The sequence below is a fragment of the Alteromonas sp. BMJM2 genome (assembly GCF_027257845.1).
In the GTDB taxonomy this organism is placed as follows: domain Bacteria; phylum Pseudomonadota; class Gammaproteobacteria; order Enterobacterales; family Alteromonadaceae; genus Alteromonas.
Genome location: NZ_JAPVOT010000003.1, coordinates 230,685 through 288,355, shown reverse-complemented (window position 1 = coordinate 288,355; position 57,671 = coordinate 230,685). Strand labels below are relative to the sequence as shown.

The following is a 57,671-nucleotide window of genomic DNA, read 5'->3' as shown; positions in this document are numbered from 1 at the left end:
TGGGAGGCCGTGTATGTTCCTGCTCAAATTGACCGACTCCCATTCTTTATTGGCAGTGAGCAGCAATCTGATACTGTTAATCACGTTTTATGTGTGGACATGGATAACGCCGCCGTTAATGAAAGTGAAGGTAGCGCCTTATTTGATAACACCGGGGAGCCTACTGCATTTTTAGCCGAGAAGCAGCAAATTCTAGCGCAACTTTTAGATGGTGAGTCACAAAACCAGATGTTTATTGAAACGCTTCAGTCACTCAATCTCATTACTCCCATCACGCTTGACATAACCTTTGAGAACGGGGCGAACACATCAATTACTGGTTTGTATACCGTCGATGAGGAAAAACTAGGGGCGTTAAGTGCAAACGCTATTACACGCTTGCATACCGAAGGCTGGCTGCAAACTATTTATACGTTGGCTGCGTCAAACGCACAGATCTATGCATTAATCGACAAGAAAAATAAAGCCATTAAACAAGGTGATGCGTGGTTTGAAAACTAAATCGACGTTAGTCCATTCACACCCATCTGAAGGAGCGGGAAGTCCTCAGGTAAGCCACATTAACGTGGGTAAAACCAATATACCTATTTTTATAATAGACAACTGCTATCCTGCTCCCGATGCACTGCTTTCACAGCTGTCACTTTCAAAATTTCAGCCACGAAAAGATGACCATTATCCCGGTTTACGTCATCAGAGCCCCCTAGCATATATTGAGTTTGTTACTAACTCTCTGCCTCTATATATTAGCCGCTATTTACAGGGTCAATCCACTGAATACGCTGCAAAATGGTCAAGTGCCAAAATAAGCATGTCACAATTTTCAATGGCTACATTCAGCGCCAATGCACTAAAACCGATTCAGTGTATTCCTCATATCGATACTCACTCCGAGAAAGAATGGGCATTGGTGCACTACTTGTTTAGTACGCCACTCGGCGGTACAGCTTTTTACCGACATAAGGAGACGCAGCTAGAACAAATAACGTCGTCCAGCTATGAACAATATATGAATATCCTTAAGCGGCAAGCGACTACCGTAGGCTTACCGCCTAAAGCGTATATTGGCGAAGATAGCGCTCTATTTGAAAAAATAGGGCAGGTGGATGCCGCGTTTAATCGTGCGATTGTTTATCCTGCAAATGTCCTGCATAGCGGGCTTATACCTAATCACCTTACCCTACCTACCTGCCTCAAAACGGGGCGATTGACTGCTAACGCATGCTTAGTTTGCTAAAACTGGTGAAAAAATACTGCCTTAATAGGTGACATTGATGCCTAGCGCATACCTCGTTCCCGAGTCTTGTACTAACAGCAGTTGATTGCTAAACCGCCCGCGTTTGTGCACTGTTTCATTCGTTAGGTTAATGCCTTCAGCAAATAGCGATACGTGGGGGCTAATTTGATAAGAAACGCTCATATCCCACTGCTGATAAGGTGCTACGAAGGTAGGCTCGGTGCTTTGGGACTGATTCAGCGATTGTAAAAATCCATCTCTATGATTCCAAGCTACACGCAATTGAAGCGCGTCTTTCTCATAAAAAGCCACTACGTTCTTGGTTCCTGACAGCCCGGTTAGTGCGAATGTAGAGCGCACGTTAGCAGTATCGAGTTCGGCGTTACTTCTTACATAACTGGCATTTGCCTGCATGCCCCATCCTGACTCACCAAAAAAGTGTTGAACACTCAATTCGACTCCTTCTACCGTGGCCGACCTGCCATTGTTGGGGGAGATGACAGTAAAAAAAGCGAGTTCATCGTTACTATCGGGAGCGTTTGTATCTCTTCCCGTACTTGGGTCGGTAACGTCATTGAAAGTAATTTGTTTACTTTCGCTAACGATAAAGTTATCCACATCTATTTTGAATAGACCCAGTGAAAGGTAACTATTGTCTTGATAATAGCGCTCTATCGCCAAATCAATATTTTGGGCTTCAAAAGGAAGTAGTTCGGGATTGCCAATACTGGCGCGTAAATCTCCTCCTTGGCGAGTAGTAGTATACGTCACTCCAGGAGACATTTGTTCAAGAGTGGGTCGCGTTAAACTGTGGTTGTATGCGGCGCGAAGCACCCACTCATCGCGCCAGCTAAATTTGAGGCTGACGCTTGGCAACCAATTCATATAGCTTGAATCGCTTTGTATTGCGACTGATTGGCCAAATTCTTGACCTAATTCGGTTTGGTCTAGAATAACAAGGGCTGATAACTTTTCATCAACCCCAATGACGTTAACGCGCGTATACTCGGCCCGAAGCCCCGCTTGAAAGTCGAAAAACCAAGGCGATACCTCCTTCTCCACTGTTAATTGTGCGTACGAGGCATAGACAGTCTCTTTAACAGCGAATGAGCTTCCGCGTTTTTCAGCAGCAAGGCTTACACCGGCGCTGCGTTCTAAAAAAGTAAAAAGCTCAGCACCATTGTGTTGAAGCCATTGATGCGGAATATTTTGATGCCCGCTCACTGAATCTAAAAAACCTTCTCCGGCATTAAAAACCGATTGAAAGCTATCTGGAATATCAGGCGTTTCAAAATAGCCACAAAACGTGCAATGCCTTGCATTGGCTTCATTATCCCGCCGCTCGTTAGTTTTATGGCGCTGGGTAATCGCAACGCCGGTATTCAGTTGACTAAACCAGCTATTATCGCCTAAAAAAGTTAAATTCATTCGGCCCTGATCGATATTATCGTCAATGTCCCACCCGCGGCGCAACATGACATGTGAGCGACCATTTTCGGGAGATAGAAAGTCACTTCCTTCTTGTCCTAAGGCACCCTCAAAACCAGATATAGCTGGAAGAATATTCCCTTCAGTATGGTCAAATTTAGATTGATTAAGAAAGCCAATAAGGGATAGAGAATTTCCTTCTCCGTTTTTATCATTCACGCGTGCGTTTGAAGTTGAAATGTCGGCATTGAATAAAACATCATCGTGAATAGCCCAATCAACACTAAAGCCCAAGCTCTGAACATTCGATGAGCGATTAAATGTACGAGCATGAAAGTCAGTTGCATGGCCGCTAGATTGCGAAAATGCCACCGCACTGCCGTTGTTATCTAAGACTACATTCTCTAAATTACTCGAGGTAAACCAATGCCCCATTGAAGTTGCGGCAGTATCGACATCGAACTGAGAGCCTAAATAGTCTATGGCGAGTTCAAGATCAGTCGAGGGTCTATACTGTAAAACCAGTGCGGCGCCGGTTCGAGTTCGTTTGTCGAACCGAACCCGTTGGTCATAGTTTCTTGGTACGTAAAGGGTGGGGACGGCGTCAGGCAATTCCGAAGAAGGGATGTTGGTATTCACCAACCAGCCGTCTATCTGCGCTTCTTCTATCTGAGCATCTCTTTCATGGTGGGTAAAAGAGGCGAGTAAACCCAGCTGGTTATTCAAATACGTATTGCTGAACATGGCTGTTGCTGAGGGAGCAAAATTGGCCGAATTAGTATCGTATTGCATTTTAACACTTCCAGCGGCCCGCATTCCTCTGAAAGACAGAGGCTTTGCCGTTTCAATATCGATAGTTGCGCCAATGCCTCCAGACTGCATAGCCGCTTGCGCCTGCTTGTATACCGTTACGCTATTGATGATTTCAGAGGCCAAGGTATCAAAACTAAATGCTCGGCCGAGCTTGTCAGTTGCCAGCGGCCTACCGTTAATCAGTACTCGATTAAATTCGGGGCCGAAACCGCGTACCGTAACAAGCTGACCCTCTCCCTCGGCCCTATCGATAGATACCCCTGACACTCGCTGAAGCGCTTCTGCTAAATTCTGGTCGGGAAACTTTCCCATTTCTACAGACTGAATTGTATCAATAATAACATTAGCATCATTTTTAATGCCCGCCGACTGCGCTGCGCGAGCTCGCAGGCCCCGTACCTCTATGTATTCGATATCAAAGCGGCCTGCTTCATCGGGTACTGCAATGAGTGACTCATCTTGCGCAGTAATGGCATTGAGCAACCGTGAAAAAATAGTAGAGTCAGCAGTGTCATTATGCTTAGGTAAAATTTTAATACGTTTATTATTTATCACATTGGCGTGTAATGAAGACCCCGCAAGCAGCATCGCTATGGCGCGCTGGGGTGTATGGTGACCCACCACTTGATTAGCCGAAATGTGCCTTACTTTGTTGTAAGGAAATACCACCGTCAGATCAGCTTGATTTGCAAACGCGATAAGTGCCTCATCGCCGCTTAATGGTGGGATGTTAAAATAGACTGTTTGCTCTTTCTGCAAAGCATCTTTCGGCTCAGTGAGAACATCCGCATAGGAGTTAGGCATACTGCACAGACACAATGAAGATGCCCATACCGCCAACGTTGCAGCGCGAAGCTTGTAGGGCAATAGAATGGGCAATTTTTTTTGTTTCTGAATAACCGGCATGTGCGCTTAGTAACTTTTTATTTTCATCTGGAATGCGCGTAAACGCCAACGTTGTTGTAAATCAAATTCGCATTATATACAAGATTTTAACAACTTTTATATTTCATTAGTGTTTTCATTTAGGTTGGGGGAAAATCCGCGGTATCTCGTCTTAGTGAATAAGAATAATAAATAATTAACTCTATGCCTGTAGAAACCGCAATACACAATGCCTACATGTCGGCAAGAAGTTCCATGGCAAAAATGTTGTCTCGCCTTGTGCCGCCTAAAGAAGTAGATGATATTCTACAAGACACGTATGTGCGGTTATGCCAGGCTAAAACTACTGCCCACATAAAAGAGCCGAAAGCTTTTTTATTTAAAACAGCAAAAAATTTGGCCTACGATCACCTCAAACGCTCTAATACGCGTATGGTAGACGACAGCGTTGAAGCCGCTACTGCATTAGAAAGTGCAGTGAACGGGATAGAAGATGAGACCTGTCACAACACGGCCACTCAGCAAGAATTTAAATATTTCTGCGACGCGGTTCGTATGCTTCCTACGCAATGTCGACGTGCATTTGTATTAAAAAAAGTATATGGCTACTCTCTTAAAGAGATTGCCAAAGAGTTAGGAATAAGTGAAAAAACAGTGGAAAAACACATTGCAGAAGGCATTAAGCGATGCACCCTTTTTATGCGTAGGCAGACGGTAAACAACGACCAGTCGAATGCTTATCAATACACCGCGTCCCCAAAGAGAGACTCACATGAATAAAGAGTTTCAGCAACATGACACTGACAACAACGTGGTGCCTTTGGTTGCCGATGAACATGTGCTCGATGAAGCCAGTCGTTGGTTGGTTAAGCTTGAGGAAGGTTTATCAGAACAAGATAAAGCCGCATTAACGCTATGGTTAAAGAATGAGTTTAATCGGACTACTTTTATGGAAATGGTAACTCTATGGGACAAAATGTCGGTACTTAGTCAGCTTAGCGATATCGTCCCCCATACTCCCGAAAGTGCCCATGCTCCGCGGAGGCGCTATCTTGCCATGGCGGCTTCGATATTGTTGGTTGGATTGTTAAGTTGGCAGGGTTCACATTATTTCCAAGCCTACTTTCCCAATCAGAATGAATCTGTTGAAGCGGCAACGCCGAATTACAGTTTGCAGGCATCTACCAAAGCCGGGGAGCAAAAAACAATAAGCTTAGAAGACGGCAGTACACTTTGGTTGAACACCAATTCGCAGGTAAGTATTGCCTTTACTAATACCAAGCGCGTTATTCAGCTTATTCAGGGTGAACTTCATATTGATGTTGCCAAAGAACCCATGCGCCCACTTAATGTGTTAGCAGCGGGCAAGGTAATGGAAGCGGTAGGCACTGCTTTTAATGTGCAATATCATCGAGGCGATTTAGAGCTGCTTGTCACTGAGGGAATTGTGAAAGTGAATAGCTTTTCATTAGAAGACAAGAAAGTTATCACTCGCCCAAAGGTAAATCAGAACGCCCAAGCAATGGTGCTGACGAAGGGGCAAAAGTCTTTGTTATCGATGCCTAAGTCAGAGATAGAAGCAGTAAGTCAGGATGAAATGGCAAGTCAGCTATCGTGGCGAGAGGGTAAATTAGTATTTAGAGGCGACTCGCTACTCCACGTTATCGATGAAGTTAGCCGTTATACAGATAGAGAGATTGTACTTGGCGATACCAGTCTGGCTAGTTTAAAAGTATCAGGTCTTTTTAATACTAATGATGTAGACGCTTTGCTGGCAGCATTAGCTGATAACTTGGATATTCATACTGAATATTCAGACAAGGTGGTTGTTTTACGAGCACATTGAATGTGTTGTTTTGGTGCTACACAACGTCTGACTTTCTAGCTAGTACGGCGTGCTGCAGTTGTTTAAATGTCTTTTATAAACGAGCGGCGGGCAGTGTAATAGTAAAGCACGTGCCTTCGCCCACCTCACTTTCAATGCTTATTTTGCCGTTGTGGCTTTCAATAATACCGTGACTTATAGCAAGGCCTAGCCCGGTACCGGTGCCAATTTCTTTGGTGGTAAAAAACGGCTGAAAAAGTTTATCGAGGTTCTCCGGTAAAATGCCGCAACCGTTGTCTTTCACGCTCACCACAACGTCTTTATCTGTGGGTTTAATATTTATTTCAATCGCCCCGTTTTCACTAATAGCATGTACTGCATTTACCAGCAGGTTAACAAACACTTGGCTAAGCTCGGTTAAATTACCGGTAACATAAAAGTCGTTGCCTGGCTCATAATGCAGCACGGCATTGTATTTTAACTCGTTGCGAACCAATGATATGGCAAGATCGATAGCCGATTGAATAGAGAGCTGTTCCTGCTTCGAGTCAGAAGGGTGGGCAAAACTGCGTAATCCAGACACGGTCTTGCTCACGCGTTTGGCGCCTTCTACACTCTCTTGAATGAGAGGGGAGATATCCTCAGCCATAAACGCTAAGTCGTTCCAATTAATATTGGTTCGCGAAAGGTCTTCTATGTTTTTTTTGTCAGTCTCAGATAAATTAGACAGCGCCGTTATCAACGGCACAACACTTTGCATATACTCATCAAGGCTAGATAAGTTGCTTAGCAAAAAGCCAATAGGGTTATTTATTTCATGGGCAACACCGGCTGCAAGGGTACCTACCGAGGCCATCTTTTCAGATTGAAGTAACTCTTTGGTACGTTGGGCTACCAAAGATTCCAAGTGTTCAGCGCTGGCTTTCAATTCGCTGTTTAACTTTTTAACGTGCTCGTACAGGCTCTCTTTAAGCTGAAGGGTACCGATGTAAAAGTTGATAGGATCGTGATTAACAAAGTCGTTAAGCGACAGACTCATGGCTTCAAGCTGCGCCATATCGGTAAGCTGGGGATAACCGATAAAATAATAGCCAGTAGGAATTTGATAAAACACCCCACCAAAAACAAAATCTTTTTTGTCGCACGGGCAAATAGTCACTAATTGCCCGTTAAACATAGTAAGGAACTGCTTACTTACCTGAATTCTTGGCGATACTAATTCAAACGCACTTAATAAAGGCATTTCTTCATGCAATTGCTCGCAAATTTTACCGAATGCTGGCGAAAAACTTTTGAGGTTGAGCTGCTGGTCTAGCTCAAACTGAAAGGTATGAATTTGCAAAGTGCTTCCTAAACAAAGTTAATACGAAACGTGCTAAACGGTGTGTCTTCAGTTTTCGTCTCTACAAACGTAATAGTGGCTGGCTCATTAAAGTGGTTGCACACGCCTAACAGCAGCCCCTCTACAAACGGCTCTAATCCGTCTCGGGTAGAGTAATAATGAATAGTAATACTGCCGTCATCATTTTTTTGACATAGAAACGACGGCGGCACGAGCTCTTTTAGCTGCGCAGAAATTACCTGGTGCATATTGTTTAAATTTGATAGAAATTCAAATGCACCGCCAGACACAAGGGCATACATAGCGCGGTAACTACCTTGAGAGGTTTCTTTCACCCAATCCTCACCCATTTGACGTAAGAACATTGCAGCATCAACATTGAGATGAGTAACACAAGCGCCAACCAGTCCAAACGTAACGTCATCGGCATAGGGCTGCATTTCAATAAAGGACGATTCATAATCATCAATAGACTGCTTAATGTCGTTCCAAGCATGCTCGCCATAGCGGTTTATTACCGTGGTAGATATGAATTTGTTTACCATGCCGTACATAAAAAACTCCCGTGCTTTCTGTACAAAACATAGCACAACCTGCAAAAAAAGAATTTAGTTCAAAAGTAGTGCTTTCGCCAAGGTTCAGCGCAGCATAGGTAAAAACATCCTCGGCCGCTTGTGCCGCTGCACAACCTACAACTGGTTATTGTGTGTGATTGAGCGGTTTAGGGAAAAATGCGCTTTAAGGGAGTAATAACTTAAAGAGCAAAAAAGAAACTATTGTGAGTCTTAACAAACAGTGGTGTTATAGATTGTATACCTGTGGTGTTTATCCGTGCCCGGCATCATCAGTTTTTTACTATTTAGCTTTGCGTTATATTCAGCTTAGCTTCGCAATTTGTATTGGGTTTAAGACGCCAAGCTTACCTACTTAATAGCAAATTAATGAGCCAAAAAATAATAAAATAGAAAGGGAAAACATGTATAAATTACGCTTTTTATTGTCGCTAACGGCCTTAGCTTTTACCCAGCCAAGCATTGCGGTAGTGCCTTCTAATGCGGCTTCTACCGCTACTATCACTTCAACATCTGCATGCGAAAAAGCCGATTTAGTGCTGCACAATACCACTGTTTATACGGCAAATGACTCACAGTGGAAGGCGCAAGCGGTCGCGAGCCTCGGTAATAAAATAGTGTTCGTAGGCTCAAACGAAGCAGCCAAAAAATACATGTGCGGTAATGCCAACAGTATTGATATGGCCGGGAAAACCGTATTTGCAGGCTTTACCGACAGCCATCAGCATTTAGAAGGCGTAGGTAAACGCACCAAAACCTTAAGCTTATTTGGTGTGCCCACGCTAAAGCAAACCGTACAAGAAATAGAAAATTGGGCAAGCAGCGTACCTGATAACAATTGGGTATTAGGTCGCGGGTGGATAGAGCGTGAATGGACCGATGAACAGCGCTTTTTAAGTCGCCATGATGTAGATGGTTTTACCGCAAATAAGCCGTTATTTATGCCCCGTGCTGACGGTGTGTCTGCGCTGGTAAACAGCAAAGCGTTAGAACTGGCTGGCGTAACTCGCCACACGCCAGACCCAGAAGGCGGTAAATTTGAGCGCGACGAGTCAGGCGAGCTAACGGGGTACGTGCTTGCCAATGCCATGAACGTGTTTCGTGATATTATTCCTAAAGACACCGATGCCTATTTAAAAGATAACTTATTAAGAGGGTTACAGGCTAATGTTGCTATGGGCTGGACACAAACCCAAGATGCCGGCATGCCCTATCGCTTAGTCGATTTAATGCAGCAAATTCATCAAGAAGGCGACATGCTGCATAGAGTGTACGCGTCAATTCCCGTTTTACAGGCCGAACAGCTATTCATCCGTGGGCGCGAAAAAACCGCCGATGATATGTTTGATGTAAGAGGCATTAAGGTGTTTATCGACGGTACATTAGGCTCGCGAGGTGCTGCACTATTAGAAAACTATTCTGATGCACCGCACAATGGGTTTATGAACCGCATTACTCAAGAAGCCCTAGTGCCCATATTGCACAAAGCACTGCAACATGGTGCGCAAGTACAAACCCATGTTATTGGCGATAGAGCAGTACGCTCGCTGCTAAATTGGTACGAAGAGGCGTATAACACAGTGCCTAAAGAAGAGTGGGCACAGCAAGATTTGCGCTGGCGTATGGAGCACGCTCAAATAATAACGCCACGCGATCAGCAGCGCTTTGTAGATTTAAGCGTTATCCCCTCAATGCAGCCTAGTCACGGCATTGGCGATTTAAACTTTGCTGGGGCTAGATTAGGCCAAGCGCGACTAGCCTATGCTTACCCATGGAAATCACTGGTTGATAAAGGCTTAAAAGTGGTAGCAGGCTCAGACGCACCGGTAGAAGTAGGCGACCCACGGATAGAGTTTTACGCTGCCGTAGCCAGAAAGCGACTGGATGGTACTTCGGGCGAAGGTTGGCACCCAGAACAGGCGGTTTCAAGAGAGACCGCCCTTAAAATGCTGACTATTTGGCCTGCCTACGGGGCATTTCAAGAGCATCTGCGCGGCTCTATAGAGGTGGGCAAATACGCCGATTTCACGATATTTAATCGCGACCTAATGACAATAGACGAAGCTGATATTCTTAAAGCAGACGTAGCCATGACTGTCGTCAATGGGCAGGTGGTATACAGGAGAGAAAACTAACTCCCACTGCTGCTAAAGCGCGGTGAAACCACCTTCTATCATCAACTGATGACCCAACAAAAACGACGATTGATTAGAGCTTAAGTACATTACGCCGTTGGCGATATCCTGCGCTTCGCCTAGACGGCCGATAGGGTGTGCACGCGTTGCTAGCTGAGCAGTTTTAGGATCTTTTTCAAAAGCTCGTGTTGTCATGTCAGTATTAATAACACCGGGGCATACAGAATTCACGCGAATGCCTTTTCTGCCATATTCTACGGCGGCGGTTTTCGTTAAACCAACTACAGCGTGCTTTGTTGCGCCATATATTCCCATTTTAGGCGCAGATACCACTCCGCCTATAGAGGCGGTATTCACAATTACGCCGCCACCTTGCTTCATCATTTGCGCAATTTCGTATTTCAAACAAAGCCATACGCCTTTCACGTTGACCGCCATTAGCTTATCGAACATATCTTCTTCGGCGTCTGCTAGGTAGGTGTGATCTAAGTCGATACCTGCATTGTTAAAGGCAATGTCTAAGCAGCCATAGTGCGCTACTACCGCATCAACCATGGCTTTTACATCTGCCGACTTAGAAACGTCTGCCTTTATAACTATTGCCTCGCCACCAAGAGAACGCACCTCTTCAGCTACCGCGTGTGCGCCTGCTTCGTCTATATCAGCAATAGCCACTTTGGCCTTATTTTTGGCGTATTCTAAAATAGTGGTGCGACCAATACCAAAGCTACCGCCGGTGACCAATGCTACTTTGCCTTCTAAATCTTGATACATATTTTGTCCTTATAAAACATTACTTAACACGAATTAACCCTTCTTGTGCGACTGACGCCACCAGCTCTTCAGATTGCGTGAAAATACTGCCGCGGTTAAGCCCTCGGCCATTGCCCGTCCAAGGCGTATCCATCAAATAGAGTAACCATTGGTCTACTTTAATGTCGTTGGCGTGAAACCATACGGTGTGGTCTATGCTTGCAGTTGCTACATTCTCATCCATCCATAGCATTTCGTGTGGTCGGCCGCTTGTGCTCAATAGGGTTAAGTCGGTGGCGTAAGCCAATATGGCGCGGTGTAATGCGGTATTGCTCGGCAGCGCCTCTTTTGCTCTAAACCAGGTAGCCTGACTCAGTTTTTTGTCACTTCTTAAAAAATGAGCTTCTTCGTTAATTGGCCTCACCTCAACGCTGCGGTAGCGGTTAAGCATGGAATACACATGCTTTGGCAATACGTCTTTATGTTTTTCAGCCAATGCATTCTCGTTCAACAAGTTATCTGGCGGTGGAATATCAACTGGCATGTCAATTTGATGTTGGTACCCGTCGCTTGTACCTTGAAATGAGGCAATCAAATTAAAAATAGGTTTATTGTGTTGAAGAGCAACCACCCTTCGGTTGCTAAAATTGCGGCCATCGAGGTCGCGATGTACCTTGAAAACGATGTCTTCCTCGCAGTCACCTGGGCGAATAAAGTAGTTATGGCAAGAGTGCACACGTTTATCGGCTGATACCGTTTTCGACGCTGCCATTAACGCTTGTGCTAATACTTGACCACCAAATACTCGGCCGGTAGACGACGCTAATCTATGCCCTAAAAACTCGTCATTTTCTAAAGCGTTAACATCCAGCAACTCAGTTAATAAGTAGGTTGGTGACAATCCTTTCATATAGCTCCTTCATGTTATTCCTCGAGGTTAGCCAAAGTGATTGCTTGCAAAGCGATGGCTTACATTTATCTCACGCTGTAAATCAGCTTCTGTGAAATGTTGAAGATGCCATTCACTATAAAGTGAAACGCTTTTTATATGTGGTAATTTTCAAGGAATTCTCATCATAAATTTGATTACTTAACTATAAGTTAATAAGGGCTATTGAGCGCTGGTGTTCAGTAAAACTCAACGGCATCTTATACTTACAGTTTGTTGTACTTGCGGTATCAAATTTTATGCGGATAACTCTGTGATTCGAGTTAACGTATTTGCGGTTTTAAAGTGGGTCAAATATGCCCATGTGAAATGACAGGCGATATCATATAACGCATAGGATTATGTGTATTAATACAGCGTAGTGCGTCGATAATCGCATCGGTGTCGTCATTACGATGCAGAATATCAAGCTTCCAAAGCTGTCGCCCGCCCGCCACCTGTTCAGCAAGGTCTAGTTTGGCGTTGTCACGACTGTAACCAAAGCATGACGATATCGAAAAGCCAGAAATACAAGTGAGCGGCAATAAACAATCTATTACGTCCTCTTTGCGCTTTTGTTCTACATAAACAGTAAGGTTAACCGTTTCAGGCATGTTTTCTTCGCTCCCAGTAATAGTAGCCAATGGGCAATAAGTACAGTGTTATAAACGTAGAAGTAATTAACCCGCCAATCACGACAATGGCCAATGGTCTTTGTATTTCTGCGCCCGGACCACTAGCAAATGCAAGGGGAAGTAGGCCAAACATCGCTGTTGTTGCTGTCATCAATATAGGCCGTAATCTCGCTACCGCTCCGTTTTTTACTAATTCGTAAAGCGACATAGCTTTACCTTTAAGATCTTCATAATATGAAATCATCACCACGCCGTTTAGTACGGCTACACCTAACAGCGCAATAAATCCAACCGAGGCGGGCACCGACAGATACTCACCGGTAACAAATAACCCAAATACACCACCCATCAAAGCAAAGGGTACGTTTGCCAGAATAAGTAACGCTAACGACCACCTTCCGAATATGGTAAATAGAATAAGAATAATGATGACTATAACGATGGGAATAACGGTCATCAGATTATTGCTGGCCCGTATTTGATTTTCAAATTCACCACCATATTCTACTGAATAGCCTGCAGGCAGATTGATGTCGCTATCAATAGCGTTGCGCACTGAATCGACAAAACCGACCAAGTCGCGGCCTTCAACATTCGATGTAACCACTGAGAAACGAAGTGCTTTTTCACGTTCTATAATGGCTGGGCCTTGGGTGCGCTGAATATCGGCAAGGGCAGATAAAGGCAACATTTCATTATTTGGCATTAGTATCATCAGGTCGTTTAATTGCGCTGGCGACGTGAGCAATGCTTCTCCATGTTCAAGGTCGCCAAAATAAATAGGTGTCCTTACGCGCCCTTGTATAACGTCTCCTACATGAAGCCCCGATATTTGCATCTTTACATATTGCGACAACGAAGACGTACTCATGCCATAGGTTAATGCAACACCCGGTTTGGGAACTACGCTGAGAAAGTCACCGCCTTCAATTAGCGTGGCGTTTACGTCTACGGCGCCATCTTGGTCGCGAACTACGTCGGCAATGTCGTTGGCTATGGTCGATAACTGCGTAAAGTCGTTACCGAAAATTTTAATGGCTAGAGTACCGGTTGTGCCGGTAAGCATTTCTGACACGCGCATTTGTATAGGCTGGGTAAATCCAATATTCATACCGGGAAAGTGTGCAAGAGCCTCGCGAATAGCTGCTTCCAGTGCGCTCTTGTTGTCAAAACGCCATGTATCTGACGGCGACAACTGCAAAAATATATCGGTTTCATTAAGCCCCATTGGATCTAACCCAAGCTCATCAGACCCAGTTCTTGCAACTATATGCTGTATTTCCGGAAATTCAGCCAGTAAGGCAAGTTCTACCTGTTTATCTAATGCTAGCGACGAGGCCAATGAGATGGTGGGCGATTTTTCTAATTGCACAATAATGTCGCCTTCATCCATTACAGGCATAAAGGTTTTACCTAAATAGTTGAACAATATGCCGCTTAATAGCAAAAGGCATAGCACAGCGCCTACCAGCAATTTACTGTGGGTTAACAGTATGCCCAGAGAGTGACGATAAAGTGTTTGAAGTTTAATTAAGTAGCCCGGCGTAGCGCCGTCTTTGTTGGTAAGCACAAAAGACGCAACAACAGGAATAAGCGTTAACGCAGTTATTACTGATGCCAGCATGGCGTACACGATGGTCATAGCTACGGGTGAGAAGAGTTTTCCTTCTAACCCGGTAAGAGTGAGCAAAGGCACAAATACAACAATGACGATGGCTGTGCCTGCTATTACCGGAACCGCAACTGCCCGTGTTGCTCTATAAATAAGATGTAAGCGTGGTAAATGTTGTGCCTTACCAAGTTGAGATACGGTGTTTTCGACAACTACCACGGCGCCATCCACCAGCATGCCAATTGCAATAACCAGCCCGCCTAAGCTCATTAAGTTTGCGGTTAAGCCTGTTACTTTCATGGCTAAAAACGTAAGTAGCACCACCACGGGTATAACTAGGGCCACAACAAATGAAGCGCGTACGTTACCTAAAAACAGCCCAAGCACTAATACAACAATAATAACCGCCTGCCCAAGCGCGCTAGTAATGGTACCTACCGCAGTATCAATGAGCGTTTTGCGATTGTAAAAAACATCCAGAGTGGTGCCCGCGGGTAAAGTTTGTTCAATGGCGCCTAACTTGGTCATTACGTCGCTGACAACCTCAGCGGTATTGCTGTCTTTTAAGGCAACAATAAGGGCCTGTGTGGTTTCTTCTCCATCACGGGTAACACCACCGTAGCGGGTTAAACTGCCAAGTGAAATGACACCCAGCTGCTTAAGGGCAATAGGCTCATTCTGATAGTTGCCTACAATAATACTACCCAGCGTGTCGATAGAGGTAGCGCGCCCTTCTGTGCGTATTACCAGCGAATCTACGCCTGCCTTTATTCGTCCTACACTGCCATTGATATTAGCTTGCTGCAGAGCACTAGATAGCTGATCAATATCAAATTCAAACGCATTTAATTTGGCAATGTTGGGGGTAAACTGAAATGTTCTGGTGTAACCACCTAATACATTTACGTCTGCCACACCCGCTACAGTGCGAAGTGCTGGCCTAATTTCCCAATCAAGTATCGATTTTCGCTCTTGCAGCGATAACGATGGGTTTTCAATGGTAAACATGAACATTTCGGATAGCGGCGTGCTCATTGGTGCTAGGCCGCCTTCTACAATACTAGGCAAAATTGAATTAACCGCGGCTAGCCGAGCGCTCACTTGTTGGCGAGCCCAATAAATATCGGTGCCTTCTTCAAAGTCCAGGGTAATAGACGTAATCGCGTACTTTGTTGTTGAGCGCAAAATGGTTTGATGGGGTATACCCAATAATTCAACTTCAATAGGTTGAGTAATTTGCGCTTCCATTTCTTCTGCGGTCATGCCATCGGCTTTCATGATCACCTTTACTTGGGTAGGCGATATATCGGGAAAGGCATCTACCGGTAGTGTTAGCCAAGCACGATAGCCAAAAAGCACCAGCGCTAAAAAAACACATAATATAAAGAGTCGCTGGACAAGGGAAAACTGAATAATACGGCCTATCATTCAATACCCCCAAGGCCCAGTAAAATACCTTGTACAGCGCTAATTGAAGACGTGAGAACTTCGTCGTTTTTTGTTAAACCCTCTGCAGTGAAAACGGCATTGTCGTTATCAGCGTTTCCGATAAGCGTGATGGGCACCGCTTCAAGGGCACTAGCACGGCGTACAAATACAGATGCTTGACCATGTAAATAAAATACACTGTCAGCTGACACGGTAAGTGCAGAGACTGAAAGCTGTACTCGCGTATTAACGTGCGCGCCAAGCTGCAGGGCACAGCCTTCTGGTATTGGCGCTGACCATACGCGCACAAAAAAGCGATGGTTAATTTCTTCTACCCTTTCAATGTTAACACTGCATGAGTCTGTGTTAATAGCTTCAACAAAGTCGCTGTCTAGCGCGTTAACCAGTGTACTAAGGCGAATATCGTTAGGACTTACAACGGCACCTAACTGGGATTCTGTAGCCTGGGTTTCTGTATCAGCAGATGCTTGCTCAGGAAGCATAAATACGCCTTTTGATGGCGCCAATAGATAGCCCATGTCGTCGTCTTCTTGGGGTTCAAACATTTCAGCAAAATGGTTAAGGTGCCCCCACGCAAGTTGCGCGTCATAGTATTGCTGAGCAATATTAAGCCACTTGTCTTGAGGTATCGCATTGACCGATACAAGCTCGCGGTTTTTATTAAAACGCGATGTAGCTATCTCTAACAGTGCAGTTTTAGCTGCTAAGTTCTCACGAAAGTGGTGAACTTCACTGCCGCTCAATATGGCAATGCGTTGGTTCTGGGTTACGCTTTCGCCGTGGGCCACTAAATAATCTATTTTTTGTGGGTTCATGGGCGCTACTATGCGAAGCGGTGAACCTGGCAGTACTTTAACCATGCCCGTGGAAACTGGCTTTTCCATTGTGCTTAGCGCATTGATAGAAGAATAAGAAAGCGACAACTTACCTAGGCTGTTAAGCGGTACCGAATTGTTTGCATGTGCATAACCAGTTAACACCAATGTAAATAAAGCCAATACATAACGAAAAATAGTGTAATTCACAGTGCTACCCCTGCAATCTGGTTAAGTTTAGATGCCGCTTGTGCACGGCGTACTTTCATTTTTTCAAGCGCCAAAATAGTATCTTGTTGTGCAAGTAACTGTTCTAGCCACACTACTTTTGGCAAGCTACTAGTTTGCTGTGAATATAAGGCCGAAATTTCTTCACCTAACGCCACCTGTTTTGCCATTACTTTCTCGGCTTCTTGAGTGTATTGGTAATTGGCAGTCACCTCGCTAGCCTGTTGCTTTATGCGAGCATACGTTGTGGCAAGTGCTTCGCTTAGTGCATTGCTAGCGTCGCGCCATAACGCGTAATCGTTGGCTGATGTAGTATCGCTTCCAGTAAGCGGAATATTCACACTCACACCAAGCAAGTTATTGTTGCCTGCGGGCCCTTTCAGCTGGCGGGCAATAATGCCTAGTGTCCATGGTGCTAACGACTGATCGGCAAGGTTGTAATTTATGTCGAGCTGCTGCTGACTGAGAGAAAGCAGATTGAGTTCAGGGTGCGTTTGAATAGCTTGGTCAATATTAGGTATTAAGGTTTCTTGAAGCGTGCTGGGAAGCTCCTGAGTTCCCGTTATTTGCTGATAGTAGTGCTGTGCATTACTCAGTGTAATTTTTGCTTGTGATAAGGTGAGCTGGTGAGACAGTTTTTCTTGTTCCCAGCGTAACAAGGTTGCGCGGTTAAGTTCACCGCTTTGAGCCTGCTGTTGTAGGGTAACGTCTAGCGAATTAATCCACTTTTGTTTTTTCTTTAGCCCTTCAAACTCAGTTTGTGCCATAACTCGCCGCCATAGCGCTTCTCTAAACAAGCCGCTTGCTAACAATGAAAACCGCTGTTCTCGTGCTTCAGCAAAGCGCTGTGCTATTTCACTCTGCTGCTTATCTAGCGCGCGCCCCTGGGGCGATCTGAATGGCAAAAATACGCCAATTTCGTACTCATCTTCGCCATTGCTGGTATTACTTGGCAGCGCAACAAGCTGCAACGACGCAGGGCCTTGAAGCCACTGATTCACCGCTTTTACTTTATGCCCTATGTGGTCGGGATTGTTCTGATAAAGCTGGGTAAGGCGATGGCGGGCTCCGTTGTATATATCAGGTAAGGTTTTCGCAATACCATTGCCACTAGCTAATAGTAGAACGAAAAAAATAAAGAGTGATGAGTAGTGAGTCATAAGTTCTCGTTTTAGAAATACACGTACTATATTTCGGGTGCATTCATGTTCACAGACTTCAATGACAGTACGGCAAACAAGGTGAAAAAGATATCGGGCATAGCACCTAATGGCCTAGGTCAAACCGCCTATAAACAATGTAATCTTATGATTTAAATTAAGTTTTCGAAGAAGAGGGCTGCTAACTCATGCCTTCCTTTGCAATCTGCTTTGCGATAAATTGCAGAGGCATGGTGGCGTATAGTCTTCTCTGAAGTGCTACGTATTTCTGCAATTTCTAAAAGCGTTAACCCCCGCAACAAAAACATGGCTACTTCTTTTTCACTAGGTGTTAAGCCCCATACATCAAATTGAGCTTGAATCGCTTTTAAAAAGTGCTGTTTCGATTGCTGTAATTCGGCGGTTACTTTTTGCTCTCTTTCTGACGAAGCGGCAAGTTCAGCTTTTAATTCTTTTGCGTTGTTTGATCGTTGGCGAATATCAAATATAAGAAATAGGAAAAGTGCAGAAGAAATTAAAATTAAGATGGATTCTTGAATGAGGTGGGTGAGGCTGGCATCGTCGGCAACATCTGCACTTAAATCTGCAATTTTAAGCACAATAATACAAATTAATGTAATAGAGAGTATTTTGTCTTTCATCAGTTGTTCGTCACATTGAGCTTGATATAAAAATCAGACCAGTTAGTTACGGTTTGTCTCATTGGCTTATTTTCACGGTTGTTCCATCAAATCGCGTAAAGGTAAAACCGCCAAAATCTTCTTTATATTGGCGCGCTACTTCTCTTAGCACACTCATGGCATATTCCTCACCTAGTACTAAGCCATAATCTCCATCAGCGCGATAATGTACGCCAGCAAAATTACGGCCTAAAGCAACATTACTGGCTAATTTGTTAAGTTCGCTCTCTAAAGTAAGAGGCTTACCCTTGTAGGGAAGTAATTGCTTCCCATCAGCACTTGTCATTACTGGGTTGGGAATAACAAAATCACCATTGAAAAATGCTTTTAGCATTGTGACAGCGGCGCCAGCCATCACTGCATGAGCAGCGGGGTAAGTAGGGTGAAGCGGTGCGCCTTTGGGCGATGCTTGCGGCAACAAGTAGGTGCATGCGCTTTCAAACTCAGGTGCTGGTGGTATGCTAAAAGTGTCTGGGCTGTTGCCTTCGCGAACACTTGCGTATGCAGCAAGTGGATTACGAAGTCCAAATCCGTTTTTCACGCCCATAGGGACATTTTCAAAAGCGTTACTGTTACCTTCGTTTAGTGCCGATAGTAGTTTTTCGTATGCCTCTTCATTCACCACTCCCCACTCGTTGTGAGGCAGGCCCTTACTAAAACTGTTAAGGTAGCCGGGTAACTTGGTTTCATCCAAAGTACTTTCTATATCTGCTGTATTAGCAAGCACTACATTAGTGAGTAGTAAAACGGAAATGCCAATTAAGGTTTTAACGCAATTCATAACAATACAATTCTCTTAACGTATTACAACTAACAATAAACTTACTTCTTCATCATTTGGCATAAGCAGCATTATGCTAATGCAGGTAATTAGCCCGGCACCCTACAGTTTTTCTGAATTTAGAACGGGTTTACCGTATAGCCATTTTGCTGCAGTAAAGCATGGGCAGTCATGGCTGATAGTTGAATCTCTACGCCCTCAACCAGTTGGCTGCTTTGTACTGCTTTTGAAGCGGCGCTTTGACCACATAAAATTACGCGCACATTGTTTTCTAAAAGTGCTTTGAGAAGCGATTCATTAGGGTTTTGTGTGTCGTACTTTTCTTGATAAGACGCATTATTTAATAAATCGAAAATTGCGCTTCCGTGAACAACAAGTGCTAGGTGGATATTGTCCTTTTTAACACCCGCCGCAGCATGCATGTTAATAAAGCGCGCCAAGCTATCAAACTTGCGATTTACCACGCCTGCACCGCCAGTACTGGCAACATCAAATGCAATGTTAAATGCACTGTTTTCTGGCAAAACATGAGAGAGCACGGGGGCGCTTTTTCCAAAGCCTTTAATCACAGTGCCATCTCTGAACTCAGACATTTGAGCATGAACCACAGAATGAAAACTAAAAAGGGCGACGAGACAACAAGCCAGCAGGCTCAAGTTCTTTATTTTTAACATGGCGTGTACCTTTGCGTTGGTTTTAGTAAATGTGACTATCTAATGGCAAATAGTTAGTGAAGTTTAGCTTCATTTTGTACCACAATGGGCAATTGTTCTTCTTTCCACTTTTTCATGTCTCCCTCCATGTAAGTGATATTTTTAACTCCTGCCTCTAATAGCAAATCTATTGCCTTTGCTGCACGTCGGCCTGTGCGGCAGTAAATAACAAGACCGTTGCGCTCTAACGCGCGAAGTTTTTCAATGTGTTCGTGAAAAGTACCAACCGGTATGTTCAATGAATCCTTTATATGTCCTTCTGCATACTCTTCCTCAGTGCGAACGTCTATTAAAACGCCACTAAACATTGGGTCGTTCAATACGTTATGTACTTCGTGCACTGTCATTGTGTTTGTAGTGCTTGCTGGCTGTGCATTTAATAGCGATGGGAAAAGCACTAAACCGGCATAAAATAAGAGTATTGTTAACGCTGTTTCTTTCATCGTTCTTCCTTAATCAAGAAGATTTCGGTGTTAAAAAATGCTGCGCCAGCATGCCAACAAGCATAGCGCCAATAAATAAAAGAACATCAGACTGCAGAGATACAACAGCAACAACGGCAGGGCCAGGGCAAAAGCCACTTATTCCCCAGCCAATCCCAAAACACGCAGACCCCAAAACTAACTTACTATCTATAGTTTTACTTGTAGGAATGTCGAATTTGTTAGCAAACAATGGCTTGCTTCTTTTGCGTACCCAATAAATGCCGGGTGCCGCTACTAAGATGGCGCCGCCCATAACAAAGGCTAAGGTAGCATCCCAGTTCGCGCTAAAATCGAGAAAATTAAGCACCCTGGCAGGATTACTCATTCCCGATATAACAAGTCCAAATCCGAAAAGTAGGCCGCTAAATAGCGAAGCGATAAGTACTTTCATAATCTATTTCCTCCGCTGTGCTAAAGGTGTCTAATAATATTTGTGGTAGCGGCCGCTGCCGCCATAAATGTCAGTGTGGCGACTATCGAGCGTGGTGATAGTCGAGAAAGGCCAGCTACACCATGGCCAGACGTACATCCACAGCCAAGACGAGTACCAAAGCCTACCAGCAGCCCTGCTACTATTATCCAGCCAGAGCCCAATTGAGTCTCTACCTCAAAGCCACCCATAAAAGTGCTATAAAATATGGCAGCCAAAATCATTCCAGCTAAAAATGCGAATCGCCAATACTGTTCAGAGCCTCTTTGCGTTAAAGCGCCTGCAGCAATACCTGATATGCCGGCAATGCGTCCAAGCGTGAATAACAGCAGCACAACTGATAGCCCAATAAAAATGCCTCCTGCCAAGCCGCTCAAGGGCTCAAAAGGGGTTGTAGTCCAATTTTCCAATTATTTCTCCTTACTTACGGTATCTAAAATAAGTCTGCGCATTTCGTCGCACACCGAGTAAATCATTTAAATGCATTATTTCGCATATATAAATGCGAGCTTAGACGCATGATCCAGTGCATTAATAAGCACAATATAATCAATAGTACAGGAGTAGACAAATTAAATATATATATGGAATATACTTTATTTATTGCTTAGCTAGGTTGCAGATAAAAATGCAAAGAGTACGCTGTACCACTAGCTATCGGTTGAAAATAACAATTAATGCAAACACACCAAAACGAGGGCGCAATGGATTATAAAAAGTACTACGAGGTACTGGTGGCGGTGCATTCAGTCGACTTCAATAAGTGTTTTTACTGTGGCTGTGAGGCCTCAACACCTGATTACATTCCGCCTATCTCGTTTATACACGACTGGCGCGATGGCAGCAGAGAAGCCGAATTTATTGCTGTACCCTCATGCAATGAATGCGTCGATTTAATGAAAAAGCATAATACCGGTACGTTAGGCGAGCGTGTCGATGTGCTTAAAAAGCTATTGGCTAAAAAGTACGAAAAGGCGGTAAGGGTTTACACCATGTGGAGCCCAGAGGAATTGGAAGACATGGACACAGCCTTTCAAATTAGCTTACGTGCAGGCATAAATTTAGGCAAAGAAACCGTATCTCGACTTCGTTTTAATGGCTTCGATTATGAAGTAAACGGCAGCATTACCAGAGTAAGCAAAGCGCCAACTAAGCCCTATAAGGTATTCAACGAAACCTTTGAAAACTTCAAACTGGCACTGGAATATGCAAGCCATACCTATCAAATTAGAAAAAGCCGCTTAAGCGAGCTGTACTTCGAGAACGGTGAGAATTTCGATAAAGCCATAGAGGCATTTCATCGTTCACTAGAAGCACGCAAACTATTAGATGCCATCGAAAAGCCCTGCGAAGCCTTTGCAACGCAGCACAATCAAAACAGAAACTTGGTTATTCGAGAAGTGAAAAAATACCTACGTGCCGATGAAAATCTCACTGTGAATGAAGCGTTAGATAAATTTTATCTGATGAGGGTAAAAGAGGGGCGCAGAGGCTAAAAAATTGTCTTTACATGTGGATAATTCAAAATTTTTTCGTCCGCCGTAATCAAAGGTGCTGACAAGGTTCTTGCTAGTGCCACGATCATCCTGTCGGCGGGATCTTTATGGAATTCATCAGGCAGCCGAGTCGACTCGATGGCAACTTTGTTATCTACGGGAACGAATTTAACGTTCTCGATTTCGCTTACTGTTTGAATCCAAGTATCAACGTCCATAGTCAGAGTAAGCCTACTTTTTGATACCAACATAGATACTTCCCATGACGATATAGAGGAGATCATTATTTCTTCCTCTAATTCTAATGCAACGTTAATCCGTTCTTTTGCTTTAGCGGAAAGCTTATCATCGCCATCACACCACCAGATCAGAATGTGAGTGTCTAAGACTATCATCTATGCAAGCTCCCAATCATCTTCACAAACAGGAGCCGTAGGTGAGCTATATGTCACAACAGACCCGCGTAACTTTTCTAATGGGCTAACATTCTTTTTGCTAAATTTTTTTATGACTAACGTGGGTTTGCCATGAGAGGTGATAACAACTTCTTCACCCGATTTCTCAACATCTCTCATTATTTCAAGAGCATGAGCTTTAAAATTTGATTTTGATATTTCGTGTTCCATATTTAGAACCATAGTCACATTACCATAGTCATAATAATATCAAACTAAATGGGCCGACAAGAAGTTAATTTTCGTTTTCTAAAATGCCATTTTCCGTTGGTACACATGAGCTTCAGGTTTTACTTTGTTCTGCTTGTCGAATTTGACAAGCTTAATCTACTTAAGCCTTATTCATATTAAATTTTATTTACCAATAGCCCTATTTTTCAGTGGGTTGATGCAAAGATCTCTCATTGCCTTTTTAGCCTTGTTCCCCTTATCAGATCTGCTGATCAGCCGTATTTAAACTTCCATACCCCTTTCTATTTACTGCCCATTTCTCCTTTAGACGCTGGTATATAGGCAACTAAAAATACCCATTAATAAATTTGTTTCCCAAAAAACTTCGTGATAACTTAATCTAAATAATAACCATTATTATTAACATCCGCACCATTTGTAGGGTTTTAGACACATGAAGTTTTCAAAAATTGCTCTTGCTATGCTCGTTTCTGGTTTCAGTACATTCTCTTTCGCCGATGCACTAGAAGAGGCCAATTTCGAACAAATCACCGTTACATCCTCTCGATTTAATTCAGATATAGATGAAATTGCCTCTAGCGTAACCGTTATCGACACCGAGCAAATGGATAAGATGGTGGCCACTGATATTCGTGACTTAGTGCGATTTGAGCCTGGTGTAGTGGTTGAAGGGGGCGGCCGATTTGGCCTATCGGGCTTTAATATTCGAGGTATTAATGCCGACCGCGTACTCATGTTGCTAGATGGCGCGCCTATAGCGGATGAATTTAGTTTTGGGCCTGGGCTTTCAGCGCGCCGCGACTTTATCGACGTAGATATGATAGACCGAGTAGAAATTATTCGCGGCCCAGCGTCTACCCTTTACGGCAGCGATGCGATAGGCGGTGTTGTGTCGTTTATCAGTAAAGATCCAAGCCAGCTGCTACAAAACGATGACAGCATGGCCGGCCGTGTAAAAGTAGGGTATGCGTCGGTAGCCAATGAGCGTATGGCTAACGCTCAGCTATTTGGAAAAAAGGGCGACTGGGAATGGTTATTAAACGCGACCACACGAGATGGCGCTGAAACTGAAAACTTCTTTGGCGGCAGCGGCACAGGGTTAGAGCGCGATGCCGCAAACCCACAAAGTAATAATACCGACAGTGCCCAACTCAAACTTATCTATAAACCAAGCGATGTGCACAGACTAGAGTTTCTCGCTGACTACTTAGAAGGCGAAACTCAAACCAACGTTTTATCTCAGGTGGATACCTTCGTTCGTGGTGTACGCATTACTGAAAGCCAAGGTATTGATGAACGCGACAGAACACGTTTTCAAGTTAATCACACCTATACCGATAGTACCGCCATATTCGACAAAATTCTTACCCGCGTTTACTGGCAAGAAACCCAAAATAGCCAAGCAACCCGTGAAGGGCGCTTTGGCGCAGTATCAAGACAAGACCCCACCCCAGTACAGTTAGGCCGAACTCGCGATAGCGAATTCAACCAAACAGTAGAGGGAATCATTGTACAGTTAGACAAACAGTTCAGTGTAGGTGATTCAAAGCATTACCTTATTTACGGTAGCGAACTGCAGTACACCGACAGTGAATCGTTACGAGAGGGCAGCACATTTGTAGCTGCAACGGGTGCTGTGGTACCGGAGTTTTCTGTGTTTCCCGCACGAGACTTTCCTATCTCTGAAGCCAGAGAGCTATCGTTTTTCATTCAAGATGAAATAACCCTGCTCAATGGCGATTTAACGTTAAGCCCAGGCGTGCGCTACGACGAATTTACATTAGCGCCTTATCCCGATGACATTTTTACCAATGCTAACCCCGGCGTTGTTGCCGTGCCCTTCGACGATTCGCAAGTCTCATTTAAGTTAGGTGCAGTATACGACCTAAGCGACAACACCAACGTTTGGCTGCAATACGCAGAAGGATTTCGCATTCCTCCTTTCGACGACTTAAATGTTGGCTTTACTAACTTTGCCGGCGGTTATACCTCACTTCCTAACCCCGATTTAAAGCCTGAAAGTGTAGAAAGCTGGGAGGTAGGCATAAGACAAACATTAGACGCGGTGAAGTGGAGCGTAAGCGCCTACCACAACAACTACGACAACTTTATTGAATCGAGATCTACGGTAGGCTTTAACCCCGCCACGCAGCTCATCGAGTTTCAGGCAACCAATCGCGAATCTGTGGTTATTGAAGGAATAGACGCACAGTTCACATGGTTTTTAGGTGAGTCTGCTTCTGGCTTAACTGGTTGGGAGCTGCGAGGTGCGCTTACGTGGTTAGACAGCGAAGATAAAGCCACAGGCCAAGACATAGAATCTATTTTACCGCCACAAGCCGTTGCAGGCATTGGTTATACCGATAGCAATGATGTTTGGTCTGTTGAGTTTGTCGGTACGTTTGTACAGCGCTTTGACTCACAAATTCAACCACAAGACCTTGCCGAGCCACGACTATTTGAAGCCCCTGGATATGCGCAGTTCGATTTGCTGGCTAACTACAATGTGAACGACGACCTTGCCATTAATGTTGGTGTATTCAACCTTTTCGACCGCAAAAGTTGGAGCGGCACTGAGGTGCGCGGGCTTGAAGTTGGCGAAGCGAATAACCTCAACTTTCTTACTCAACCAGGTATCAATGCCGCCATTAATGCCACGTACGCATTTTAAGTTTATGTGCGAGGAATAATGCCAGGCCGCCTACAGTAAAATCGAGTGGCACTTACTCAGTAAGTAAGGGCTTGGCAATGCCTCGTAAGTTAATACCCTTTATTAGGAACAGATTGCTATGAAACTCCAACCGCTTTTCTCAATCGCATTCTCAGTATCAGTAGTGAGCCTATTGTTCGCTTTTGGTTTATTAAGTCACAACAACGCGAATGCTAAAGAAAACACTTCACAAAAACTTATTACGGCAGGCGGCACTATTACCGAAATTGTGTTTGCCCTTGATGCTGGAGACAGTGTGATTGCCGTAGATCAGTCAAGCCAATATCCACAGGAAGTTAATCAGCTACCCATGGTGGGCTACTACCGAGACTTAGCCGCTGAAGGCGTGTTGTCTTTTGCCCCTGATAAAATATTGGCCATTGAAGGCGTGGGCCGTAGTGAGGTTATACAACAAATAAAAAGTACCGGCGTAGACGTTGTAGTTTACGAGAAGCCTACCAGCCCCGAAGGCCTCGTTGTGCTAATTCAACAGCTTGGCGCAGACCTTGGAAAAACAGCACAAGCACAACAGTTAATTGCGCAATTCAATGCCTCACTGCCAAGTAAAGCAACAAACAGTACTGCCAAAGCGGTATTTTTACTTTCAGCCTCCGATCGCGGGCTCATTGCGGCAGGCACAGAAACGGTACCGCAGTTAATATTTAGTTATGCTGGTATCGACAATGTGGCAGCGCAGCATAAAGGGTTTAAAGGCATAAATAGCGAGGCATTAGCACTGCAGCAGCCCGACTTTTTAGTTGCGCCTAATCACGTGGTAATGAGCGCCGGTGGTAAAGACAAGTTTTGCCAAAGCCCCAACTTACGCTTACTTAAAGCAGCGCAAGAGTGTCGCTTGTTAGTCATGGACTCACTTCAATCGCTTGGCATGACCCCTCGACTTGCCCAAGCTATTGCCTTGGTGAAAAACTGGCGCGAGAAAGGCGAGAATGGGCAAACAGTTAATAAGCAAAGCGCTTATAACCATACTGCCAGTGGAAAGCGCGATGAGTAGCCTGACTTTTTCACATCAGTCACCGTTGCCTACATCACATAAAAGCTGGTTTGATAGCCAGCAGAAAAAAGTGTGGTTTTGCCTTTCATGGCTGCTTGCCATGTTAATAGTGGTAAGCGTAGTGTCGTTAAGCTTTGGGCCTGCAGGCTGGGATATACGCTTATCTGTTGCCTGGTTTTTACCCGACACTTGGCATTCGATAAGCACGCTGCAGCTCAACATTATTAGCGAAATTCGCTTACCGCGTTTATGCCTTGGATTACTGATAGGCGCAGTATTGGCGCAAACTGGGGCTGCCACGCAGGCATTATGCAGAAACCCACTGGCAGACCCTTCCGTAATAGGAGTTAGTTCGGGGGCTGCGGTAATGGCCGTAGGCATGATTGCGCTTGGGCCTTTATTGCAGGCGACCTTTGGCATAAAAGCCGAGTTAATGCTGCCTTATGCTGCGTTTATTGGGGCACTTCTGGCTACGCTGTTGGTGTATCAATTTGCACAAAGCGAGCAGGGCGTGCAGGTTACCTCGCTCATCTTAGTAGGCGTGGCAATGAACGCGCTAGGGTTTGCTCTTATTGGGTTACTCAGCTTTTATGCCGACGACAGCTCCCTACGGTTAATTAATTATTGGACCATGGGCTCGTTGGCGGGGGCCAATTGGTCTTCACTGTTTCAAGCCTTGCCATTACTGCTACTTAGCTTAATGGGTTTATGGAGCAAGCGGCAGCAAATGAGTTTGTTGTTATTGGGCGAGTCAGAAGCCAAATACATGGGAGTAAATATAAAAAGCTTAAAAAATCAGATAGTGGTGTTTGTTGCAATAGGGGTAGGTGCTGCGGTTGCACTTACTGGGTTAGTCGGCTTTTTAGGCTTAGTTATTCCCCACCTGTCTCGTATTTTGGTAGGCGCTAACCTGAAATACATGATGCCAGTAAGCATGTTATTAGGTGCCTTGGTGTTATTGGCATCAGACTGGATTGCCAGAGTGGCCGTTGTGCCTGCCGAGTTACCTATTGGCATTGTTACCGCCATTATTGGCGCACCCGTTTTCATCTGGATGCTGCGACGCCAGCTAATGCCACATGGTTAAAAGAGAGCAGTCAACATGACCAACCTACTTTCACTGAACAATGTAACTGTTAAGCGCGGCAAGCGAAACGTACTTAACAACATCACATGCCAAGTACCCGAGGGTAAACTCATCGTGCTGGTGGGCGAAAATGGGGCGGGTAAGTCTACACTTATTCACACCATTGCCGGTAACCTACACTTTCAAGGGCAGCTAAGTTTAAAAGGGCGCTGCATAAGGCAATGGAGTGAGGCTGAATTAGCCCGTTTACGCGCAGTACTGACGCAGCAAAACGCGCTTAACTTTCAACTAGGTGTGCCCGAGCTCATTGCCATGGGGCGTTTTCCCATCGCTGAGTCAGAGCAGCAAAAGCGGCAGCGCGTGGCTGAATTTATAGACCACCTAGACTTACATAAACTGGTTAATAGGCACACAGGGCAACTATCTGGTGGTGAACTACAGCGGGTGAATATAGCCAGAAGCTTTGCTCAACTCGACGCTTTTACTAAGCAAAAGCACAGCAGCAAACTACTATTATTAGATGAACCTACTTCAGCGCTAGATTTACACTTTCAGCACCATTTTATGCAGCTAGTGCGCAAATTCACTGCACAGGGTAATACGGCTATTGTGGCCATACACGATTTGAACTTAGCATCGCTGTATGCCGACGACGTCATGTTATTAAGCGGTGGCGAACTCATTAAATTTGGCACTAAAGACACCGTATTAACGCCAGAATTTTTAGAGCCTGTATACGGTACGCAAATGCATATACAGCCTCACCCAGACCTACATATTCCAATGATATTTTCAGAACCCAAGGAGCTCCTTAATGAGAACGCAGGCATTAACTGACGCAAAAGCACTGCTTCGCGCGTGTGAAACGGGCGTCATTTCTACTATTTCGTATAACTTACGCGGCTACCCGTTTGGGTCGGTGTCGCCCTTTATTAGCTGTAGCGAAGGCAAGCTGTATTTTTACATCAGTGATATTGCGCAGCACGCTAAAAACTTAGAAAAAGATAGCCGCATGAGCCTAACGGTTTTTCATCAGGCAGAAGAGGGCGATCAAAATGCCCACGGACGCGTTACCGTGGTTGGTGATGCTACACCAATAAAAGGCGACAAAGCTCAGCAAATTCTTGAGCAGTACGTACTGCGCTTTCCAGAGGCCGAAACCTACAAACAAGCTCACGATTTTAAAATATGGCAAATGGACATGGTGCGCGTTCGCTTTATTGGCGGGTTTGGTAAAATTTTCTGGTTAGAACAAGAAGAGTGGGAGGCACCGGCAAGCCCTTGGGATTTTGAGGCCGAGACAGGCATGATTGCGCATATGAACGAAGACCATCAAGACGCTATGGCGCTTATATTAGCTCATCATCACACTGTGCAAGACGACGCACCCACCATGACCGGCGTAGTCACCGACGGTTTTTACATTCGCTCGCAAGATAAAAATTACTATGTGCCCTTTGAAAACGTGTGCACCAAGCACGAAGACGTGCGCATGGAGCTGGTAAGACTAACCAACCGCGCCAGAAAATCGCAGGCTGCATAATCTAACAGGCATGTGAGGGGCATACTCAAAAGGCGCCGTTAAATAACGGCGCCCGAAATACGTTACTCGTTCAGTGCTATTGAGTTTCACGAGCGCAATCGATTATCGCTAGGTTAACAAATGAAATATCGGCTAAAAAGAACATACCCTCATACCTCTATATTCGGTATATCTGGCGCTTGCGATCTTAGCTGCTGTGTTCGTGCCAAAATATGCGCTTGCACCTCAGCCATGTAATATCGGTCCTCTTCGGTAAAGTATGGTTCTTGAGTTATTTTTTCGATAAATGATTGCTGCGTCAGTATGGCTATGACCTTATCTGCCAAATTACATAACTGGCGAGACAATAGCTTTTTATTTAACCCGCAGGTTTCAGCGAAATCAGCCATTTGGTAGGCATTTATACTTTTGGGGTCAAACTCATCGCCCATCGCCATAGCCAGTACATGCTTAAACTGCGGAAACATGGCAACATTCACTAAATCATAGGCTGGCGTGAATCGATTATTGCGCTTATCAAAAAACAGCGAGACGTTTTTTCCATGACTGTCGTGGTTGCTGATCATCAAGTTAAATAGCTGCCAGTTGATAAGCCATTGAAGACTTTCAACAGGAGAAGCCATAGTTTTTGCTAGTTCAACGAGTCGAGGTAAGCTTGCGCCGTCCCGAATATGTTGTACGTCTCTGCCATCCCCTAAGTTTCGTTCGTATTTGTAGTCCCTTGGCAGGTTAAGTGCTTGGCAGCCATCAATCACATGCCTGCGAAAAACCTTGAAATGTTCAGGCGCATACTTACGGTCGAAGCGCTTCACAATCAATGCTGGATATTGCTCAAATCGCGTGAACGCTACTTCAGCGGTAGGCAGTTTCACTGCCTTTGACAGCTTCATACAGAAGTATTCATTGAGTACGAGATTGGGACAATTGTGCTTCTCAAACTTGAGAATATGTGTTGAGCATAACGTTCCATCACCAAACCCGATTTGTCCTTGCTCGTTGATGAGTACATTGAGCTTGTCTTGTATTCCCGCTACACTCAGCCTTGGTTTGTCGTCCCACGTCAACAGGCCTATGTCTTCCTTACTGGCAAGCCGCTTAGTTAGCTCGTCAGCTTCGATCACTCTAAATTGTGGCTCATTTGCCTCTGATGAAACCTCTGACCTATCTTCACTCGCCTTAAATGTAACGGCCCCCGCCAGATCATTGCCAATGGCTCTGACTTGGGAATAGACATGTCTTTCTGAGACTCCAAGATGATCAGCTAAGAGCTTTCGCGCTTCCCCTTCTGGCAAGGCATTGTCGATATAGTTGTAAGCAATTTCACGAGAGTGAGCGTTGTCTAGTGTTAGAGCCGGAGAGAGTGGGTAACCCGTTTCCTGCCAACTCGACTCATATTCTAGTTTGACCAGGTTGGTGCTTTTATCCAAAGCTAACGTGGCAATTCTTTGTTCTGCTAAATAAATGAGCAAAGCGTATGCTGAGGGCTGGTTGGTATTATCTGTTGGCATTGCTGTTATACCCACTCGTCATTATTTACATTTGAGTGGTTTCGCTTTTCAATCGAATCAGGAGTAAGCGACGGTGAGGTAAGCTTGATACCTATTCCATTTAGCACCGCAAATGTGGCAGCTAGAGTGCAATTGTTATTGCCATTTTCAATTCGAGATAAGGTATTAATACCCACATTACATAGTGCGGCGCAATCAGCGAGTTTCATACCCATCGCCGTGCGCCTCGCTTTAATGAGTTGCCCCAACACATGTGCATCATTTATAAACTGCGCCTGCGGCATTTTTGAGGAAGTCACTTTCTTAGCCATCTAGATGCACCAATTTCAACATTAATATTCTTTAGTATTAGTGATTATAGATTGATAGTTATGAATAACAAATTTATTAACCGATAGCGGTGATTTAAAGCTGGAGGTCAATTTTATTGCGAATATTCACCAGTACTAGTGAATAAAAAGTGATATTAATTAAAAATACAAACCAGACCCATGCCCACTCCAATTTTATAATTGCTTCGGGCGATTGGGCTACCTTAAACCTTATTGGTAAAGAAACGAAGGTGACTAATTAAGCTATTAAACTTGACGCCGCGTACAACTCCTTTCAAGATCAGCAGAACATTTATAAAGTTAATTGAATATAAGGGCACAGTAATGAAAATAGATATCGCACTTTTAGAAGGGCAAAAACTTCAGGCCAGTTTTGGCAAGCATCAAATAACCAGTGACCAAAGCGTATCAGCAGGGGGCGACGAGTCTTATCCTGAGCCGTTCGACTACTTTTTAGCTAGCATGCCGTTGTGTGCCGCGTTTTTTATCCGCAAATTTTGTGACGCAAGAGATATAAGCACAGACGGGATAAGTATTAGCCAAGACCATAGCAGCAGCGCCGAAGATAAATTTAAAAAGGCATTTGCTATTAAAGTAACCTTGCCTGACGATTTCCCAGAGAAATACAAAAAGCCACTTTTAGCGTCTGCCAACAGCTGTACAGTAAAGAAAGTCATTCAGGCAATGCCCGATTTTAGTATTGAAATTGACGAGTAAAATTTAAATTGAAGAGGAGGCGGGTAAAACAGCCCCCTGCGTTTATTCAATGTGGTGTATATCAAACGGCGTATTAAATATGCCTTTGCTTTTTACAGCACGTAGCGCTTCGCTGAATAATTCTGCTAGCGCCGCATACTCAGAGCGCTTCGACAGTGCAAGATACACCTTTCTGTCTTCGGTTATGTGATAGTTTTGCTGCGAAATTATGTTAGTTAAACCTTGCTCTTGCAGCAGGTAATTAAACCTTTGTTCAGAGCCGACGAAGGTGTCTATGCGCTTATTAAGTAATAAATCGATAAGCTGCAAGTGGGTGTTGGCTTCCACTCTTGCAAAACTTGTGGCGTTATCGAATTCGGGGAAGTACAGGCTGTAACGTAAAAGGCCGACAATTAGCCCGTTAAGATCGGCAAATTCGTTAATAGAGGTTGTTGAACTTTGCCTAGCGTAAAAGGTTTGAACGCTTCCTGGTGCTACAGAGGGCTCGATAAAGTGCAAAAACTCTGCTCTTTCGTCGCTATAGGTTAACCCAATAAAAACATCTACCAACCCCTTTTCAAGCAACACAATGCAGCGCGCAAAAGGGCATTCTATAAATTTCAAACGCATGTTCAGCCGCTCGGCAATCAGCTTCATGGCAATAACGTTTATACCGGCTGGTGGCTTACCTTCTGACAATATGGAATAGGGAGGGAAATGATTTATCGCAAATCGTAAAACGGGTTGGGTTTCAGGCCACTGTATTTCATTTAGCTCAGCTTGCTGGGTAGGCTCACCATTTATGTGTGTTTTGCTAGCCAGCCCAAAGCTCACAATAGTTAAAAAGAAAAACATTGTTGCTTTAAACAACATACACGCTCCGTCGAAGCCTCACCGAATTAGCCGCAGTCAAAATACTACTTATGGTATGTATTAGTATAACAGAGTGACTACGCCCTTTGGGCTGACCGCGTATAATTTAACTCAATCAACAATAACCACCACGGCAGAATGATAGGTAATACTTAACGGGCCGCTGGTTACAAAACGCTTAAACGTGGGGTTATCTGTTCTGTACAGCGTAATTTTGGTTGAAGCCATAAATCCAAGGGGTAACGGCAATGGGTGGGTATCAAACGAGAAGTTATACATTACGTATGCGCGAGCATCCTTAAAGCGCAGTTCATAAGCGAAAAGCTTGTTATCTATATCTACCTCATAAACGCGCATATCTGCGGTAGTAAGTGGACCGTATTGCTCGATAAAAGACATAAGCGCTAACGCATTGTTATCGGCTGTGTTTAATGGCGAGCCAGGGAGTACAGTTACCGACTGCAACATTTCAAACAAACGCACTTCCCGAGCAGATAAGTTAGAAGACAATGATGAGAGTGCAGGGCAGGTTTCAACTGCAGTGCTTACCTCTTCATTACCCAATGCCTTCGACAGCCCCTCGTTCAGTAATGCCACATCTCGCTTATCGCTGCTTACTGCAAAAAAGCGGCACAAAGCATTGTTCCACACTGCACTTCGCCATGGTTCAGTATAGCTAGGCTTAGGTTCGCTTTGCTGGTTTTGAAAAAACCACATAGCGCCAGCGAGTGCTAGAACGGTTAGCAGTAGTAGAAATAGTAGCGCTTTTTTGATGAGAGCCTCGTTTTTAGATGTTTTTGGTTTACGGTTGGTTACGTTTTGGGTAAGGGCTTTTAGGTTGTTACGAGTTGAGGAGAGAAAAGGGGTATTTGGGTTTGGATTACTAGCAATCAGTTTTATTAAAACCAATACCTAATGCCTAAATTAAAACTCGAAAGCGAGGTTTGTTTTTTGTAGAGTACCTTCAACAAACCCCCTTGGTTGAAAGGAAACAAAAATGGCTAATGCAAAAGGACTTTGCATAAAGGTATCGCTCATATCGATAGCCTTTTTGATAAACACGCTAATAGTATTATATGTGGCAAGGCAGAGCATTGCATTACCACATTGGCTACATGAGCTGTTTGCGCATGCGGAATCTATTCGCATTGAACATCCCTTACAAGATGCGTTTTTAGCAATATCTCCTCAACAGTCTATAGCTAGCCCAGTAATTCATAACAGCAAAACTCGTAAACACTTAGAATCAAACTACTCAACATGTATAGATAAGAAAAAACCGCCCAAAGATAAAACGCTATACACATGGATTGGTGCTGATGGAACTCGTCATATCAGCGATAAGCCACGAATACTCAATGACAAAACGTCGCTGAGGGTGGCGGGGGTAATTAAGCCAGACAACATATCGATTAATTTTCTTTCTCAAAATTTATCGTATGCGGTTCGTAAAGCATCTACCGATAAAGTAAACAGAGCCATGAAAATGTTTGGAGAGATAACGCCTGAAGCTGCAATAGTATCGGTAGTGGCAAGCGTAAGAAGCTTCAAAACAAGAGCCTTGTACAATCAATACAGTAAGAAAAAGTCATCGTTGAAAACACCAACTGCTGGCTTTTATACGTCAGGAAATAATGAGTCTGTTGTGCTTATTCGCGATGACGAGAGTACGGCAAACACGGTGGCGCATGAAATTGTGCACACGATAAATCAGCATTGGTATGGTCAAATGGCAAGGTGGCTCAACGAAGGAATGGCGGAATACGCTGAAAACCTGTCACAAAGCCATTGGCGGTCATATCTTTTGAAAAACCAGCCCGTATCGCTTACCGAGTTATTCGCAAGTACACGTAACGGTTGGGATAACGATACACAGCGACACTACGCGACCAGTTGGGCACTTGTCGCATTTATGATGACTAAAGAAAAACAGTTTATGAGTCGCCTGTTATTAAAAGAGTCTGAAAACGGGTGTGCAGAGCTTTCGGTGAATGACATACAAAAGCTTTACGGACGGCCAATAGCCCAGTTAGAACGAGAGTTTTCACGTTGGCTGAAATAGGCTTATTTAAAGGCACGCACATAGCGCCTAGGTTATGTGCGTTGGTAGAGCAGGAAGTTGAGATAAGTGTTTAGTAACACACTTTACTTAGTTGAAAACTGTTTTTTCTTGCATGCATAGCGATGGTCTTTGAGTGTTCTGAGCTCTTCTCTTAATCTCTCACCTTCTCTAGCACTATAACCAGAGCGCATTTTTGAATTTATATTTTTTATGCGTTTTTCGATACCCGAGCAGCTATATTTCGACGGCTCAAAGTGAGAGGCTGAAAAAGCTAACGATGGAATAAATAGTAAGGGGATGAGAATAAATAATTTGTTCATAAATCTTCCTTGATGAGTGTTGAAATGTAGAGAAGGGTGCATACCTAATCTACGTAATATTTATAGGAGCTCTATTGTTGTTCCGGATATCCCAGCGTCGTTATAGCCCCATGCTCTGAAATAATCATTTCCAAGTCGTTGCTCTCGTCAGGGTATTGAGCAAGCCTCGAATTGTCTGGATAAATGACTTGTTGATTCTCGGAACCGCGCCAGCGAAGGTAAGTATTTCTTTTGTCTTCTTGGTACCTACCTGCAACTATGATGTCTGCGAATTCAAGAAGCGGTTTCCAATATCCCATTTGTTTCAGTTCGTGCGGTTCGTAACCTGTGTAAGTCATTATTGATAGGTTACTATGCTTCCGTATTTCTGCTAGAAGCCAAAGAGTATTTTCAGCCTGCTGCAAAGGTTCTCCACCGAGAATTGTTATGCCATCAATATTTGGAGCACGCAAAATTTGTTGAAGTAACTCAATGCGGTGGATCAAAGTTCGAGGCCTTTTAGGCCACATCTCTTCATTCCAGCAACCTTTACATCCAAGCGAGCAGCCTTGCACCCACAGTGTAAAGCGTGTTCCAGGTCCATAAATATGAGTGGCAGGTTCAATATGCGAAACGTTGAACTCATCTGAAGCCTGAAATTTCATGCTGTCCGCGAGCATACTAACTGAATTTTTCCGTTTACATACTTTTCTTTAACAACATAGCCTTGCGCTTTTGCCTGCTCTATGGCTTTTTTTCTCGTTGCCTCCACTCTAGCTTTACGCTCGGCCTCTAAGCGTTGCTTTTCAAATTCTGCTAGGTGTTCTAAGTAAATATCGTACTGCCGTGTGTACTCAGTAGAAAGCTCTTTTAAAAAGAGTCCAACCGATTGATATTGTTTGCTAGTTTTACTAACTAACCTACCATTCATTTCACTAGAATCATGAAATAAAACCCATAGGTCATTCACTAGACGAAAGTATTGGTTTCCATAGTAGTCTTGGCGATTTGTTATTATGTCACTCACTTGAAGTGGGTTGCTGTGGTTAAAGGTGTTTATATTATCAATTGTGACAATAGTTGGTTCGTACCCTAACACGTCTAGTGCATCTAAAAGAACATCTTGAATTGTAAAGGGGGTTGCTGTGGTGATTACTGCACTCAAGGACGGCCTCGACTATTGATTATGGTTCGATTACTCACTAGTTCATTTGCTTGGAAATATTCATCTGTCTTTTTAATATTTATTACATTGAGTTCTTGCTCTAATAAGCTTTCTACTGCTTCCAGACAGGCTTCTCCTTTGAAGCCATCCGTTTTCGCTGTAATTTTTCCTTCATCATCAATTGTGAGAATTACTTTTTGCTCAGGCATTTTCCATTCCTTGTTCGCGCTTTACGCATAAAGATGCTCCTAATCGTGCAGCATCCTCTTTTGCTTTTTCAATGTGCTCTTGAAAATGAACAACTAAGTAAAGCTTATTCTTCGCACTGAATAGTTGTAAATTGTTTGCAGGTAATTCAGCTGTCGGCCAAGTGATATTGATTGGTTGATCTTCTTTGATACCAAGTTGTTTATCAAAGTGGTCTGATGGTTCCTTAGATGTGGTGTTTTCGTTCTTGTGATCTTCTAATGCTTGCTTGCAGCTACCGACATCTCTTTTCGACTGCTCTACTTTACCGGCAAGTGTTTCTAGAGATTTTGATAACTGATTAAGTTGCGAATTAGCGTTGTTTATCAGGCTTTTTAGCTCACCAGGCCACTTTTTCGCGTCTTTGCTGGTTTTAATTAATTTGCTCAGCTCTTCAAAATAAAAATTTGCTGGAATGTTTTCATATTGATCGCTGCTTTCACTGAAAGACTGCAATCTCTCTTGCGCTTGACTTTTAACAAGGTCTTTTTTCTTCTTAACTTCTATAGTTTGCTGCTCTTTCCTTGAAACGCTTTTGCCATAAGCATCTTCACTTTCTCTTAATTTAGCTAGAAGTGATTCTTGTTTTTCTTCCCATTTTTTCAGCACCTTAGCTTTTTGCTTTTCAGCCTCAGTATCTTTTTCTCTACGGGATATCTCAAACTCTACCTTCTTTAAAATCGCCATTTTTTCTTCTCGGTCAGCTGGTGAGCTTGAGCTTGGCAAAAAGCTGCTAAGCTCTCCCAAATTTCCAGTGTTTTCCTTCAGCGCACGATTCTGACCCAGTAAAAACTGCTTTAATTTTCCAATCAATGGACCTCTTTTTAATTCATCAAATGTAGACTCTAAACTTTTTATTTTAGCTCTCAGCGTATTGATAGCTGCATGCCATTGCTTATCAGCTCTTTCCCATTGAACAACTAACTCAGCTTGTACTGCGCCTTTTGGTAAATAGGGAGGATGGATACGTACACCGTACTGAACGCTCTTAGCAATTTGATTTTTTTGGAACCCTGTTTGGCGGCGTACAAGCGTCGATGGTTCAGCGTCTAAAAAATCTTCGAAGGAGTCGCAAATGAAATCTTTAAGTTCAGAAGATATATTTTCTTTGCAAGTAAGAGGCTCTGAGTCTAATGAATCTGGGTATAGAATCGCTTTGCCAACTATATTTTCGACAGTCGTGTCATACGATAGCTGCCATTTTACGGTATCAATAAACTCTTCCAGAGAAGTTTTAAGCTCTAAGGCTTGTTGTCCGTTCAGCTCTAATGCCCAATTTACGCTGTTAGAATTAGCTTCATCAGGGAGAAGCCATATTTTATTGTCGCCAGCGCTAATCGTTGGTAAGTTACCTTCTGCTAAAGCAACGTGCAGCTGCTCTTCAATACTTGAAGATACTAATTGATTCAGCTTTCTACTAGCTATAACTTTTGCTTGTGGTGCAATTGATAACTGTAGGTCAGTCGTATGCTTTGTTTGGCAAAGAAACTCAGCGGTGTCACACTTCAAATGATCGTTTAATTTATGCGCCTGATGAAAGTCGTTGTTGGTTATTATTTTCGTTTCTAAGGAGCCTACTTTCGATTCTTCACCTTCGGAGATTTCATGCGTAGCGCTATTCCAGAATAAATAGCAAAAGCTCCGATAGCTATCATCGAGTTGGCTTTTATTGAGCGTTGCTTGGTAATCGCCAAGGTGAATACTGCCTTGTGCATTTAATGTATTGCAATCTGAAATCCATAAGCTGCCAACTTGCGCAACGCCATACCGAATAAAACAACGATCTTTAAGTTTAGCAATTACTGAGGTGTTCTTTTTTTTACCGCCTAGGCATAGATAAACACGAAGACCTTTTTCATCTATATTTTTACGAATGATATCTACGTATTTTTCTTCTAAAGCGTCGGTGCTAATAAAAACAGTTTGCTTACTCCCACTGATAAGGCATTTTACCGCCTCGTCAGTTGAGGGCGTAAGCCACTCGGTCTTAAACTCGCTTTCTTCGTAATCTTGACTGATGAATAATGGCGGTAAAGGATGCGATGAAAAATTTTTAGTGAATATCTCTTTTCTAGCAACTATTTGCTCCATTAGTTTTTCTCCAAATACTTTAAAAGGAACTCGGGCAAATCACTGCGCGACATGGGCGTGAATGTGGGATAACCGGCTACTTCCCATTCATCATTTGGTTGTTGCCTTAAAAAGTCTAGACTAGTGCTGACTTTCCATATTTGTTCATTCTGGCTTGTTTCTATAATCCAATATCGGTCGTGATTTTCTGGTTTGCTTTTTTCAAAAAAGTCGAGGCTCCAACCATGGGGCTGAATTCTTGTCTCGCTACTTCTAGCCGTTAAAAGTTTGCCTGGGCAAGTGTTTGCTATTGCATTAAGAAGTTGCTCTTGCTTATCTGTTCGATAGTATCTGTCTGAAATAAACATACGCGTTATAACGCGATCGTTTGTTAAATGCTGGAGCAGGCGTTGAGGTGTTACGCTGTCTCCACTCTGCAAGGTTAGCGGTATACCTTGCTGGCTGGTTTGTGATGGAATTAGGTCTATTGTTGCTGCAGCATTCCAGTAGGCCCTTCCTCTTCCACTTTCAGCTAGTAAATCCAAAATTTCTTTTTGTCCAATCGGCGGTATGTCTAAGTGTGCTAACTGTTTTTTACTTCGCCACAAAAGCTGGTCTTTCTCTGCCTGCAATGGGGATACTGGGCGTTGAGTGAAATAACCTTTTAGCCATGTTTGAAGCCAAATTTGTTGATCACTTCTACTATCTGTAGGCTCAATGTTAAAAGGCTTTAAACTTTTAATATGCATTTTGCCCACTTCATGAATGTTCAGCGGCTCAGCGGGTAAGTCTCTTATTTTGCATGCATTTAAAATAGCAAAATCATCTATTTTTTCTGAAAACGGTAATTGTATAGATAGCCTTTCTTCTATCCATTCTCCTTCGAAGTAATCAGCCACAGAGCCGTAAACTACAGTGGTTGATTTTTGGCTTTCACCTTTAAATGAAAGAGGTAACTCGATTTCATTTTGTTGAGCATTGCTATGGTTATTACCACGCCTATTTTTCAATTCCTTAACTTTTACGTTGCATTTCAACTCTACGCTGTTATTAGCATCAAGATTCCAAGTGAGCGTAGCGTCGTGGCCCATCACTTCTTCAGAGATAACATCAATATCTTTAATTTCCGTATGACAAGTCTTCCAATTTTTGGATTCCTTATCGAACACTGAACATTTAGCTCCACCGTTTATAAAGTGTAGCGTTCTAGCTTGCCCTTTTTTGCCTAACGTCTTGCCTTCAATATTAGGACTAAGCGCATCAAGGCGTTGTAACGCTATCAGCTGATTTCCTATCAGAGGGTGTTCGCAGAACCAAAATTGATATAGGCCTTTTTCTTCAAGTTGAATTGTACCTGTGCGACTAAGCTCTAGCCCTTTTTCGGTAAGGTCAGAATTATTATCATATACGCCGATTTTTTTTAGGTACTCGCGCAGTCTCAGCGGTAACCTATCGGCACTTAATATTCGCTGTAAATCTTCTCTTTTGCTGGCAATCGAAAGAGTAGCAATAGCATGAAACGCTTTAACTCTTGTTTGCGATTCTAAAATAGTAGCGAGGCTTTGGCTTTGCTTTGGCTTTTCGTTGCTTTTCTTCCGTGGAGCGTTATTGTGTTTTTTAGGTGTTTTTCGTTCGGGTTCTTTTTCTAATACCACTTCAAGTTCGGCAAGGCTGTTAAAGGTTGTCATAGTTCAGTTCCTTTGACGGTAGTAGTGTGTCGGGCTAGATTTTTCAGCTCATCCGTACGTGATTTGTTAGCAAAGTAATTTTCGTCTCCAACTATCACCAGTTGGTATCTTGCGCGAGTAATTGCCACATTAAGACGGTTAGGGGAGTCAAGAAAGCCATCTCTCTCGTTATTCACCATAGATAGAATGACTAAGTCTGCTTCTTGTCCTTGAAAGTAATCGACGGTGGCAAGCTTTACACTGGTATCTTTTAGTTTAAATGTTGAATAACTTTTGTTATTTCCGGGGAGTTTTTGTAGTTCAGAGCGCAGTGCATTTTCTTGGCCTTTATAAAAAGTAAGTATTGCTACAGTAAATGGCTCTCCATCAATGTTTTTGTTTCCTTCTGCCCAATCTGCAAAGCGGGAAAGCTCTTCTATGACCTGTTTTACTTCCGCATGATTCTTGTTCTTGTTCACTCTCGCGTTTTTCAAGCTTTTAGAAACATCAACCCAAATTTTATGACAGCGCTGTCCGTTACGATCGTATCGCGTGTAGTCCCACACTCTGTTGTCAGAGACTTTACTGCCATTTTTTAATGATTTTCCATGGTAAAATTGCTTACTCGGGAATTTGGATATATCTGGATGCATTCTATGTTGGTAGCTAAGTGTTACTTGTCGGGCATTCTTCTCACTCGAACGAAAGCCACCATTCAGTGTGTGCAAGCTGTCTCTTTTTCGCTTTTGTAACCCAGCACCAGATAACGCTTCTAAAACAGATGGAAATGCAATATTTTGCAACTGAAAAACTCGACCTTCTGTATCTTCAGTTTTTGGCAATAACCGTTCTATCGTTTTTTTATAATTACGTGTTTTAGAGTCGAACGAACTTACTAGCCTTAACCAGTACAAACGTTCCAAGCGCCAGCAAAGCTCTTCTGCCCAACTCGTGGATTTAAGCCTTTTCATCAGTTCAGAATAGATCTCTTTAGATGAATGGTAGCTTGACCTTCTATCACTCCATTGTTGCGAATTCTCAAACAATATATTGTTTACAAATGCATGATGACTATCTTGCCATTCGGATGAAAGTACCACGGCGTCGGCAGGCAATTTGTCTTGTATTTGTGCAAGCGTATTTTTTTCTACAAACAGGATATTGTTCTGCCAAAGGGGCAGATAGTCTATTGGTTTTCTATCTATTACTAACAGTTGGTCAACTGCCTCATCGCCCAACTCCCATCTTTTCGCTATTTCTTTGTTCAAAGATTTACAAACTTCGTGACTTACCGGCAATACAAGTTGATTAGTGAAATTACTACGCTTATCGCGCAATTTTTCAATTAAAAAGCAGGCCTCTTGAATCGCTGAGCTGAGTAAGATATCTGGCTTTTTTCTGTATCCCGGCCTAAGCATTAACTTTTGCAGATTAGCGACAATTTGTTCTCTATCTGTAAATGGGGAAAGCTGCCGAATATCACCAACCAAAATATGCTTAGCTGCGTAGCGTGCAGGCACCAAAAATTCTTGGAAAGGGGTTTTACTGCACTCGTCTATAATCATCACATCGAATGCCGGTGTAACGTCGGGAAGGGTTACATTCTCGTTGTTGAACAGGCGCATGATCCCAATGGTTGTTCCACATATAAGGTTGGCACTATCGACCAGTAGTTGCTCGCTGCAGTCAAAATCGACACTATGGTCTTTTTTTAGGTTATCAAACTGGTAGTGCTCTACTCCTCTCGCGTTATTGGCATCACCAATACGAAGAGGGAATACTAAATCTTGAAGATTATTACTGTCTATTCTCTCTAAAACATTATTGATAGCGGCATGCGTTGAGGCTGTTAGTAATACTCGCTTTCCTTGCTTAACCAATTGAACAATGAGCTCTAATATCGCAGTCGTTTTTCCTGTGCCTGGTGGACCATCAAGAATGGCAAAATCTTCAGAGGCAAGGGCTTTGCATACAAATTCTCTTTGCTCTAAACAGCCATCAAAACTTGTATCTTTAAGTATTTTCCACGATTTTTCATTAAGCAACTCCGGCGCTATTTCCGGCCACTCCATGCGGTCGCGGTCTGAAAACAATGATAAAAGATTAAAGTTTCCCAGTGTAGGCGCTTTCTTAAGTGCTTGAATTGCATCTCGCTGTTTAAGCAATTGGCTTACATCTGCTAACGCTTTAATTTCGTCATCGTTAGGATAAATACTTTCGTTTTGTTTTTCTTTTTTACCTAAAAGAAGCCTGCGCTCTTCACTGTCAGATTTAATAATCTTGTATTGATCATTTCTATTGCCCTTTTTATCTAAAATACACGCATTATCGCTGAAAAAATAATCTAATGCCGAAACGCCGGTATCGTCATTAGACTCCGGCTCTATAAGTTGTATCCATTTATCTTGCTTATGTTCTTTTAGCTTTATTTCTAAATTCCAAGCATCATAGGTAACACTCTTTAGTTGTGGAGCATCTTTATGTTTTGCTGTGATAATACGGGTGCTTTGTTCGTTACTTATTTCAAAATCTGCATTTGAGAGTGAGCTTCCATTGCCAGACAGGTTTGAAATACTTAATTCTTTCAACCACGCGTTAGTAATATTATCCACCGTACAGTTAGGTAGATTTGGAGAAATTTTGCTGTTAATTACCCATCCATTATCAAACTCTTCAGCATTGCTAGGTAAAGACTCAGCGCTAAATTGACTTTTAAAGCAAAAGCTTACTTCAATGCCATTTATTGTTAACTTATCTCTACTTGGAACAATGTGGTTATAAATTTTGATGGTTTTATCGTTCACTACCCTATGTTGAACTTTTATGCCATTTAATTGAACATTTGAGGCTTCATCGAGTGAGTTCTGGCACTGTACTAGTCTTAACGTATAGCCTTGCCAAACCGCGTGATTTTTAAAAAACGCTATTGTTTGTTCATAATCCCTTAAATTTACCTCGAACCGGTCATCCCTTTCTCTCAAATTATAATGAGGGATGCTTACACTCACTCGGTTTGGCCCTTTACCAATCACAAGGGGGTCGGTGAGGTCGGGGACAAAAGGTTCATCTTCGTCATCGAGTTGTAGCTCGTACCAACCAATGTTGTCGTCTATTATTTCAATAGTGTTTTCTGGGACTATTTTAAAAATTTTTGTTTGCAGCGTTATTTCATATTTCCGATCGTTTAACGGGCGCCATTTTGCTACAACCTCTTTATTTTTGAAGGCTGAAATACTGTTGTTAAGATAATTAACAAAAGGGGTAAGCCCGTTATCAACGTCAGTTGCTAGTTGCGTCGCTTGCTCCGCGCTATTGCAAAGCGCGTTATAAAATAAATTGCTCATGTACTACCTAAGAAACAAATGGGTTTTCAATTTCCGTTTTAAGTTTTGGCTGCGGTGAAGATTTTTCAGAGGCTTTTACATCTTCTGGCTCTTCACTGCTTGCCTTAACTGCTCTTCCTTTCGCCCATTTTCTAGTGTCATTGATAAGTTCATGCATGGTTACTGAGAGTGGGGATGTTGCTTCTAATGCTTGTTGAATGTGGCTTTTATCTAAGTCACATCCCTCGTCAAAAGCGACAAACATTGCCTCTTTAATGGCTTCTTCAAGTTCTGCGCCCGTAAAACCTTTTGAAGTCTGTGCAAGGCTACGCACATCTTCTTGGCTAAATTCGTCTGCTCTTCGTCGACTACGAAGGTGTACTTTTATTATTTCTTCTCTTTCGTTTACTGTTGGTAAGTCAACAAAGAAGATCTCATCTACTCGTCCTTTACGAAGCAGTTCGGGAGGTAAATGAGAAATATTGTTTGCTGTTGCAACTACAAATACCGGTTTGTCTTTCTCTTGCATCCAAGTAAGAAAGCTACCTAAAACACGCGCTGTTGTTCCACCATCGGTAGAACCAGAGCTTTGCATACCAGATAACCCTTTTTCTATTTCATCAATCCACAGTATGCTGGGTGAAAGCGCTTCAGCTAACTGCAGCGATTGACGCATATTATCTTCAGACTGACCGACAATGCCGCCATAAATTTTACCCATATCAAGTCGCAACAAAGGAAGCTGCCAAGCGTTTGCAACTGCCTTCGCGGCAAGGCTTTTACCAGTTCCTGGAAGGCCTAAGAGTAATACTCCTCTAGGATCTTCTAGACCAAAGTCTTTTGCCTCAGAAGTAAAAGCTTGTTTTCGTCTGTTTAGCCATGTTTTGAGATTCGCCAGGCCGCCAATATCATCAAGTGTTGCTTTTGGATGAAAGTATTCAAGATGTCCATTTTTACGAATGATTTGTTCTTTTTCTTCTACAATAAGCGGAATTTCAGCTTCGCTTATGCGTTTTTTTTGTGATGCTGCTTTTGCAAACGCAAGTTGAGCCTCGCTAGTAGACAAACCTAGTGCTGCGCTAAGTACTTCATCCGTTACTCTGTAATCGGTTTCGGCGATATTGAATGTCTGCTTCGCTTGCTTAGCTAATCTTTCTAAATCGGACTTGTTTGGAAGTGGAAGTGTAAGAATTTGGGTTTCTTTTTCCAATTCAACGGGGAGGCGGTGGATGGGTTGCGACATAACTAAAGTGATATCTCTAACCTTTTTCCCTGCCACCGAAATCGCAAAATTTCTAAGGCGAGCGATTATTGTATAGTCTACGTCAGTCAGATTAGGGTGGAAGTCTTCCAATAAGACGATGCAATTACTTGGTTTTGGAAAAAGCTCATCGTCATCCTCAAAGACGCCATTAAGCCAATCAATAGGAATAGCAGGTTGTTTTGTGTCTTCGATTATCTCTGTTGACGGAAAGGTTACATTTTCTCGTAAACCTTGGGTGCGATCCCATATATAAGTGTTTCGTCCCAGCGTTTCCGCAACTGCTGCAACTTCGGCTCTAATCCTCAGTGTATCGTGACTGATAATTTGAATTATTGGAGCACCGGCAGCAATGTTACTTTCTAATAGCTTATTGAAAGTCATTTAGAGTCCATTCTTCTGATTTTTTAGCAAGCCGCTGACGATATCAAAAAAATAAACTAATTCGAAGTATTTTAGGGTTGATAAATGTAGGCTCGTACAGAAAGTAGACTATGGTTCGTTTTTGAATAAGAAGTTTGGTTGAATCTTTTAAATCTTAAAAGAATAACTATGGAGTGTTTTTAAGAAACGATGAAAGCGATGATACATTGCTATCGGCTATGCGTGATGGCGGGCCAGGGAGTAAAGTTACCGACTGCAACATTTTAAACAAATGCGCTTCCCGAGCAGATAAATTAACAGCCAAGTTAGCAATCAAACTAGCAGATAATGATGAGAGTACAGGGCAGGTTTTAACTGCAGTGTTCAACTCTTCATTACCTGAGGCCTTATAGCCCCTCATTAAGTAACGCCACACTACGCATATCACTAATTGCTGCAAAAAAGCTGCACAAAGCATTGTTCAGTATAGCTAGGCTTGGGTCCGCTTTGTTGGGTTTAAGCAAGCCATATAGCCCCAGCGAGTGCAATAGCGGTAAGCATTAGTAGAAATATCAGACCTTTATTAAAATCAGCCTCGGTTTTGAATGTGGTGGGTTAGGGGTGATTGAAGTATAATTAAGCGCTTATAAGTTGTTACGGTTCAAGGGAAGAAGAGGGGTATAAGATTTCCTTGTTTATCGAATTTTTTGCTAGCAAACATTCAAAAAGTGGGAAAAAGCGTAGCCACATACTGGCTACCTGTCTAAACTCCGCCTTAACGTGCTACATCGCTCCCTAATACGGGTTACGATTTGTTGATACATGTCATTGGGCATAGGTGTTTCAACATCGCTTTGCTGCACACTGCCATAGTTAGGAGTATCTTGGTTTATGTTAAGTACTTTAAGTTTCAAAAAAAACAATAGCGCCAGTCAATTGCGTATTGCTAGATTTTAATTACACGCTAGCGGTGAAAATCCGTACCATCCAATATCGTCTGGTTACAATGATCAACAGAATAATTGGAGAGCCAACGTGGTATACCACGCAATTATTAACGCATTTATCGACAACATATCCAATCCACGGTTTTACCGGTCTATCAAAGACATTGCTACACGGCTCAATGCATTCGATCCGGCGGTACTATTTATGATGGCATGCAGCGAAAATAATTTGGCTAAAAAATCAGTTGACAGTGAACACAACACAGAAAGCATCGACTCAGTAGCCAAACATATCCTAGGCTACGCGCTGACCTCTGCGGGTCACCGGTCCTTTTTCATACTTCGCTTTTCTTAGTTACAAGTCACAAAATAAATCATCATTTAGAGTGAAACATTACTTCTAATATGAATCGGAACAAATAGTAGAGCTGCACGTTATCCGTTCAGAAAAGTCGTTATTTTACGCAGGCAAGTGAGTGTTCTTTTGGTTATAATCTCACCTACCCCCATATCAAAATGTGCATTCGCCTGCTTGAGGGTGGAAGTCAGCGCCTCCTCTACCTTTTCGTCTAAAAAGGCCAATATGCCGAGTGTTTGCTCTTTATCTATTCCTTGCCGCTTTCCGTGCTCTGGCCAGTGCCTAGGCATAATTTCATTCCATTTGTAGTGTGTATTTTTACTGTGGACTTTCATTGCCATTTTTATTTTTTTTGCCTGAATGTTCCCTTGACCGAAGTAGGGGTAGGCGCTTAGCACATCGTAAAAGGGTGTGAGACGGTACCCATCCTGATTTAGTGCAATGCTGAAATTTTTTGCATGCCCATCAATAGCAGCAAGCAACCAAAATACGATTTGCACACGAAAAAATTCGAGTCTATCGTTGTATGCGTTTTTTGAGCTAGACAGCAGTTCCATGACCTGCTGAGAACCTGGACCATCTTTTTCCTCATACTTCGAACCACTCACTTTCCCTAATGCCTGACACATATCCTCTTGGGGAAGCCGGAAGATAGTGTCTTCCTCAATTCTGCGATCAAAGCGTTCCACTACCAGCACCTTCTGGTCTTCAAATTTCGCAATTTCACAATCTGCTATATCCAAGCCTAGGTTTTTCATAAACGTTTGGCAGAACCATTCGTTGTCTACACTCGAAGATAAGTCTATTCCCAAGCTTTCATGATGAAGAATGGGCGGTTTAAAGATGTGGGTGGTTGGCGTTGAGGCATGGGGCCGGCACCAGTTTCCTTCCCATAGGGTTAGAGCGGTCTTTTCCTGCGCTCCAGCAAGAGAAATTCGGAAGTCATTATCTGAGTTCATGCCTAGCATTTTCTCAAGACAAGTTTCTCTGATAATTTGTGCGACTTCACCCTCAGACAATGACGTGAGCGACAGTGGCGGCATTTCGTCTGTGACAGGCGCTTGAGTGAATGTGAGCGCACCCACACAATCTTTTCCAACCTTGGCTAACAAATCAAAAGGCTTGGCACTATCGGCGCCTAAGCGATCTTTCATATGTTCTCTGATAGCGCTTGTATCCGGAAGCAAATTATCAAAATAAGCATGTACAGCTTCACCCTTTATTTCAGCTCGTTGCATAGGCAGGCTCAGAGAAATAGCGCGGCTTCCCTCTATCTCTAGCCAGTCGGGGTTGTACTTAAAGCTTATGCGACCATTTTTTAAATACAACTCACCCACAGGAAACCCGTTCATTGAACAAAAGAGTGTGCGGGTATGTGATTTTCGCCCCATCAGAATCTCAGTGATTTTTTCGCCAGTGAGCTAGTCTGAGTGGATACTTCATCCATGGCCAAGTTGTCGACCTTCAGCGCTAAGTCTAGCGACGCGCAAAGTTTGATAAGCATATCGACCGAGATTTTTTCAGGCTTGGTTTCACAGTTAGAAATATCCCGTTGATATACGCCAATGCGTTTTGCTAAATCAGCTTGAGTCCACCCTTTGGCTTTTCTATTGTCCTTGATAATGGCGCTAAGATCCTTGGGCGTATTAATTTTCATATTGGTTTTCTTATACCGATTTATGCATAAAATAAAAATATACAGATTACTGTATAAAATTACTATATGCCTAAAACTGTATAAATCAAGTTTATGCACATTTGTGTAAACAGAACCTAATCTAGTTAGAGTATTGATATACGCTTTCGCTGGGGCCACAATGCGGTTCAATGTCGAATCAATTATTTGATGCTATTTAACCGGTCTTGAATACGGCTTATATCAACATGGTAAGGGTCAAAACTTTCACCACACCATTCAATCATGTCCTCGTACTCTTCATCTTCAGGATCGGCAACGACACGTTTCAGCTCTTCGTATCCTGGCTCACCACTACAATCTTCGGGTGGACAGGCCCCTTCCGCCGATATGATGAAAAATGGGTGTGGAGTTAGTTGAATTGATTTTTTTACAAATATTTGATGCTCCCAATGATCACCAAAGTCGTAAACATAAGAAAAGTGTTGGTTACTTCCCAACAATTTATGAAGCTGCTTTCTGCGTTGGTCAATTAAATAATCATCATTAAAATCGCAAATTTCCCCATAGTGCTCATCGCCAAATGTAAACATATGCAAATGGTAGCCATACCAACCCATCGCTGCTATTAAATAGCCTACGCAGACGCTTGTACGAGAGTAACTATACTCGCTGCCTTATCTCATGTACTACCACAAATCTTGCAGCGGAAATCCGATGTGTGAAACTTAACTGACTTATTTCTTGGTGTATTGCTACGATTTTAATTACACGCAAGCAGCGAAAATGCTTTGCTTTATTGTGTTTATATATGCACATTTTTAGCTTATCGTACTTCTTGTGCATATATAAACACACTTTTGGTGTAGATAATGAGCAGAGAATCAATCGGTAATCAGTTAATGGCTGAGCGTAAACGTCGGCATTTAAGCCAGGCTGACATTGCCAGCAAACTTAAAGTAGACCGGTCTCAAATATCACGTATTGAGAATGGCCGGTACCAAGGGTCACTCCAGCTGCTGGAGCGGTACTTAACTCTTATGGGGTTAGAATTAACAGCTACCCCTCTTAATCGCCGCCCGACATTAGACGAACTAGATTCTATTTACGATGACGACTAATTCCATTCTCGCCGGGCTGCCCGAACAGGTTCGCCAGTTGAAGGTCAATGTGGCCGGGCAATTATCCGGTATATTAAATCGGACTGCCCAGTTTATGATGTTACTCACACGCTCATATACCCGACTATCGATAACGCCATGGCGCTGAAAATGCGGAAGAGCAAAGCTTTCCCAATGCGCCGAGATTTGATTGAATTCGCCTTTGAGGTGGGGGTAAGCCGTTCTATAGCCGGCGATACTGTCGATAGCATGGCGCAGGGGATCCTTGATTGCCTGGCATCACTGGATGAAGTAAACGCCATGCAAGGGCTACGCGAGTCAATAGAAAGACATGTTGGCAGCGTCATGGAAAAGCGTTCTATCTAGGCAGCCTATCGCCATGATAAAAAGAAAAAATACGAATAGGCCATAAGGCGAGTAGGGGCGATTGCCCCCTTCTCAATTTCTGAGTAGTAATACCAACATCTAGAGGAATTGCTATTTGTCTAAGTGAATAGTTATCAGTTGGAAAAAGCCACACTTAACCTAGTTGTTTAGTGTTTGAATCTACGGGAGATGAAGGCATTTGTCGTTCCAAAGGTAGCAATAATGTCTCCTTATCGACGAACATAAAACTTACGAGAGAAATTTACAGCTGGTGGTTGCACGCTATTAAAATGCGGTAGCGATTTTGAACGCGCTTTAGCGCGGCCCGCAGGGCGAAGCGCAGGACGCGCTGAGTAATCCTATCGGATGCGCCATTTTTTAAAATTTGACCGTTAAGCTAAAAAAGCAAAGTGTTTCAGAGGTCTAGTAAATACTGCAAAGGCGCAACCATCATTCTTGGCCGTTTTTTAAAAAGTACAAGTCAGAAAACCCCATTTTCACAAATTCGGTATCTCTGAAGTTTCTAACGGTTTTTTTGTCTTTACTGATAGCAGCAAGTTGCTGTTCAGTTTGCAGGAACTGGGAAAGGTCTACTCCCTCAGCATCGGCCACGGCTTCATGCATATTTTGATGGAGGCTGTAAGAAAAATTTATCTCTTTTGCCACACCTTTAAACTTATAACGTACTTTATGGGCCATGTTCTACTCAAGTTGGTCGATGAAATTCAAAAACGGTTTAACCGCTATTATAAACTCAATTAGTGCCGATGATTAGCGTATTAAGAAAAGCGGGTAGCAAAAGCACAGCGTGAGGTGTTCGATGAAGCATTTAGTCGCTTTAAAGAAGCGCTGGCTTTTGCACTCCGGAGGCAGAAGTTACAGGTTCGATTCCTCTACTTTTATTCCGTATATCGACACTTAGGAAAATTAGAGCATCCCAAAAACTTATTTCCTGCATTTAAGCCTCGTTTCGCAATACGCTCGACGAGTGTGTTTCCGCATTTTGGACACTGTGCTTGTTTTAACGCCTCCTCAGTCACCAGTATCTCGGATGCCTCTAGCGTCTCCACTTGCTCCGTTACTTCCATCGTTGTAACAGTCGGCGATGCCTGAACTTTTTGAATAAGTGATAAGAGTTCTACACCACTTAATAACTCAATCGGTTTGCCCTTCGCGAAGTCAAAAGCTTGCTGAGTGAATTCGCCTGAGCAGATAACAATGACTTTTTCAGCATTACTGGCGGTGAGCACACCATACATTTCCCGTATCACGCTCACACCTACTTTTTTAGACTTCCATTGTTTGCACTGAACTAGTGTATGCTCTCCGTTTTTTATCAACTCTAAGTCAATTCCACCGTCAGCTCCGTAACCTCCTTCCGTTATGCGAAAGCCCTGTCTTCGAAAAGCTTCTGCGACTAATTCTTCAAAATTGCGCCAGTGCATTTGCCGAATAGTTTCGATGCTTTTTTGAGTGTCTAATTGCTTTGCTTTACGTCGGGAGTTAAAAAATGAAAACGGCGCAATAAGCAGTATAAATATCGCAAAGTAAGGGCCTGGAACTGCTATGCCCTGAAGTAACATATTGATGAGTTGATTTTCTGTTTGAATAGAAGGAAGAAAATGGGTCATACCGAAATAGGTAATGATTGCTGTTATAACTGAAATCCACCATGGTGCCTCAAAAAGTAAATCGGCAAATGAAGTGTTCTTTCTTGGCATATGTAAACATCCTTGTTTTGAGTATTTATTCAGTTTCGCTAAATTCAGACTTAGCTTTAGTTTTTATCTAACAGCTCCCAAGTGACATTCATCGGCTTTTCACCCTCATGACCCTTATACTTCACTTCGCCATAAAACGTAAAGGGGGAAGCAGTTTTCCCTCTGAGCTTACTCTCTCGAATAAACAAATAGACTGAACTATCTATTTTTTCATGTTCAACAATCTCTCTAACGCGCTTATTCGCTAGCGAAGTGCTATTTTGAGACGTAAATAATAGCGGTTAATTATGGAACATACTTCGGCCGCTTAAACGCAGCAGCGAGCTGCCGATTCTGATCGCTGTATATATAGTAAGTATCGGTTTCGGAGTGCATTTTCTGCAACAAAAACTTATATACGATTGGCGAGTTGGCAGTTAAGAAGCTGATTTTATTTCAGTACCTTCATTTACCGACTCTGCTCCTTATTGAAGAACATGTTAGTGATATACTTGAATATCTAGACAACGGCTTAAAAAGGGTGATGACGCAGTTACAGCAAAATCTTAATTGTGTATTTAGGATAGTTATCCGATAAAGTTCTAACTGTTGCTGAGGCGCAAAATAAGCTTTATCGAACCTATTTCACTGTTATAAAACGGATAGTCAGTATCAAAATGTAAGAAAAATGCTTGTATAAAAAAGGCTTAGCAAAATACTTAAACTTGATTAATTATACCCAAATGTCGACGAATTCCATTGTCAAAGCAAAACAATCAATGTTAGGTTTTACAACTAAAGACTAACTATAAGGAAGTAGGATGCGTTTTGTTGACGTATTAAGCGTATTGTCTAAATCTTCTCCGTATGCAGTTTCTACTGAGCGAAAAGACGCCATTTCAGCTGAGCTTGATGCAGTAAAGAAATATCTATACATCGAAACAGATATTCAAAAAGACTTCGAAAAACACCTTACTGCATTATCTGCGGGCAATAAAAAAGTTATCTTTCTTTGCGGTAGTAGTGGAGATGGTAAGTCTGAAATCCTGACTCAATATGCTTCGAAGTTTTCTCACAAAGCTACTTTTCATCTAGATGCAACGCATAGCTTTGAACCAGATGAGTCTGCAATATCAACTCTCGATAAAGTTTTTACTGACTATGAAAGTGATGACAAGGCGCTAGTAGTTGGTATTAATGTAGGCATGATGGGAAATTATGTCGAAGAGGGTAAGAATGAGAATGTACGCGCGGCAATCGCTAGTTACTTAAACTCGAAAGAGTCGGCTTCAGAGTATGTATTTTTAAACTTTGAGGATTATCCAAAGTTTATTTTAAACAGTGCTGGCCACTCTTCAGACTTTGTTAAAGCAATCTTGCAACGCATAACTAATAATGAAGACAATATTGTACGGCAGTACTTTGATAAAGAACAAGCAAGTCATGACGGCAACGAGGTCCTTTGCACTAATTACCAGTTACTTTCGATTCCACAAGTTCAAGACCGAATTGTTGATGTACTCTTTAAAGCACGTTTGATTAAAGATCAGTTTCTGACTGCTAGAACGCTGTTGGACTTTGTTCACACATTGTTATCACCGGAGGGGTATCTATTTGATAATATGTTCAATGCCTCCGATAACGAAATCTCATCCAAAATAGTAGATTTTGACCCTGCAGATGTTAGAACAGAAAATGTAGATAAGTTTCTTTTAAGTACTAGTTTAGGCTTGTTCGATAAACGTTTCAAAGAATTTACTTCGTACTTATCCTCGACATATGGAATTCGTCAGTCAAAGAATTCTCACTCATATCTAAGGCTATTCTATCTACTGGGCGAAGCAGATCTTGCCAACAACTATCACAAAGGCTTCCTTGAAGATTTTGATGAACCTCTGTTAGACAAATACGCGAAAGTATGGAATCTACATACTCGCTTTGTAGGGGGTAAAGAAGAGAAGAGAGAACTAAAAGCCTTCTATAAAGAGACAATATTCACTGCAATCCATACTTATATCAATAGAAACGCCAAGTCGATTGCAAAAGGTAAATTTCTTATCTCATCTCACAATGGCTACCAAATTATGACAGATGTCGATATGGAGCCAGATTTCGATGCAATTCAACATGCACCACCAACAAGTACATCTTACTTTGTAGCGCATATATCCGTTGAAGGTAAAAGAGTTTCAATGCAAGTTAATATCAACCTTCTTAATATGATGAATAGAATTATTGGCGGGTACAGGCCAAACAAGCACGACAAAAATACCATCGTTATTTTAGATGACTTTGCTGACCATATAGCTGACATCGCATCAAGTAAAGATAAGCTCACCATAGTTAAAGACGGTTTAACGATAAGCCTACGTCACGATGATGACGAAATAGAAGTAAGTGGGGTTTAGAAAGATGTACAAACTCAAAGCAGAGCTAAAACCCAAAGATAATAAAGCTTCATTTTTTCCTATCAATACTAAAGATAGAAAAGATGTTTTCGATTGGGACGTTATACTTGGTCACTTCGTAAAGCATGCCTATCGGAAAAATATTGCGAATAATCAATTTGAACAATTCAAGCTAAAGTGCAAAGAAAATTTTGAATCAAAACTGGACGAGCCGCAGTTTTGGCAACATCTCGAACGTATGTATTTTGAAGGCGATGAATTATTTAACATTAGTCCAGAGCTTTTACTATTTAAAGCACAAGACATCAAAGGAAACTCAGCAAACAAGAGGCTTGGAGATTTATTTTTAAACTTGTTGCAGGGTCATTACTTGCAAAAGTCACCCAGTTTAAACTTGAATTTTTTAGAGAAAGCGCTAGTTGAGACATTTAACAGTTGTGTAGTAACAGGTTCAACAGTTGGTACAGTATCCAACTCACCATCGGAGTTACCTTATCTCCCTTTTCTACGAGATTTGTTTATACAAGATTTGGACTTCATTGCATCGAAGCCAAGGTATTTTATAGAAAACATAACGGCCTTTTTAAAGCTCTATGCATTTATTTACACTACACAGCTTACTCTAAATTTAAGTGAGTGGAGAGCTGGGGAACCGACAGCTAAATCTTGCTATTTCATTTTGGATACCGAGAAAGCGTCGAATGAACGAACGTATATTAAGAATTTTGGGTATCGCCTGCTCGCAAATAATTTCAGTAAAGTTTTTCCGTATTTAGCAATGAATGACAGCTTACAAGACAGTAAAGCTGTTAAGGTTCCATTATGGGACATCCATAGACTTATAGAAGGCGAAGAAGCTCTTACTGCATTAAATAAGTATGCTTTAGATTTTAAAGCCGACAGGAAACTAGACATTCCCATTTCACCCGCCAGTAATATCATCTCGGCCTTAGAGAATTTACTTGAGCTTTTTCAATCTCAATTCAACAGGGGTGAGTCTCGCCATGACATTAATATTTATTTCGCTAAAGCCATAGAGTCTGAGTTGTGCGGACACTTTATTCAAAGCAGGGGGAGAGCTGGACGAGTTCTAGTATTTAATCAAGATTATTTACTGCTTTTGACAAATATTGTTATTGGGAAAAGGGAGCGCTTGAGACTTCATGAACTACTGATGGAGTTCAGTGCTAGAGGAATCTGTTTTGACAAACAAACACAAAAAGTGCTTGTAGATTTTTATGAGCGCATTGGGAATGTAGAGAGAATGAGTGACAGTGGAGATGCAGTTTATGTCAGAAAAACAGTTTGAGAATTTTCTTGCTGAGAAGTTAGTAAACTGGGGTACTGAACATTTCTTCAAAGGTTATCGTTACCAATTCCAGTCCCCGGATAAAGACAATAGTAAAAAGCTATTTAATGCCTTATGCGCCGGAAAAGCAGGCCATATTTCCATCAGAAATGCGGATATACCCTTTATTCAAGTTGGGGGCTACAAACTCTTAATTGTTTTGCATAGCGAAGATAAAGGAGAAGGTTGTAGCGAAAACTTTATTTCTCACATTCGAGATGTAGTCGCTTCCCAGCAAAGCGAAGTTAAAGACTCTTGTCTTCTGATTATCCACAATTCGATGCTTGATACATTGATAAATTCAGCTGAGAACATTGCACAGCCAGGATGGGTTTGGCATCCGCTAAAAATTAAAGAAGCATTAGAGGGGGAAATCGACCCGTTAAACGACAATAAACGCGTTACTCAATGTTTATTAAGCCATCGTTTTGAGCAGATCGTTGATGATGGTGCAACGATGTTTGGGTTTGAAGAGCTGTTTAATGCGCTTGTTGATGATGGTGAAATCAGTTTCCATGAAATAGCTCTGCTAAATGATCCTCTACTGAAAGGGTGGGACTCTCCTAATCAGATTGCGAACAGGCTTGAGCAAAACAAGCAAATGTATGAAAAACTCGACTACATTACGCACCATTTTCCAACAAGTTTGGAGGAAAAACTTGGGGAAGAAGACTTTAGTCCCTCCTTTGTTAAAAAGTATTTCGATGAACAAGACCCAGAAGCATGGAAGTTCAATTTAGAGTTAGAGGCATGTTTACAAGAACAAAGGAAGAATAAAGAAAACCTTCTAGAGCTTGAAAAAGAGTCTATATCAGAGGGTAAGTTATTAGTAAGAACACAAGCAGATACAAAAGCCGGAAGGCGCACTAAGAACATCATTTATGTGATGCCGGAGGGGAAGAGTACCTTCGAGCTAGAAATCAGTTTCATTGGCGGAAAAGTAGAGAAAAAAGAGTGCAAAATTCTCAACGCTAGCCAGCCAAGTGTCGATTTTAGTAACCCCGATAATGCGGGTGGGAAGCGCAGCCGTATTACTGTTTCAGGCAATTATTATGATACTGCTACCTTTTTTACGTTCCGCGTTAAACGCGATAAATCTGCTGAAAATCACAGCTTTAAGGTATTAGTACTTAAAGAAAGTGAGTTTTATCTAAATTCAATAGAAAATAGCTTCCTAATAGACCCCAAGCGCCAGCTAGTTATTATCCAAACCGAAGAAAACAATCTTCAAATTGCCGAGCATGGTAAGGAAGATACGCTCACTGAAAACGCGCAAGAGTTTGAAAACAGCACCGTAGGTGTAATTGATTTTGAACAAATATCGTCAGAATCTGACAATGTTGAATTTGTAGTAAAAGGTACAGAAACACAGTTAAGGTTCAGCATCGAGGGAGCGGTAGCTACTGATGCGTTATCACTACCGCTTATGTTTAATCAAGAGCGTTTTAATAAACTGTTTAATGACGACTATTTTGCGGTATTTAATAGACGCAAGAGCAAGATCCAACTCGACAACCATGAAATAGCACCCAAAGGAAAGCGATTAACGCTTTTACAATGGGAGCAAGAGCTTCTTGATAACAATAGTCTATATCGCCCAGTATCTAACAATTTACATGTAACCGTTGCAGATATCGCTACTAGTTACCCGGAACTATCTTCAGCGTACTCTACTTATTTTGCCTACCTGGCTAATAACAACACCTTGCCAAGTTTGAGCGGATGGGGCGATACTTACCAAGAGCTTGTTGAACGTATAGTGTGCACTTACAACGAAGCACTAAGAAGTATTCAGTACGATACTCTGCTAAGCCAATCGCAAAAGCAGTTAGTTAATATCGGCTTTGCAGAGTTCAACGGCGTCGAGTACATAACGCCATATCATCCTATGGTTTTAGCTTATCACCTGTATCTTGTGCAAAGGGTGGTACAAGACGAAACCAACAGCTTCAAGCAGCTGCCAAAAGTCACACTTTCCCGATTAAATGCGCAAGGATTAATGCCATTTATTTATGACCCTAATAATGAGTTTGGATACTGTCAGTATGAGACTGACAATAGTATGTGGTTACGTATTGTCCCTCATCAAGAAACTAGTTACGGCTATGTACAGAAACTGGTTAGGGATAAGGTTTCTGAGTTTAGAGATGCGTTCTCAAGCCTTTTTGAAAATGGCGAACGGTCCAAGTTAATAATCAATTCCATAAACAATGGGCAAAACAAGGAAGTCTTTCTTGGCCTTGTAGACTTTATCAAGCAATACAAAAATAAAGCCTGCCAAATTCACGTAAATATTTATGACGATGAAATAGAGTACTGTGAGTTTGACCGTTTTTCTGACACTGCTAGCTATGACGTTATAAAAGCCGAGTATGGTTTAAACAAAGGAAAAGATAAGGATATTGCCGATACAGTAATTGACCTACTTCGAACGCGATTAACGTACAGTAAGTTCGAAAACGAGAAGTTAGAAGGTGGTACTTTTAAGCCTCATCATTACGCTCATATTTCCTTTTTTAAA

Annotated in this window: 54 protein-coding genes and 1 pseudogene (2 of these 55 cut by a window edge); 20 read left to right on the top strand and 35 right to left on the bottom strand. The window is 42.6% G+C overall.

Annotated elements, in window-relative coordinates; translation table 11 throughout:
• Together O9X84_RS05720 and O9X84_RS05715 are read left to right on the top strand one after the other, a co-directional pair.
• Positions 1–501, top strand: partial view of a SapC family protein gene (locus O9X84_RS05720; protein WP_269518670.1) — the 3' portion only. Its footprint begins 234 nt before the window's first position; 501 of the gene's 735 nt are visible here — the last part of the coding sequence; its start codon lies beyond the left edge, outside the window; its stop codon occupies positions 499–501.
• The gene (locus tag O9X84_RS05715; protein WP_269518669.1) at positions 491–1,237 is read left to right on the top strand and encodes a DUF6445 family protein; all 747 of its coding nucleotides are present in this window, start codon (positions 491–493) and stop codon (positions 1,235–1,237) included. The genes O9X84_RS05720 and O9X84_RS05715 overlap by 11 nt, the downstream gene beginning before the upstream one ends.
• 21 nt (positions 1,238–1,258) lie before the next feature.
• Here O9X84_RS05715 and O9X84_RS05710 read toward each other — a convergent pair whose 3' ends face one another.
• Positions 1,259–4,384, bottom strand: coding sequence for a TonB-dependent receptor (locus tag O9X84_RS05710; protein WP_269518668.1), 3,126 nt, complete (start codon positions 4,382–4,384; stop codon positions 1,259–1,261).
• A 183-nt stretch (positions 4,385–4,567) separates the two neighbouring features.
• Here O9X84_RS05710 and O9X84_RS05705 point away from each other — a divergent pair, with 183 nt between their 5' ends.
• Together O9X84_RS05705 and O9X84_RS05700 are read left to right on the top strand one after the other, a co-directional pair.
• Positions 4,568–5,143, top strand: a complete 576-nt coding sequence (locus tag O9X84_RS05705; protein ID WP_269518667.1) for an RNA polymerase sigma factor — start codon at positions 4,568–4,570, stop codon at positions 5,141–5,143.
• Positions 5,136–6,209: a FecR family protein gene (locus tag O9X84_RS05700; RefSeq protein ID WP_269518666.1), complete on the top strand. Its 1,074-nt coding sequence runs from the start codon at positions 5,136–5,138 to the stop codon at positions 6,207–6,209. The genes O9X84_RS05705 and O9X84_RS05700 overlap by 8 nt, the downstream gene beginning before the upstream one ends.
• A 73-nt stretch (positions 6,210–6,282) precedes the next feature.
• Here the strand turns inward: O9X84_RS05700 and O9X84_RS05695 are convergent, their stop codons facing one another.
• Complete coding sequence (locus O9X84_RS05695) at positions 6,283–7,530, bottom strand: sensor histidine kinase (protein ID WP_269518665.1); 1,248 nt, start codon at positions 7,528–7,530, stop codon at positions 6,283–6,285.
• Positions 7,531–7,538: 8 nt separating this feature from the next.
• On the bottom strand, positions 7,539–8,084 hold the full coding sequence (locus O9X84_RS05690; protein WP_269518664.1) for a heme NO-binding domain-containing protein: 546 nt from the start codon (positions 8,082–8,084) through the stop codon (positions 7,539–7,541).
• 422 nt (positions 8,085–8,506) lie between these two features.
• Here O9X84_RS05690 and O9X84_RS05685 point away from each other — a divergent pair, with 422 nt between their 5' ends.
• Positions 8,507–10,237 carry an amidohydrolase gene (locus O9X84_RS05685; protein WP_269518663.1) on the top strand — a complete coding sequence of 577 codons (1,731 nt, stop codon included), beginning with the start codon at positions 8,507–8,509 and terminating at the stop codon, positions 10,235–10,237.
• 12 nt (positions 10,238–10,249) lie between these two features.
• Here the strand turns inward: O9X84_RS05685 and O9X84_RS05680 are convergent, their stop codons facing one another.
• The 12 genes from O9X84_RS05680 to O9X84_RS05625 all read right to left on the bottom strand — a co-directional run bounded on the left by O9X84_RS05680 (position 10,250) and on the right by O9X84_RS05625 (position 21,316).
• A complete protein-coding gene (locus O9X84_RS05680; RefSeq protein WP_269518662.1) occupies positions 10,250–11,011 on the bottom strand; it encodes an SDR family oxidoreductase in 762 nt (253 codons plus the stop codon).
• A 19-nt stretch (positions 11,012–11,030) separates the two neighbouring features.
• The gene (locus tag O9X84_RS05675; RefSeq protein WP_269518661.1) at positions 11,031–11,900 is read right to left on the bottom strand and encodes an acyl-CoA thioesterase; all 870 of its coding nucleotides are present in this window, start codon (positions 11,898–11,900) and stop codon (positions 11,031–11,033) included.
• 329 nt (positions 11,901–12,229) lie between these two features.
• The gene (locus O9X84_RS05670) at positions 12,230–12,532 is read right to left on the bottom strand and encodes a DUF3240 family protein (RefSeq protein WP_269518660.1); all 303 of its coding nucleotides are present in this window, start codon (positions 12,530–12,532) and stop codon (positions 12,230–12,232) included.
• Complete coding sequence (locus O9X84_RS05665; RefSeq protein ID WP_269518658.1) at positions 12,525–15,593, bottom strand: efflux RND transporter permease subunit; 3,069 nt, start codon at positions 15,591–15,593, stop codon at positions 12,525–12,527. Before O9X84_RS05665 ends, O9X84_RS05670 begins: the two co-directional genes overlap by 8 nt.
• Entirely contained in the window at positions 15,590–16,639 is a 1,050-nt protein-coding gene (locus tag O9X84_RS05660) for a hypothetical protein (RefSeq protein ID WP_269518657.1), read from the bottom strand. Before O9X84_RS05660 ends, O9X84_RS05665 begins: the two co-directional genes overlap by 4 nt.
• Positions 16,636–17,817, bottom strand: a complete 1,182-nt coding sequence (locus O9X84_RS05655) for a hypothetical protein (protein ID WP_269518656.1) — start codon at positions 17,815–17,817, stop codon at positions 16,636–16,638. Before O9X84_RS05655 ends, O9X84_RS05660 begins: the two co-directional genes overlap by 4 nt.
• Positions 17,818–17,969: 152 nt before the next feature.
• Positions 17,970–18,458, bottom strand: a complete 489-nt coding sequence (locus O9X84_RS05650; protein ID WP_269518655.1) for a helix-turn-helix transcriptional regulator — start codon at positions 18,456–18,458, stop codon at positions 17,970–17,972.
• Between the two features lie 58 nt (positions 18,459–18,516).
• Positions 18,517–19,278: a hypothetical protein gene (locus tag O9X84_RS05645; RefSeq protein WP_269518654.1), complete on the bottom strand. Its 762-nt coding sequence runs from the start codon at positions 19,276–19,278 to the stop codon at positions 18,517–18,519.
• Positions 19,279–19,397: 119 nt separating this feature from the next.
• Entirely contained in the window at positions 19,398–19,952 is a 555-nt protein-coding gene (locus O9X84_RS05640; protein WP_269518653.1) for a DsrE family protein, read from the bottom strand.
• Positions 19,953–20,005: 53 nt separating this feature from the next.
• The gene (locus O9X84_RS05635) at positions 20,006–20,434 is read right to left on the bottom strand and encodes a rhodanese-like domain-containing protein (RefSeq protein WP_269518652.1); all 429 of its coding nucleotides are present in this window, start codon (positions 20,432–20,434) and stop codon (positions 20,006–20,008) included.
• 13 nt (positions 20,435–20,447) lie between these two features.
• Positions 20,448–20,867 carry a YeeE/YedE family protein gene (locus O9X84_RS05630; protein WP_269518651.1) on the bottom strand — a complete coding sequence of 140 codons (420 nt, stop codon included), beginning with the start codon at positions 20,865–20,867 and terminating at the stop codon, positions 20,448–20,450.
• Positions 20,868–20,887: 20 nt separating this feature from the next.
• Complete coding sequence (locus O9X84_RS05625; RefSeq protein WP_269518650.1) at positions 20,888–21,316, bottom strand: YeeE/YedE family protein; 429 nt, start codon at positions 21,314–21,316, stop codon at positions 20,888–20,890.
• A gap of 294 nt (positions 21,317–21,610) precedes the next feature.
• Here O9X84_RS05625 and O9X84_RS05620 point away from each other — a divergent pair, with 294 nt between their 5' ends.
• Positions 21,611–22,402, top strand: coding sequence for a hypothetical protein (locus tag O9X84_RS05620; RefSeq protein WP_332108315.1), 792 nt, complete (start codon positions 21,611–21,613; stop codon positions 22,400–22,402).
• Here O9X84_RS05620 and O9X84_RS05615 read toward each other — a convergent pair.
• On the bottom strand, positions 22,399–22,797 hold the full coding sequence (locus O9X84_RS05615) for a type II toxin-antitoxin system VapC family toxin (RefSeq protein WP_269518649.1): 399 nt from the start codon (positions 22,795–22,797) through the stop codon (positions 22,399–22,401). The two genes, O9X84_RS05620 and O9X84_RS05615, sit on opposite strands and share 4 nt — an antisense overlap.
• Positions 22,798–23,028, bottom strand: coding sequence for a type II toxin-antitoxin system Phd/YefM family antitoxin (locus tag O9X84_RS05610; protein ID WP_269518648.1), 231 nt, complete (start codon positions 23,026–23,028; stop codon positions 22,798–22,800).
• A gap of 454 nt (positions 23,029–23,482) precedes the next feature.
• Here O9X84_RS05610 and O9X84_RS05605 point away from each other — a divergent pair, with 454 nt between their 5' ends.
• The 5 genes from O9X84_RS05605 (at position 23,483) to O9X84_RS05585 (ending at position 29,401) form a co-directional block, all read left to right on the top strand.
• Positions 23,483–25,720 (top strand): TonB-dependent hemoglobin/transferrin/lactoferrin family receptor, encoded by a 2,238-nt coding sequence (locus O9X84_RS05605; RefSeq protein ID WP_269518646.1) that lies wholly within the window; start codon positions 23,483–23,485, stop codon positions 25,718–25,720.
• A gap of 118 nt (positions 25,721–25,838) precedes the next feature.
• Complete coding sequence (locus O9X84_RS05600) at positions 25,839–26,771, top strand: heme/hemin ABC transporter substrate-binding protein (protein WP_269518645.1); 933 nt, start codon at positions 25,839–25,841, stop codon at positions 26,769–26,771.
• Complete coding sequence (locus O9X84_RS05595; RefSeq protein ID WP_269518644.1) at positions 26,764–27,858, top strand: FecCD family ABC transporter permease; 1,095 nt, start codon at positions 26,764–26,766, stop codon at positions 27,856–27,858. Before O9X84_RS05600 ends, O9X84_RS05595 begins: the two co-directional genes overlap by 8 nt.
• Positions 27,859–27,873: 15 nt before the next feature.
• Entirely contained in the window at positions 27,874–28,695 is an 822-nt protein-coding gene (locus tag O9X84_RS05590; RefSeq protein WP_269518643.1) for a heme ABC transporter ATP-binding protein, read from the top strand.
• Positions 28,673–29,401 (top strand): HugZ family pyridoxamine 5'-phosphate oxidase, encoded by a 729-nt coding sequence (locus tag O9X84_RS05585; protein WP_269518642.1) that lies wholly within the window; start codon positions 28,673–28,675, stop codon positions 29,399–29,401. Before O9X84_RS05590 ends, O9X84_RS05585 begins: the two co-directional genes overlap by 23 nt.
• Before the next feature lie 149 nt (positions 29,402–29,550).
• Here the strand turns inward: O9X84_RS05585 and O9X84_RS05580 are convergent, their stop codons facing one another.
• Positions 29,551–30,909 (bottom strand): HipA domain-containing protein, encoded by a 1,359-nt coding sequence (locus O9X84_RS05580; protein ID WP_269518641.1) that lies wholly within the window; start codon positions 30,907–30,909, stop codon positions 29,551–29,553.
• Between the two features lie 5 nt (positions 30,910–30,914).
• On the bottom strand, positions 30,915–31,220 hold the full coding sequence (locus O9X84_RS05575) for a helix-turn-helix domain-containing protein (RefSeq protein WP_269518639.1): 306 nt from the start codon (positions 31,218–31,220) through the stop codon (positions 30,915–30,917).
• A gap of 345 nt (positions 31,221–31,565) precedes the next feature.
• On the opposite strand from O9X84_RS05575, the gene O9X84_RS05570 reads away from it, so the two are divergent.
• The gene (locus O9X84_RS05570) at positions 31,566–31,958 is read left to right on the top strand and encodes an OsmC family protein (RefSeq protein WP_269518638.1); all 393 of its coding nucleotides are present in this window, start codon (positions 31,566–31,568) and stop codon (positions 31,956–31,958) included.
• Positions 31,959–32,000: 42 nt separating this feature from the next.
• On the opposite strand, the gene O9X84_RS05565 is transcribed toward O9X84_RS05570, so the two are convergent.
• Positions 32,001–32,810, bottom strand: a complete 810-nt coding sequence (locus O9X84_RS05565) for a substrate-binding periplasmic protein (protein ID WP_269518636.1) — start codon at positions 32,808–32,810, stop codon at positions 32,001–32,003.
• 111 nt (positions 32,811–32,921) lie between these two features.
• Positions 32,922–33,719, bottom strand: coding sequence for a hypothetical protein (locus O9X84_RS05560; RefSeq protein WP_269518635.1), 798 nt, complete (start codon positions 33,717–33,719; stop codon positions 32,922–32,924).
• A gap of 88 nt (positions 33,720–33,807) precedes the next feature.
• On the opposite strand from O9X84_RS05560, the gene O9X84_RS05555 reads away from it, so the two are divergent.
• Entirely contained in the window at positions 33,808–34,872 is a 1,065-nt protein-coding gene (locus O9X84_RS05555; RefSeq protein ID WP_269518634.1) for a collagenase, read from the top strand.
• A gap of 83 nt (positions 34,873–34,955) precedes the next feature.
• On the opposite strand, the gene O9X84_RS05550 is transcribed toward O9X84_RS05555, so the two are convergent.
• From O9X84_RS05550 to O9X84_RS05515, 8 genes are all read right to left on the bottom strand, one after another.
• Positions 34,956–35,192, bottom strand: a complete 237-nt coding sequence (locus O9X84_RS05550) for a hypothetical protein (protein ID WP_269518633.1) — start codon at positions 35,190–35,192, stop codon at positions 34,956–34,958.
• Positions 35,193–35,263: 71 nt separating this feature from the next.
• Positions 35,264–35,836 (bottom strand): 4Fe-4S single cluster domain-containing protein, encoded by a 573-nt coding sequence (locus O9X84_RS05545; RefSeq protein ID WP_269518632.1) that lies wholly within the window; start codon positions 35,834–35,836, stop codon positions 35,264–35,266.
• Entirely contained in the window at positions 35,833–36,336 is a 504-nt protein-coding gene (locus tag O9X84_RS05540; RefSeq protein WP_269518631.1) for a hypothetical protein, read from the bottom strand. The genes O9X84_RS05545 and O9X84_RS05540 overlap by 4 nt, the downstream gene beginning before the upstream one ends.
• Positions 36,333–36,545 carry a DUF2997 domain-containing protein gene (locus tag O9X84_RS05535; RefSeq protein WP_269518630.1) on the bottom strand — a complete coding sequence of 71 codons (213 nt, stop codon included), beginning with the start codon at positions 36,543–36,545 and terminating at the stop codon, positions 36,333–36,335. Before O9X84_RS05535 ends, O9X84_RS05540 begins: the two co-directional genes overlap by 4 nt.
• On the bottom strand, positions 36,538–38,673 hold the full coding sequence (locus tag O9X84_RS05530; RefSeq protein WP_269518629.1) for a hypothetical protein: 2,136 nt from the start codon (positions 38,671–38,673) through the stop codon (positions 36,538–36,540). Before O9X84_RS05530 ends, O9X84_RS05535 begins: the two co-directional genes overlap by 8 nt.
• Positions 38,673–40,340, bottom strand: coding sequence for a hypothetical protein (locus tag O9X84_RS05525; RefSeq protein ID WP_269518628.1), 1,668 nt, complete (start codon positions 40,338–40,340; stop codon positions 38,673–38,675). Before O9X84_RS05525 ends, O9X84_RS05530 begins: the two co-directional genes overlap by 1 nt.
• The gene (locus tag O9X84_RS05520) at positions 40,337–43,663 is read right to left on the bottom strand and encodes an AAA domain-containing protein (protein WP_269518627.1); all 3,327 of its coding nucleotides are present in this window, start codon (positions 43,661–43,663) and stop codon (positions 40,337–40,339) included. The genes O9X84_RS05525 and O9X84_RS05520 overlap by 4 nt, the downstream gene beginning before the upstream one ends.
• A gap of 7 nt (positions 43,664–43,670) precedes the next feature.
• Entirely contained in the window at positions 43,671–45,287 is a 1,617-nt protein-coding gene (locus O9X84_RS05515; RefSeq protein ID WP_269518626.1) for an AAA family ATPase, read from the bottom strand.
• A 173-nt stretch (positions 45,288–45,460) separates the two neighbouring features.
• On the opposite strand from O9X84_RS05515, the gene O9X84_RS05510 reads away from it, so the two are divergent.
• Entirely contained in the window at positions 45,461–45,679 is a 219-nt protein-coding gene (locus O9X84_RS05510; RefSeq protein WP_269518625.1) for a hypothetical protein, read from the top strand.
• A 622-nt stretch (positions 45,680–46,301) separates the two neighbouring features.
• Positions 46,302–46,568, top strand: coding sequence for a hypothetical protein (locus O9X84_RS05505; protein WP_269518624.1), 267 nt, complete (start codon positions 46,302–46,304; stop codon positions 46,566–46,568).
• Positions 46,569–46,648: 80 nt separating this feature from the next.
• On the opposite strand, the gene O9X84_RS05500 is transcribed toward O9X84_RS05505, so the two are convergent.
• The 3 genes from O9X84_RS05500 to O9X84_RS05490 form a co-directional block, all read right to left on the bottom strand.
• Positions 46,649–47,962 (bottom strand): type II toxin-antitoxin system HipA family toxin, encoded by a 1,314-nt coding sequence (locus O9X84_RS05500; RefSeq protein ID WP_269518623.1) that lies wholly within the window; start codon positions 47,960–47,962, stop codon positions 46,649–46,651.
• On the bottom strand, positions 47,962–48,228 hold the full coding sequence (locus O9X84_RS05495) for a helix-turn-helix domain-containing protein (RefSeq protein WP_269518622.1): 267 nt from the start codon (positions 48,226–48,228) through the stop codon (positions 47,962–47,964). The genes O9X84_RS05500 and O9X84_RS05495 overlap by 1 nt, the downstream gene beginning before the upstream one ends.
• Before the next feature lie 182 nt (positions 48,229–48,410).
• The gene (locus tag O9X84_RS05490) at positions 48,411–48,827 is read right to left on the bottom strand and encodes a plasmid pRiA4b ORF-3 family protein (RefSeq protein WP_269518621.1); all 417 of its coding nucleotides are present in this window, start codon (positions 48,825–48,827) and stop codon (positions 48,411–48,413) included.
• A gap of 252 nt (positions 48,828–49,079) precedes the next feature.
• On the opposite strand from O9X84_RS05490, the gene O9X84_RS05485 reads away from it, so the two are divergent.
• On the top strand, positions 49,080–49,328 hold the full coding sequence (locus O9X84_RS05485; RefSeq protein WP_269518620.1) for a helix-turn-helix transcriptional regulator: 249 nt from the start codon (positions 49,080–49,082) through the stop codon (positions 49,326–49,328).
• A gap of 150 nt (positions 49,329–49,478) precedes the next feature.
• Positions 49,479–49,694 carry a hypothetical protein gene (locus O9X84_RS05480; protein ID WP_269518619.1) on the top strand — a complete coding sequence of 72 codons (216 nt, stop codon included), beginning with the start codon at positions 49,479–49,481 and terminating at the stop codon, positions 49,692–49,694.
• A gap of 450 nt (positions 49,695–50,144) precedes the next feature.
• Here the strand turns inward: O9X84_RS05480 and O9X84_RS05475 are convergent, their stop codons facing one another.
• From O9X84_RS05475 to O9X84_RS05465, 3 genes and pseudogenes are all read right to left on the bottom strand, one after another.
• Positions 50,145–50,393, bottom strand: coding sequence for a DUF2960 family protein (locus O9X84_RS05475; protein WP_269518618.1), 249 nt, complete (start codon positions 50,391–50,393; stop codon positions 50,145–50,147).
• Positions 50,394–50,593: 200 nt separating this feature from the next.
• Complete coding sequence (locus O9X84_RS05470) at positions 50,594–51,415, bottom strand: restriction endonuclease (protein ID WP_269518617.1); 822 nt, start codon at positions 51,413–51,415, stop codon at positions 50,594–50,596.
• A 56-nt stretch (positions 51,416–51,471) separates the two neighbouring features.
• Positions 51,472–51,675, bottom strand: a pseudogene (locus O9X84_RS05465) (hypothetical protein); the annotation flags it as partial.
• Positions 51,676–52,215: 540 nt separating this feature from the next.
• On the opposite strand from O9X84_RS05465, the gene dptF reads away from it, so the two are divergent.
• The 3 genes in view from dptF to dptH are tightly spaced (at most 4 nt apart) and all read left to right on the top strand, a layout consistent with a single transcriptional unit that may run on beyond the window.
• Positions 52,216–53,802 carry a DNA phosphorothioation-dependent restriction protein DptF gene (gene dptF / locus O9X84_RS05460; protein ID WP_269518616.1) on the top strand — a complete coding sequence of 529 codons (1,587 nt, stop codon included), beginning with the start codon at positions 52,216–52,218 and terminating at the stop codon, positions 53,800–53,802.
• Between the two features lie 4 nt (positions 53,803–53,806).
• On the top strand, positions 53,807–55,111 hold the full coding sequence (gene dptG, locus O9X84_RS05455) for a DNA phosphorothioation-dependent restriction protein DptG (RefSeq protein ID WP_269518615.1): 1,305 nt from the start codon (positions 53,807–53,809) through the stop codon (positions 55,109–55,111).
• Positions 55,092–57,671, top strand: partial view of a DNA phosphorothioation-dependent restriction protein DptH gene (gene dptH / locus O9X84_RS05450; RefSeq protein ID WP_269518614.1) — the 5' portion only. It continues 2,526 nt past the right edge of the window; the window shows 2,580 of its 5,106 coding nt (coding positions 1–2,580); the start codon lies at positions 55,092–55,094; the stop codon falls past the right edge of the window. Before dptG ends, dptH begins: the two co-directional genes overlap by 20 nt.

Excerpts from the sequence above, each read along its gene's own strand:
- O9X84_RS05710 (WP_269518668.1), bottom strand. The coding sequence starts at position 4,384 with ATGCCGGTTATTCAGAAACAAAAAAAATTGCCCATTCTATTGCCCTAC.
- O9X84_RS05705 (WP_269518667.1), top strand. The coding sequence starts at position 4,568 with ATGCCTGTAGAAACCGCAATACACAATGCCTACATGTCGGCAAGAAGT.
- O9X84_RS05700 (WP_269518666.1), top strand. The coding sequence starts at position 5,136 with ATGAATAAAGAGTTTCAGCAACATGACACTGACAACAACGTGGTGCCT.
- O9X84_RS05690 (WP_269518664.1), bottom strand. The coding sequence starts at position 8,084 with ATGTACGGCATGGTAAACAAATTCATATCTACCACGGTAATAAACCGC.
- O9X84_RS05685 (WP_269518663.1), top strand. The coding sequence starts at position 8,507 with ATGTATAAATTACGCTTTTTATTGTCGCTAACGGCCTTAGCTTTTACC.
- O9X84_RS05680 (WP_269518662.1), bottom strand. The coding sequence starts at position 11,011 with ATGTATCAAGATTTAGAAGGCAAAGTAGCATTGGTCACCGGCGGTAGC.
- O9X84_RS05675 (WP_269518661.1), bottom strand. The coding sequence starts at position 11,900 with ATGAAAGGATTGTCACCAACCTACTTATTAACTGAGTTGCTGGATGTT.
- O9X84_RS05670 (WP_269518660.1), bottom strand. The coding sequence starts at position 12,532 with ATGCCTGAAACGGTTAACCTTACTGTTTATGTAGAACAAAAGCGCAAA.
- O9X84_RS05665 (WP_269518658.1), bottom strand. The coding sequence starts at position 15,593 with ATGATAGGCCGTATTATTCAGTTTTCCCTTGTCCAGCGACTCTTTATA.
- O9X84_RS05655 (WP_269518656.1), bottom strand. The coding sequence starts at position 17,817 with ATGACTCACTACTCATCACTCTTTATTTTTTTCGTTCTACTATTAGCT.
- O9X84_RS05650 (WP_269518655.1), bottom strand. The coding sequence starts at position 18,458 with ATGAAAGACAAAATACTCTCTATTACATTAATTTGTATTATTGTGCTT.
- O9X84_RS05645 (WP_269518654.1), bottom strand. The coding sequence starts at position 19,278 with ATGAATTGCGTTAAAACCTTAATTGGCATTTCCGTTTTACTACTCACT.
- O9X84_RS05640 (WP_269518653.1), bottom strand. The coding sequence starts at position 19,952 with ATGTTAAAAATAAAGAACTTGAGCCTGCTGGCTTGTTGTCTCGTCGCC.
- O9X84_RS05635 (WP_269518652.1), bottom strand. The coding sequence starts at position 20,434 with ATGAAAGAAACAGCGTTAACAATACTCTTATTTTATGCCGGTTTAGTG.
- O9X84_RS05630 (WP_269518651.1), bottom strand. The coding sequence starts at position 20,867 with ATGAAAGTACTTATCGCTTCGCTATTTAGCGGCCTACTTTTCGGATTT.
- O9X84_RS05620 (WP_332108315.1), top strand. The coding sequence starts at position 21,611 with ATGGATTATAAAAAGTACTACGAGGTACTGGTGGCGGTGCATTCAGTC.
- O9X84_RS05615 (WP_269518649.1), bottom strand. The coding sequence starts at position 22,797 with ATGATAGTCTTAGACACTCACATTCTGATCTGGTGGTGTGATGGCGAT.
- O9X84_RS05610 (WP_269518648.1), bottom strand. The coding sequence starts at position 23,028 with ATGGAACACGAAATATCAAAATCAAATTTTAAAGCTCATGCTCTTGAA.
- O9X84_RS05605 (WP_269518646.1), top strand. The coding sequence starts at position 23,483 with ATGAAGTTTTCAAAAATTGCTCTTGCTATGCTCGTTTCTGGTTTCAGT.
- O9X84_RS05600 (WP_269518645.1), top strand. The coding sequence starts at position 25,839 with ATGAAACTCCAACCGCTTTTCTCAATCGCATTCTCAGTATCAGTAGTG.
- O9X84_RS05595 (WP_269518644.1), top strand. The coding sequence starts at position 26,764 with ATGAGTAGCCTGACTTTTTCACATCAGTCACCGTTGCCTACATCACAT.
- O9X84_RS05590 (WP_269518643.1), top strand. The coding sequence starts at position 27,874 with ATGACCAACCTACTTTCACTGAACAATGTAACTGTTAAGCGCGGCAAG.
- O9X84_RS05585 (WP_269518642.1), top strand. The coding sequence starts at position 28,673 with ATGAGAACGCAGGCATTAACTGACGCAAAAGCACTGCTTCGCGCGTGT.
- O9X84_RS05580 (WP_269518641.1), bottom strand. The coding sequence starts at position 30,909 with ATGCCAACAGATAATACCAACCAGCCCTCAGCATACGCTTTGCTCATT.
- O9X84_RS05575 (WP_269518639.1), bottom strand. The coding sequence starts at position 31,220 with ATGGCTAAGAAAGTGACTTCCTCAAAAATGCCGCAGGCGCAGTTTATA.
- O9X84_RS05570 (WP_269518638.1), top strand. The coding sequence starts at position 31,566 with ATGAAAATAGATATCGCACTTTTAGAAGGGCAAAAACTTCAGGCCAGT.
- O9X84_RS05565 (WP_269518636.1), bottom strand. The coding sequence starts at position 32,810 with ATGTTGTTTAAAGCAACAATGTTTTTCTTTTTAACTATTGTGAGCTTT.
- O9X84_RS05555 (WP_269518634.1), top strand. The coding sequence starts at position 33,808 with ATGGCTAATGCAAAAGGACTTTGCATAAAGGTATCGCTCATATCGATA.
- O9X84_RS05550 (WP_269518633.1), bottom strand. The coding sequence starts at position 35,192 with ATGAACAAATTATTTATTCTCATCCCCTTACTATTTATTCCATCGTTA.
- O9X84_RS05545 (WP_269518632.1), bottom strand. The coding sequence starts at position 35,836 with ATGAAATTTCAGGCTTCAGATGAGTTCAACGTTTCGCATATTGAACCT.
- O9X84_RS05535 (WP_269518630.1), bottom strand. The coding sequence starts at position 36,545 with ATGCCTGAGCAAAAAGTAATTCTCACAATTGATGATGAAGGAAAAATT.
- O9X84_RS05530 (WP_269518629.1), bottom strand. The coding sequence starts at position 38,673 with ATGGAGCAAATAGTTGCTAGAAAAGAGATATTCACTAAAAATTTTTCA.
- O9X84_RS05525 (WP_269518628.1), bottom strand. The coding sequence starts at position 40,340 with ATGACAACCTTTAACAGCCTTGCCGAACTTGAAGTGGTATTAGAAAAA.
- O9X84_RS05520 (WP_269518627.1), bottom strand. The coding sequence starts at position 43,663 with ATGAGCAATTTATTTTATAACGCGCTTTGCAATAGCGCGGAGCAAGCG.
- O9X84_RS05515 (WP_269518626.1), bottom strand. The coding sequence starts at position 45,287 with ATGACTTTCAATAAGCTATTAGAAAGTAACATTGCTGCCGGTGCTCCA.
- O9X84_RS05500 (WP_269518623.1), bottom strand. The coding sequence starts at position 47,962 with ATGGGGCGAAAATCACATACCCGCACACTCTTTTGTTCAATGAACGGG.
- O9X84_RS05495 (WP_269518622.1), bottom strand. The coding sequence starts at position 48,228 with ATGAAAATTAATACGCCCAAGGATCTTAGCGCCATTATCAAGGACAAT.
- O9X84_RS05490 (WP_269518621.1), bottom strand. The coding sequence starts at position 48,827 with ATGGGTTGGTATGGCTACCATTTGCATATGTTTACATTTGGCGATGAG.
- O9X84_RS05485 (WP_269518620.1), top strand. The coding sequence starts at position 49,080 with ATGAGCAGAGAATCAATCGGTAATCAGTTAATGGCTGAGCGTAAACGT.
- O9X84_RS05480 (WP_269518619.1), top strand. The coding sequence starts at position 49,479 with ATGCGGAAGAGCAAAGCTTTCCCAATGCGCCGAGATTTGATTGAATTC.
- O9X84_RS05475 (WP_269518618.1), bottom strand. The coding sequence starts at position 50,393 with ATGGCCCATAAAGTACGTTATAAGTTTAAAGGTGTGGCAAAAGAGATA.
- O9X84_RS05470 (WP_269518617.1), bottom strand. The coding sequence starts at position 51,415 with ATGCCAAGAAAGAACACTTCATTTGCCGATTTACTTTTTGAGGCACCA.
- dptF (WP_269518616.1), top strand. The coding sequence starts at position 52,216 with ATGCGTTTTGTTGACGTATTAAGCGTATTGTCTAAATCTTCTCCGTAT.
- dptG (WP_269518615.1), top strand. The coding sequence starts at position 53,807 with ATGTACAAACTCAAAGCAGAGCTAAAACCCAAAGATAATAAAGCTTCA.